This is a genomic window from Vannielia sp. ABF1_015 (assembly GCF_056160745.1).
On the sequence record NZ_JBSWXT010000001.1, the window covers coordinates 912,468 to 966,852 of the forward strand.

Annotated in this window: 58 protein-coding genes (2 of these 58 only partly in view); 22 read left to right on the forward strand and 36 right to left on the reverse strand. The window is 64.1% G+C overall.

The annotated features are described in order from the left end of the window. Positions 1–232, forward strand: the final stretch of a protein-coding gene (locus ACXAG6_RS04685) for a thiamine pyrophosphate-binding protein (protein ID WP_475335496.1). The gene continues 1,481 nt to the left of window position 1, outside the view; only the last 232 of its 1,713 coding nucleotides appear in the window; its start codon lies off the left edge, out of view; the stop codon is at positions 230–232. A gap of 119 nt (positions 233–351) precedes the next feature. Here ACXAG6_RS04685 and ACXAG6_RS04690 read toward each other — a convergent pair whose 3' ends face one another. From ACXAG6_RS04690 to ACXAG6_RS04730, 9 genes are read right to left on the reverse strand one after another with little or no spacing between them, the layout of a single operon-like run. Further along, positions 352–867, reverse strand: coding sequence for a flagellar basal body-associated FliL family protein (locus ACXAG6_RS04690; protein WP_475335499.1), 516 nt, complete (start codon positions 865–867; stop codon positions 352–354). A gap of 15 nt (positions 868–882) precedes the next feature. Beyond that, positions 883–1,614 carry a flagellar basal body L-ring protein FlgH gene (gene flgH / locus ACXAG6_RS04695; protein ID WP_475335500.1) on the reverse strand — a complete coding sequence of 244 codons (732 nt, stop codon included), beginning with the start codon at positions 1,612–1,614 and terminating at the stop codon, positions 883–885. Continuing rightward, positions 1,614–2,066, reverse strand: a complete 453-nt coding sequence (flgA, locus tag ACXAG6_RS04700; RefSeq protein WP_475335502.1) for a flagellar basal body P-ring formation chaperone FlgA — start codon at positions 2,064–2,066, stop codon at positions 1,614–1,616. Before flgA ends, flgH begins: the two co-directional genes overlap by 1 nt. Further along, positions 2,066–2,851, reverse strand: a complete 786-nt coding sequence (flgG, locus tag ACXAG6_RS04705) for a flagellar basal-body rod protein FlgG (RefSeq protein ID WP_475335505.1) — start codon at positions 2,849–2,851, stop codon at positions 2,066–2,068. Before flgG ends, flgA begins: the two co-directional genes overlap by 1 nt. Before the next feature lie 12 nt (positions 2,852–2,863). Continuing rightward, positions 2,864–3,577: a flagellar hook-basal body complex protein gene (locus ACXAG6_RS04710; protein ID WP_140012851.1), complete on the reverse strand. Its 714-nt coding sequence runs from the start codon at positions 3,575–3,577 to the stop codon at positions 2,864–2,866. A gap of 4 nt (positions 3,578–3,581) precedes the next feature. After that, complete coding sequence (locus ACXAG6_RS04715; RefSeq protein ID WP_475335507.1) at positions 3,582–3,848, reverse strand: flagellar biosynthetic protein FliQ; 267 nt, start codon at positions 3,846–3,848, stop codon at positions 3,582–3,584. A 3-nt stretch (positions 3,849–3,851) separates the two neighbouring features. Further along, positions 3,852–4,142, reverse strand: coding sequence for a flagellar hook-basal body complex protein FliE (gene fliE / locus ACXAG6_RS04720; protein ID WP_140012853.1), 291 nt, complete (start codon positions 4,140–4,142; stop codon positions 3,852–3,854). A gap of 20 nt (positions 4,143–4,162) precedes the next feature. Next, positions 4,163–4,555 (reverse strand): flagellar basal body rod protein FlgC, encoded by a 393-nt coding sequence (gene flgC / locus ACXAG6_RS04725; protein WP_140012854.1) that lies wholly within the window; start codon positions 4,553–4,555, stop codon positions 4,163–4,165. 9 nt (positions 4,556–4,564) lie between these two features. Continuing rightward, entirely contained in the window at positions 4,565–4,951 is a 387-nt protein-coding gene (locus ACXAG6_RS04730) for a FlgB family protein (protein WP_475335510.1), read from the reverse strand. Positions 4,952–5,048: 97 nt separating this feature from the next. On the opposite strand from ACXAG6_RS04730, the gene ACXAG6_RS04735 reads away from it, so the two are divergent. Then, positions 5,049–6,365, forward strand: a complete 1,317-nt coding sequence (locus ACXAG6_RS04735) for a FliI/YscN family ATPase (RefSeq protein ID WP_475335512.1) — start codon at positions 5,049–5,051, stop codon at positions 6,363–6,365. A gap of 75 nt (positions 6,366–6,440) precedes the next feature. After that, entirely contained in the window at positions 6,441–7,955 is a 1,515-nt protein-coding gene (locus tag ACXAG6_RS04740; protein ID WP_475335515.1) for a catalase, read from the forward strand. A 125-nt stretch (positions 7,956–8,080) separates the two neighbouring features. Here ACXAG6_RS04740 and ACXAG6_RS04745 read toward each other — a convergent pair whose 3' ends face one another. Continuing rightward, entirely contained in the window at positions 8,081–8,407 is a 327-nt protein-coding gene (locus ACXAG6_RS04745) for a hypothetical protein (RefSeq protein ID WP_475335516.1), read from the reverse strand. Positions 8,408–8,693: 286 nt separating this feature from the next. On the opposite strand from ACXAG6_RS04745, the gene ACXAG6_RS04750 reads away from it, so the two are divergent. Further along, complete coding sequence (locus ACXAG6_RS04750; protein ID WP_475335519.1) at positions 8,694–9,146, forward strand: GbsR/MarR family transcriptional regulator; 453 nt, start codon at positions 8,694–8,696, stop codon at positions 9,144–9,146. Between the two features lie 14 nt (positions 9,147–9,160). On the opposite strand, the gene smc is transcribed toward ACXAG6_RS04750, so the two are convergent. Continuing rightward, complete coding sequence (smc, locus tag ACXAG6_RS04755; RefSeq protein WP_475335521.1) at positions 9,161–12,619, reverse strand: chromosome segregation protein SMC; 3,459 nt, start codon at positions 12,617–12,619, stop codon at positions 9,161–9,163. A 183-nt stretch (positions 12,620–12,802) separates the two neighbouring features. Here smc and ACXAG6_RS04760 point away from each other — a divergent pair, with 183 nt between their 5' ends. Then, positions 12,803–13,261, forward strand: a complete 459-nt coding sequence (locus ACXAG6_RS04760) for a GNAT family N-acetyltransferase (protein ID WP_475335524.1) — start codon at positions 12,803–12,805, stop codon at positions 13,259–13,261. 3 nt (positions 13,262–13,264) lie between these two features. Here ACXAG6_RS04760 and ACXAG6_RS04765 read toward each other — a convergent pair whose 3' ends face one another. From ACXAG6_RS04765 to ACXAG6_RS04810, 10 genes are all read right to left on the reverse strand, one after another. After that, entirely contained in the window at positions 13,265–13,618 is a 354-nt protein-coding gene (locus ACXAG6_RS04765) for a hypothetical protein (protein ID WP_475335526.1), read from the reverse strand. A 24-nt stretch (positions 13,619–13,642) separates the two neighbouring features. Next, positions 13,643–14,746 (reverse strand): EscU/YscU/HrcU family type III secretion system export apparatus switch protein, encoded by a 1,104-nt coding sequence (locus tag ACXAG6_RS04770; protein WP_475335528.1) that lies wholly within the window; start codon positions 14,744–14,746, stop codon positions 13,643–13,645. Positions 14,747–14,749: 3 nt separating this feature from the next. After that, positions 14,750–15,523: a flagellar biosynthetic protein FliR gene (locus tag ACXAG6_RS04775; RefSeq protein ID WP_475335530.1), complete on the reverse strand. Its 774-nt coding sequence runs from the start codon at positions 15,521–15,523 to the stop codon at positions 14,750–14,752. Between the two features lie 10 nt (positions 15,524–15,533). Then, positions 15,534–17,618 (reverse strand): flagellar biosynthesis protein FlhA, encoded by a 2,085-nt coding sequence (flhA, locus tag ACXAG6_RS04780; RefSeq protein ID WP_475335532.1) that lies wholly within the window; start codon positions 17,616–17,618, stop codon positions 15,534–15,536. Positions 17,619–17,621: 3 nt separating this feature from the next. Then, positions 17,622–18,314, reverse strand: a complete 693-nt coding sequence (locus ACXAG6_RS04785; RefSeq protein ID WP_475335534.1) for a hypothetical protein — start codon at positions 18,312–18,314, stop codon at positions 17,622–17,624. A gap of 181 nt (positions 18,315–18,495) precedes the next feature. After that, positions 18,496–20,910, reverse strand: coding sequence for a hypothetical protein (locus ACXAG6_RS04790; protein ID WP_475335537.1), 2,415 nt, complete (start codon positions 20,908–20,910; stop codon positions 18,496–18,498). Beyond that, entirely contained in the window at positions 20,907–21,776 is an 870-nt protein-coding gene (motA, locus tag ACXAG6_RS04795; RefSeq protein WP_140012868.1) for a flagellar motor stator protein MotA, read from the reverse strand. The genes ACXAG6_RS04790 and motA overlap by 4 nt, the downstream gene beginning before the upstream one ends. A gap of 87 nt (positions 21,777–21,863) precedes the next feature. Continuing rightward, entirely contained in the window at positions 21,864–22,487 is a 624-nt protein-coding gene (locus tag ACXAG6_RS04800; protein ID WP_475335539.1) for a MotE family protein, read from the reverse strand. Next, positions 22,487–22,852, reverse strand: coding sequence for a hypothetical protein (locus ACXAG6_RS04805; RefSeq protein WP_475335541.1), 366 nt, complete (start codon positions 22,850–22,852; stop codon positions 22,487–22,489). The genes ACXAG6_RS04800 and ACXAG6_RS04805 overlap by 1 nt, the downstream gene beginning before the upstream one ends. A gap of 9 nt (positions 22,853–22,861) precedes the next feature. Then, positions 22,862–23,374, reverse strand: a complete 513-nt coding sequence (locus ACXAG6_RS04810; RefSeq protein ID WP_475335543.1) for a flagellar basal body-associated FliL family protein — start codon at positions 23,372–23,374, stop codon at positions 22,862–22,864. A gap of 120 nt (positions 23,375–23,494) precedes the next feature. Between ACXAG6_RS04810 and fliF the strand changes: the two genes are divergently transcribed. Genes fliF through fliP form a run of 4 tightly spaced genes read left to right on the forward strand, consistent with a single transcriptional unit; the run spans position 23,495 to position 26,756 of the window. Continuing rightward, complete coding sequence (gene fliF / locus ACXAG6_RS04815; protein WP_475335544.1) at positions 23,495–25,153, forward strand: flagellar basal-body MS-ring/collar protein FliF; 1,659 nt, start codon at positions 23,495–23,497, stop codon at positions 25,151–25,153. Then, positions 25,150–25,743 carry a FliH/SctL family protein gene (locus tag ACXAG6_RS04820; protein WP_475335547.1) on the forward strand — a complete coding sequence of 198 codons (594 nt, stop codon included), beginning with the start codon at positions 25,150–25,152 and terminating at the stop codon, positions 25,741–25,743. Before fliF ends, ACXAG6_RS04820 begins: the two co-directional genes overlap by 4 nt. Positions 25,744–25,746: 3 nt before the next feature. After that, positions 25,747–26,022 carry a FliM/FliN family flagellar motor switch protein gene (locus tag ACXAG6_RS04825; RefSeq protein WP_475335549.1) on the forward strand — a complete coding sequence of 92 codons (276 nt, stop codon included), beginning with the start codon at positions 25,747–25,749 and terminating at the stop codon, positions 26,020–26,022. 5 nt (positions 26,023–26,027) lie between these two features. Then, positions 26,028–26,756 (forward strand): flagellar type III secretion system pore protein FliP, encoded by a 729-nt coding sequence (fliP, locus tag ACXAG6_RS04830; protein WP_475337920.1) that lies wholly within the window; start codon positions 26,028–26,030, stop codon positions 26,754–26,756. Positions 26,757–26,938: 182 nt separating this feature from the next. Here the strand turns inward: fliP and ACXAG6_RS04835 are convergent, their stop codons facing one another. From ACXAG6_RS04835 to ACXAG6_RS04860, 6 genes are all read right to left on the reverse strand, one after another. Then, the gene (locus ACXAG6_RS04835) at positions 26,939–28,042 is read right to left on the reverse strand and encodes a flagellar basal body P-ring protein FlgI (protein ID WP_475335551.1); all 1,104 of its coding nucleotides are present in this window, start codon (positions 28,040–28,042) and stop codon (positions 26,939–26,941) included. Then, the gene (locus ACXAG6_RS04840) at positions 28,042–29,049 is read right to left on the reverse strand and encodes a flagellin (protein ID WP_475335554.1); all 1,008 of its coding nucleotides are present in this window, start codon (positions 29,047–29,049) and stop codon (positions 28,042–28,044) included. The genes ACXAG6_RS04835 and ACXAG6_RS04840 overlap by 1 nt, the downstream gene beginning before the upstream one ends. Before the next feature lie 13 nt (positions 29,050–29,062). After that, positions 29,063–30,508 (reverse strand): flagellar hook-associated protein FlgK, encoded by a 1,446-nt coding sequence (gene flgK / locus ACXAG6_RS04845; RefSeq protein WP_475335557.1) that lies wholly within the window; start codon positions 30,506–30,508, stop codon positions 29,063–29,065. A gap of 37 nt (positions 30,509–30,545) precedes the next feature. Next, a complete protein-coding gene (locus ACXAG6_RS04850) occupies positions 30,546–31,856 on the reverse strand; it encodes a flagellar hook protein FlgE (protein ID WP_475335560.1) in 1,311 nt (436 codons plus the stop codon). A 113-nt stretch (positions 31,857–31,969) separates the two neighbouring features. Beyond that, positions 31,970–32,821, reverse strand: a complete 852-nt coding sequence (locus ACXAG6_RS04855) for a flagellar motor protein MotB (RefSeq protein ID WP_475335562.1) — start codon at positions 32,819–32,821, stop codon at positions 31,970–31,972. A gap of 93 nt (positions 32,822–32,914) precedes the next feature. Further along, positions 32,915–34,294, reverse strand: coding sequence for a phosphohexomutase domain-containing protein (locus tag ACXAG6_RS04860; RefSeq protein ID WP_475335565.1), 1,380 nt, complete (start codon positions 34,292–34,294; stop codon positions 32,915–32,917). A 159-nt stretch (positions 34,295–34,453) separates the two neighbouring features. Here ACXAG6_RS04860 and ACXAG6_RS04865 point away from each other — a divergent pair, with 159 nt between their 5' ends. Both ACXAG6_RS04865 and ACXAG6_RS04870 read left to right on the forward strand, forming a co-directional pair. Continuing rightward, positions 34,454–35,476 (forward strand): aspartate-semialdehyde dehydrogenase, encoded by a 1,023-nt coding sequence (locus ACXAG6_RS04865; protein WP_140012880.1) that lies wholly within the window; start codon positions 34,454–34,456, stop codon positions 35,474–35,476. Positions 35,477–35,655: 179 nt separating this feature from the next. Next, entirely contained in the window at positions 35,656–37,308 is a 1,653-nt protein-coding gene (locus ACXAG6_RS04870) for a DUF4139 domain-containing protein (protein ID WP_475335567.1), read from the forward strand. A gap of 202 nt (positions 37,309–37,510) precedes the next feature. On the opposite strand, the gene ACXAG6_RS04875 is transcribed toward ACXAG6_RS04870, so the two are convergent. Further along, complete coding sequence (locus ACXAG6_RS04875) at positions 37,511–37,954, reverse strand: hypothetical protein (protein ID WP_475335570.1); 444 nt, start codon at positions 37,952–37,954, stop codon at positions 37,511–37,513. Between the two features lie 81 nt (positions 37,955–38,035). Then, complete coding sequence (locus ACXAG6_RS04880; protein ID WP_140012883.1) at positions 38,036–38,689, reverse strand: carbonic anhydrase; 654 nt, start codon at positions 38,687–38,689, stop codon at positions 38,036–38,038. A gap of 234 nt (positions 38,690–38,923) precedes the next feature. Between ACXAG6_RS04880 and ACXAG6_RS04885 the strand changes: the two genes are divergently transcribed. From ACXAG6_RS04885 to ACXAG6_RS04895, 3 genes are all read left to right on the forward strand, one after another. Further along, on the forward strand, positions 38,924–39,304 hold the full coding sequence (locus ACXAG6_RS04885; RefSeq protein ID WP_140012884.1) for a hypothetical protein: 381 nt from the start codon (positions 38,924–38,926) through the stop codon (positions 39,302–39,304). 63 nt (positions 39,305–39,367) lie between these two features. Next, positions 39,368–40,750, forward strand: coding sequence for a leucyl aminopeptidase family protein (locus ACXAG6_RS04890; protein ID WP_475335572.1), 1,383 nt, complete (start codon positions 39,368–39,370; stop codon positions 40,748–40,750). Beyond that, positions 40,747–41,568, forward strand: a complete 822-nt coding sequence (locus ACXAG6_RS04895; protein ID WP_475335575.1) for a C40 family peptidase — start codon at positions 40,747–40,749, stop codon at positions 41,566–41,568. Before ACXAG6_RS04890 ends, ACXAG6_RS04895 begins: the two co-directional genes overlap by 4 nt. Here ACXAG6_RS04895 and ACXAG6_RS04900 read toward each other — a convergent pair. The 3 genes from ACXAG6_RS04900 to ACXAG6_RS04910 form a co-directional block, all read right to left on the reverse strand. Continuing rightward, positions 41,565–42,380: a M90 family metallopeptidase gene (locus tag ACXAG6_RS04900; RefSeq protein ID WP_475335577.1), complete on the reverse strand. Its 816-nt coding sequence runs from the start codon at positions 42,378–42,380 to the stop codon at positions 41,565–41,567. The genes ACXAG6_RS04895 and ACXAG6_RS04900 overlap by 4 nt on opposite strands. 12 nt (positions 42,381–42,392) lie before the next feature. After that, positions 42,393–42,737, reverse strand: coding sequence for a DUF2794 domain-containing protein (locus ACXAG6_RS04905; protein WP_140012888.1), 345 nt, complete (start codon positions 42,735–42,737; stop codon positions 42,393–42,395). A 264-nt stretch (positions 42,738–43,001) separates the two neighbouring features. Beyond that, on the reverse strand, positions 43,002–44,675 hold the full coding sequence (locus ACXAG6_RS04910; RefSeq protein ID WP_475335579.1) for a Y-family DNA polymerase: 1,674 nt from the start codon (positions 44,673–44,675) through the stop codon (positions 43,002–43,004). A 129-nt stretch (positions 44,676–44,804) separates the two neighbouring features. Between ACXAG6_RS04910 and ACXAG6_RS04915 the strand changes: the two genes are divergently transcribed. After that, a complete protein-coding gene (locus ACXAG6_RS04915) occupies positions 44,805–45,242 on the forward strand; it encodes a c-type cytochrome (protein ID WP_475335581.1) in 438 nt (145 codons plus the stop codon). Positions 45,243–45,248: 6 nt separating this feature from the next. Here ACXAG6_RS04915 and ACXAG6_RS04920 read toward each other — a convergent pair whose 3' ends face one another. Beyond that, positions 45,249–45,569, reverse strand: a complete 321-nt coding sequence (locus ACXAG6_RS04920; protein ID WP_475335584.1) for an I78 family peptidase inhibitor — start codon at positions 45,567–45,569, stop codon at positions 45,249–45,251. 84 nt (positions 45,570–45,653) lie between these two features. On the opposite strand from ACXAG6_RS04920, the gene ACXAG6_RS04925 reads away from it, so the two are divergent. From ACXAG6_RS04925 to ACXAG6_RS04935, 3 genes are all read left to right on the forward strand, one after another. Further along, complete coding sequence (locus ACXAG6_RS04925; RefSeq protein ID WP_140012892.1) at positions 45,654–46,781, forward strand: S-(hydroxymethyl)glutathione dehydrogenase/class III alcohol dehydrogenase; 1,128 nt, start codon at positions 45,654–45,656, stop codon at positions 46,779–46,781. Further along, the gene (locus ACXAG6_RS04930) at positions 46,781–47,155 is read left to right on the forward strand and encodes a hypothetical protein (protein WP_475335586.1); all 375 of its coding nucleotides are present in this window, start codon (positions 46,781–46,783) and stop codon (positions 47,153–47,155) included. Before ACXAG6_RS04925 ends, ACXAG6_RS04930 begins: the two co-directional genes overlap by 1 nt. A 197-nt stretch (positions 47,156–47,352) precedes the next feature. Continuing rightward, entirely contained in the window at positions 47,353–47,682 is a 330-nt protein-coding gene (locus ACXAG6_RS04935) for a hypothetical protein (RefSeq protein WP_475335589.1), read from the forward strand. Here ACXAG6_RS04935 and ACXAG6_RS04940 read toward each other — a convergent pair. Continuing rightward, positions 47,679–48,290 (reverse strand): class I SAM-dependent methyltransferase, encoded by a 612-nt coding sequence (locus ACXAG6_RS04940; RefSeq protein WP_475335591.1) that lies wholly within the window; start codon positions 48,288–48,290, stop codon positions 47,679–47,681. The genes ACXAG6_RS04935 and ACXAG6_RS04940 overlap by 4 nt on opposite strands. Before the next feature lie 90 nt (positions 48,291–48,380). Here ACXAG6_RS04940 and ACXAG6_RS04945 point away from each other — a divergent pair, with 90 nt between their 5' ends. After that, positions 48,381–49,283, forward strand: coding sequence for a LysR family transcriptional regulator (locus tag ACXAG6_RS04945; RefSeq protein ID WP_475335593.1), 903 nt, complete (start codon positions 48,381–48,383; stop codon positions 49,281–49,283). A gap of 9 nt (positions 49,284–49,292) precedes the next feature. Further along, a complete protein-coding gene (locus ACXAG6_RS04950; RefSeq protein ID WP_475335596.1) occupies positions 49,293–50,000 on the forward strand; it encodes an NYN domain-containing protein in 708 nt (235 codons plus the stop codon). Positions 50,001–50,508: 508 nt separating this feature from the next. Here ACXAG6_RS04950 and ACXAG6_RS04955 read toward each other — a convergent pair. Next, on the reverse strand, positions 50,509–52,140 hold the full coding sequence (locus ACXAG6_RS04955; RefSeq protein ID WP_475335598.1) for an AMP-binding protein: 1,632 nt from the start codon (positions 52,138–52,140) through the stop codon (positions 50,509–50,511). Between the two features lie 99 nt (positions 52,141–52,239). Here ACXAG6_RS04955 and ACXAG6_RS04960 point away from each other — a divergent pair, with 99 nt between their 5' ends. Then, positions 52,240–52,896, forward strand: coding sequence for a sulfotransferase family 2 domain-containing protein (locus tag ACXAG6_RS04960; protein ID WP_475335600.1), 657 nt, complete (start codon positions 52,240–52,242; stop codon positions 52,894–52,896). 191 nt (positions 52,897–53,087) lie between these two features. After that, positions 53,088–53,783, forward strand: coding sequence for a Hint domain-containing protein (locus tag ACXAG6_RS04965; protein WP_475335602.1), 696 nt, complete (start codon positions 53,088–53,090; stop codon positions 53,781–53,783). A gap of 201 nt (positions 53,784–53,984) precedes the next feature. Here ACXAG6_RS04965 and ACXAG6_RS04970 read toward each other — a convergent pair whose 3' ends face one another. Further along, positions 53,985–54,385 carry the 3' portion of a hypothetical protein gene (locus tag ACXAG6_RS04970; protein WP_475335605.1) on the reverse strand. It continues 763 nt past the right edge of the window, so the window shows 401 of its 1,164 coding nt (coding positions 764–1,164); its start codon lies off the right edge, out of view — the gene reads right to left on this strand; it ends in the stop codon at positions 53,985–53,987.

A 54,385-nucleotide genomic window follows, 5' to 3' on the forward strand; every position in this document is an offset into this window, starting at 1 on the left:
CTTCCCCGGCCGGGTCTCGGGCACCGACCTCGCCAATCCGGACTTTGTTGCTCTGGCGCAAGCCTATGGCGGCTACGGAGAACGCGTGGAGCGCACCGAGGATTTTGCCGGTGCCTTCGTGCGCGCTCAGGCCAGCGGACGCCTCGCCGTTCTGGAATTGGTGGTAGACCCCGAGGCGCTCTCAGCAGGCATGACACTTAGCGAAACCCGCGAGGTCGGCGAGCGGCGCTGACGCGCCAAGGCCATGCTGGCCCCCCCTTCGGCGCGTGTGTTTGTTGGCACTCCTGCGGCTTACAGCTTTCGGTGTCGCCAGAGGCGCGCTGGAGGCGGTGGCCTTGCGCCAGCCCACAGTCAGCTATCCTGCCGAACAATGTCTATGATAAGCACATCGGTCAGAGTTGCGCCCAGCACCTTGCGGCCAACTTCCTTAAGCGCTTCAGAGAGCCGCCTCATCTTGGTGCCGGTGGTGAAATTGCCGGAGAACCCGCCAGAGTTGGCATGGTCAAAGAGCACCTGCAAGAAACTGTCGCGCAGCTTCGGCTCACGGCTATAAACGGTTTCGCGCTGGCCGATTTCGACCTCCAGGCTGAGACTGAGGACTACCATGGAGGCCACCCGCCCATCCTCGACAATCGGCACGATGAACTGGTTGTTCAGCTTGACGTATTCTCGCGTCGGGTCGGCCTCCTCGCCGGTGGTATCCTCGGCCTCGGGGGGCACTTCCGGATGGCTTTCAGCCACTTCGCCCTCGCCGCCGCAGGGTGCCATCACCAATTCCTCGGGGGGAGGCCGCAGCATCATGCCCGCGCCCGCGCCTGCACCAATGCCAACCGCAGCGAGAATGAGGATGATGAGGATCGACTTCATGGGCTTGGTCTCCGCTCAGAAGGGCAGCACGATGTCGGCCACCTGCTGGCCGTAGCGTGGTTGCTGGACATCGGTGATCTGGCCGCGGCCGCCGTAGCTGATGCGGGCCCCGGCGATCTTGTCATAGGTGATCTCATTCTGGCGGGTGATATCCTCAGGGCGGACGTAGCCGGTGACCAAAAGCTCGCGCAGCTCGAAGTTCACCCGCACCTCCTGGCTGCCCTGAATGCGCAGAATGCCGTTAGACATTTCTTCCACGATGGTGGCAGCAATTCGCAGCTCAAGCTGCTCGTTTCGGCTAACAGATCCGTTTCCGTTGAAGGTAGAGGAAGAGTTGGTGGAAACAGCATCGGCAGAGCTGGCTCCCTCGGGCAAGCGCTCGTCAATCCGCTGAGGGATGCCGAAAAGCGAAGGCACGCCCATGCTTTCGGAGCCATTGCGGCTGCGGCCGGTGGCGTTTGAAATTGAGGCACTGTCGTCGATCTCGATTACCACGGTCAGGATATCGCCGCGCCGCACGGCCCGCCTGTCGCCCAGCAACGATTTGCGGTTGCGGCTCCAGAGCGAGGCCTGCTCGGCCCCTCGCTTCCTGTCGAGCACATCCGGCAGCGGCACCGAAGCCATGGCACGATATTCATAGCTTTTCTCGGCAGGCTCGAAAGAGGGCGCCTTGCCAACGTCCTGCAGGCGCGCACAGCCGGTGAGGGCGAGGAGGGCGGCCAGAGCAATAAGGGCGGTGCGGGTCATCAGAAGTCCTCCAGGTCTTGCAGCATTCGGGCGCTTGGCCCCACGATGACGCGCCCCGCCGCGTCGACCTGTCCGGTGACGGTGCTGCGGGATGCGAGGTTCATGACTTTCAGCATGTCGCCCACGCCGCCGCGCCCCAACGCCCGCGCCTCTGTGGCAATAAGCAGGCCGTTCTGGCGGTAAACGAGGGTGACGATCTGGTTGCGATCGATCAGAGCGGGCGGGCCGAGATCGGCGGCGCGGATCGGGCGACCGGGGTAGAGCACCACGCGGGCCTCAAGGCCCATCGCGTCCTCCACTTCCTCCACGGCCCCGGTGGCGCGGCCTTCCCGCAGCAGCACGTCGCGGGGTTCGAGCACGCTGCCCGCCGGGATCATCCTGGCGGCCACCAGCATCTCGGCCCGCAGCGGGCCTGCAAGGAGGCAGAGGAGGGCGAGGAGACGGAGCATCATCAGCGGATCTGGGTGGTTGCGCCGAGCATCTGGTCGGCAGCGGTGATGACCTTGGCATTCAGCTCGTAGCCGCGCTGGGCGGTAATCAAATCGGTGATCTCCTTCACGGCATCTACCGAACTGTCTTCCAGATAGCCCTGCCGCACGGTTCCGAGGCCTTGCTCTCCCGGAGTGGCGGTGAGCGGCGGGCCGGAGGCCTCGGTTTCCAGAAAGAGGTTGGAGCCCATCGCTTCCAACCCCTTGGCGTTGGAGAAGTCCGCTAGGGTGAACTGGCCCAGAAGCTGGGGCGCAACCTGATCGTTGAAGTAAGCGTACACCTCGCCATCGGCGTTGATCGAAAGCGCGCGGGCATCTTCGGGGATGGTGATATCAGGCACCACTCCGTAGCCGTCGGAAGTGACGATAAGCCCGTCCGCGCTACGCTTTAGCGCGCCATCTCGGGTGTAGGCGGAGATGCCGGAGGGCAGCGTAACCTCGAAGTATCCATTGCCCTCAATGGCGATATCCAGATCGCCGCCAGTGGCCCCGAGCGAGCCCTGCTGAACGTTCATCGACACCGCCGAGGGCCGTACGCCGAGGCCGATCTGCACCCCGGTAGGTAGGATTGTGCCATCGTTGGCGTTGATCGTGCCGGGCCGCGCAAGCTGGCGATAGTGCAGGTCGGAAAAATCGGCGCGGCGCGCGTTGTAGCCGGTGGTGCTCATATTCGCGAGGTTGTTGGAGATGACATCGACGCGCATCTGTTGCGCGCTCATGCCGGTGGCGGCGATCTTCAGGGCCTGCATTTTGCTGCCTCCTTAACGGGTCAGGGTCTGGATGACGGAGTCCTTGCGCTCGGATTCCTTCTCCAGAAATTTCTGGCCCAACTCATAGGTGCGCTGGACCTCGATCATCCGGGCGATCTCTAAGATCGGGTCGACGTTGCTCTCTTCGATGAAACCTTGCAGCACGCGGGCGTTCTCGGCGGGCAACACGGCACCGCCGGGGTTGAAGAGCGTTCCGCCTTCACGGGTCATCGCGGTGTAATCTTCCGGTTCCACCATTCCGATCTGTGTCAGCGGCACGCCGTCCGCCGAAAGCGTGCCATCGGCGGAGAGGCTGATGTTGCGTGCGCCGGGTGGGGCAAAAACAGGTGCGCCACCGGCATCGAGCAAAAAGTGTCCATCGCCGTTCATCAACTCGCCCGCAGGGCCCGGCGTGTAGCTGCCCGCCCGTGTAAGACGCAGGCCCTCCGGCGTTTCGATCTGGAAGAACCCGTCCCCCTCAATAGCGAAATCGAATGTGCCATTTGTCTGGCTCAGGGTGCCCTGTGTCAGGTCCGTGTTGCGCACCCGGGCGGTGCCCATCGAGACCGAGCCCGAGGGCCCGTCGGCTGCGCGAACCCATTCGGAGAAGATCACCCCTTCGCGACGAAAGCCGGTGGTGGAAAGGTTGGCGAGGTTGTTGGCCACTGCGCGCATCTCGTTCATCAGGCCGGACTGGCGCGACAGGGTGACGTATCCGGTGCTCATATGCTCAACCTCCGGCGATGAGGGAAATGAGGGTGGATTGAAAGAAACTGACGAGGCTTTCCGTCATGAAACCCATGGTTAGCCAGAAGACGGCGAGGATGGCGGCGAGCTTGGGCACGAAGGTGAGGGTCATCTCCTGCACCGAGGTCAGGGCCTGGACGAGGCCGATGGCCACGCCCGCGACAAGCGCCACCGTGAGGATGGGCAGGGCGATGATGACGCCCACCCAGAGCCCCTCTCGGAGCGTGTCGTAAAAGCCCGCCGCCTCCATGGGTCACACAGGCATCCGCAGGATTTCCTGATAGGCCTCCACGACCTTGTCGCGCACCGTGACGGCGGTTTCGACCGCCAACTCGGTTTCCGCCAATGCCTGCACAAGGGCGTGAGGATCGGCTTTGCCGACCATCGCGTCCATCGCCACCTGCTCCGCATTCGAGAGCATGGAAGCGAAGTCCTCGGCCACACGGGCGAAGCCTTCGCCGCCCGACTGTGTGCCCTCGTTCGGGGCGGTGGCCGGCCTGGCTCCTTCGTAGAGCCGGGCCACTTGGGACAGTTTGATATCCATTCTGGATCTCCTTCAGACTGCTATTTTCGCAGAATTTCCAACAGGCTCCGGGTCATCTGCCTGGCCTGGTCGAACATCTTGAGGTTGGCTTCGTAGCTGCGCTGGGCTTCGCGGGCGTCGGCGATCTCGATCACGAGGTCGACGTTGGAGCCGAGGTAAAAGCCATCTTCCCCGGCCATCGGGTGCGAGGGGTCGAAGACTTCCGGCAGCTCGGTATCATCAAGCCGCACAGGGGCCGCCTCCACCGCGCCGGTCGTCCGGCCGCCCTGCATCACCTCGCGAAACGGGGTAAGCTTGCGGTGGTAGCCCGGAGTATCGGCATTCGCGATATTCTCCGACACATGGCGCAGGCGCGAGCTTTGCGCAGCCATGCCCGATGCGGAGACAGAAAAGCTCTGGAACAAATCACCCATGACGCGCCCTCACCCTCGCCCAAGTGTGGCGCGCATTAGGCCGAGCGTGGTGCGGTAGACCGAAAGCGCCATCTCATGCCGGGTCTGGACTTCGGCAGATTTCACCATCTGGCTTTCGATCGAAACGGTATTGCCGTTCGGATCGCCATCAATGCCGCGTTCAATGAAGGGGCGGAGGGCCTCGGGCGGCACCTCACCGACCACATGGCCACTGCGGGTTTGCCGCAACTCAAGCCCGGGGCCATTTTGATACACCGCGCCGAAGCTGGCGATATCGCGCGCCTTGTAACCGGCTGTATCGGCCTGGGCGAGGTTTTGCGCCACCACTTGCTGGCGGGTGGCGGAATGCGTGGCAAGGCCGCGCGCCATATTAAGGATCTCGAGCTGATCGAACATCGGGGTTTCTCCCACGGGCTTCAACCTAGGCTTAACCGTGATTCCTTTAGAAAGGGTTTCAGGCGCCCGGCTTGCGGCGCGGAATGTGGAGAATCCCATGACTGACGCCACCCTCGCCCAGCTCACCGCCGAAATCGCCGCGCTCAAACCCTCTGCCTCTGTGGGCCGCATCAGCGCAGTGGGGCGCGGCGCGGTGGAGCTTACTGGCCTGTCAGAAATTGCAGCGCTGGGCGATCAGGTTTGGCTCGGCACCCGTGAGGGGCGGTTGCGCGGCGAGATCGTTCATATCGACCGCACACGCGCCATGGCCCTGCCCGATGGCCCGGCTGACGGTATCCGGCTTGGCGATCAGGTTACACTTCAGGGCGGGGACGGGCTCTTTCCAGACGTTGCATGGCAAGGTCGCGTCATAGACCCTTATGGCAATCCGCTTGATGGGCGCCCCTTGCCGCGCGGCCCCGAGTTGCGCCCGCTTCGCCCACCGGCACCACCTGCCACCCAGCGCAAGCGGCTTGGCACGCGGCTTGGCACCGGGCTTTCCGTGTTCGATACACTCTTGCCCATCGTGCGCGGCCAGCGGCTGGGGTTGTTTGCGGGCTCGGGCGTGGGCAAATCCTCGCTCCTCGGCGCTTTGGGCCGGGGCCTTCAGGCCGATAGGGCGGTGATCGCGCTGGTCGGTGAGCGGGGCCGCGAGCTACGCCACTTCATAGAGGATGTGCTTGGGCCGGAGGGCATGGCGCGCTCCGTGATCGTGGCCGCCACCTCCGACCAATCCGCCATTGCCCGCCGCCGCTGCTTGTGGACAGCGATGACAGTGGCCGAGCACCTGCGTGACGAGGGGCACCACGTGCTGTTTCTGGCCGACTCGGTGACACGGTTTGCCGAGGCGCACCGCGAGGTGGCGCTGGCCGCCGGAGAGCCTGCAAGCCTGCGCGGCTACCCGCCCTCCACCGCGCATATGATCATGTCATTGGCCGAACGGGCCGGGCCGGGGCTGGAGGGCGTTGGTGACATAACCGCAATTTTCTCAGTGCTCGTCGCGGGCTCCGATATGGAAGAGCCAGTGGCCGACATCCTGCGCGGCGTGCTGGATGGGCATGTTGTGCTGTCACGCGAAATTGCCGAACGCGGGCGCTTCCCCGCCGTCGATCTGCTGCGCTCCACATCGCGCTCACTGCCTGAGGCCGCCAGCCCGGAGGAAAACGCGCTGATCGCCAAGGCCCGGCGGCGGCTCGGGGCCTATGACCGCGCAGAGCTGATGATTCAATCAGGCCTCTACACCGCCGGGTCCGACCCGGAGATAGATGCCGCGATCAAGGTCCACGGGGCGCTCGACAAGTTCCTCGCGGAAGAGAGCAAAGGCCCATCAGAGGCATTCCAACGGCTCAAGGGTGTGCTCGCCCGCAGCGGTTAATCGCGGCCCGCAGGGAACATTCCCAGCCCCGCTCCGGTTTTGCTGAGACATCTCAACAGACGGAGGCCGCCCGACATGTCCGATAAAAAGCCAACCCCGCCCACCACCACAGATGCCGGTATTCGCGTTCAGAGCGATGAGCATTCGCTGACCGTGGGCCGCGATGGCCCGATCGTGCTGAACGATCATTACCTGCTGGAGCAGATGGCCAATTTTAACCGCGAGCGCATCCCAGAGCGCCAGCCCCACGCAAAGGGCGGCGGTGCCTTCGGGCATTTTGAAGTCACGGCCGATGTTTCAAAGTACACCAAGGCCAAGGTTTTCCAGCCCGGCGCAAAAACTGACATCCTCGCCCGCTTCTCCACGGTCGCCGGCGAGCGCGGCAGCCCCGACACATGGCGTGACCCGCGCGGCTTCGCGGTGAAAATGTACACCCACGAGGGCAATTTCGACATGGTGGGCAACAACACCCCCATCTTCTTTATCCGCGACCCAATGAAGTTCCAGCACTTCATTCGCGGCCAGAAGCGCCGCGCAGACAACGATATGCGCGACCATGACATGCAGTGGGATTTCTGGACGTTGTCGCCGGAGAGCGCGCATCAGGTGACCTACCTGATGGGTGACCGGGGCATTCCGCGCACCTGGCGTGAGATGAACGGCTATTCAAGCCACACCTACTCCCTGGTGAACGCCGAGGGTGAGAAGTTCTGGGTGAAATTTCACTTTCACACCGATCAAGGCGACGGCAATGCGCACCTCACGCAGGAAGAGGCCGACAGGCTGGCAGGCACCGATGGCGACTACCACCGCGCTGACCTGTTCAACCAGATACGCGAGGGCAACCACCCGAGTTGGACGTTGAAGTGGCAAATCATGCCCTATGAGGACGCCAAGACCTATCGGATCAACCCCTTCGATCTCACCAAGGTCTGGCCGCATGCGGATTATCCGCTGATCGAAGTGGGCAAGATGGTGCTAAATCGCAATCCGACCGATTTTCACACCCAGATCGAGCAAGCCGCCTTCGAGCCCAACAACATGGTGCCCGGCATCGGCCTCTCGCCCGACAAGATGCTGCTGGCGCGTGGCTTTTCCTATGCCGATGCGCACCGTGCGCGGCTCGGGGTGAACTACAAGGAAATCCCGGTGAACAAGCCGCAATCGCCGGTGCATAGCTACACCAAGAACGGCGCAGGCCGAACGGTGCCGGTAAGCGATCCGGTGTACGCCCCCAATTCCTACGGCGGGCCCTCGGCGCAGCCGTATGTGCAGGAGGCCGGGCTGTGGCACAGCGACGGTGACATGGTGCGCGAGGCCTATACCCTGCGCGAGGACGATGATGATTGGAGCCAAGCCGGTGCGCTGGTGCGCGAGGTGATGGACGCTGACATGCGCGAGCGGTTGGTGAACAACGTCGTAGGCCACCTGAGCGCGGGCGTCAGTGAAAAGGTGCTGGTGCGGGCCTTCGAATATTGGCGCAACATCGACGGGGATGTCGGGGAACGCATCGAAAAGGGCGTGCGCGACAAGATCGGCGGCACCTCGAAGGCCGAAGGTATGGCTTCGGCAGAGAGCATTGCGGGCTGACCAGCGCGACCGCGACGCGACTACAAATCCCCAAGAAATGAATAAGCCCTCCACCGCACGTCTGCGCGGGGAGGGCTCTGAGCAAGACGGAAGGGCCGGGAGAAAGCCCTTCCGTCTGAATGCGGTCACTCGGCGTCAATCACGCTGAACACGTTTTCCGCAACCGGGCTGGACACCGAGCGGGACGCTTGGGTACCGGCGTAGCCAAAGGTGCCGTTGCGCTGCTCGGCTTCTTGCTCGGCGAAGATTGCCTGCGCGGTGGCATTTGCCGGAGCGGAAGCGCCGAGGTAGACGCGGCCGTCGGTGTCGCCTTCGAGGCCTTTCAGCTGCACGAGCTGCTCGACGGAGTAGCCGTTGGACTCGACGCCAACGGAAGCGGCGAGGTTTTCATTCGCGGCCAGAGCGGGGGTGGCAACGGTCAGGGCGAGGGCGGCAAGGATGTAGTTTTTCATAGTACTGTCTCTTTTGTTCTGCCCCGTGGGGCGTTGGGTGCAACTTGCTGCGTTGCGATGATTGGGATATGTGGTACGTTCAGTACAAAGTAAACATTCCAAACAAAATAATTTATCTAGCCTCGCCTAACCATCTGATATGCAGTGATTAAATTTTTCTCGCGAGCTGTGGTCGAGCGCGCAGAGGTCCGGAAAACTGGACATTAAGTTCGTTTTAGCTTATCTGAACCCGTAAGAGACGCCGCTTTCCTGGCCTTAGCGAGGCCCTCCGGGAGACATCAGACCCATGGAACAAACAGTTGAGACGGCCCGTAGCGAGTTCATCGAAAAACTGGGGCTAATCATTCAGACCGAAGGCCTGCCGCGCACCGCGGGGCGGATTATGGGGCTGTTGGTTTGGGAAGGTGAGCCAGTGGCATTCTGCGATCTCGCAACAGAGCTTCAGATCAGCCGTGGCAGCGTCAGCACCGCCACGCGGTTGCTGGAAGACAAGTTCATGATCAAGCGGGTGACCAAGGCGGGCGAGCGGCAGGACTATTTCCAGCTCGCGCCGAAAACCTATGAAACCATGGTGAAAGACCTCAGCCGCCAGTTCCGCCGCAAAAGCGAAGACCTGCGCTCCACCCTCGATGGCGTGCCGGAATGCGCTGCTGATATCCGCTCCCGTGTGAACAGATATTCCGACATGCTTTCATCGCTGTCAGAAAAAATCGGAGAACTGGCGAGCGAGATGGACTGAAGCGCAGGCCGAGATCAGGCCACCAGCGCCTCGGCCTTCTTGAGGTCAACCGAGACCAGCTGGCTGACGCCCTGCTCCTGCATGGTGACGCCAAAGAGCCTGTCCATCCGGCTCATCGTCACCGCGTGGTGGGTGATGATAAGGAAGCGTGTGTCAGTGCGCCGCGTCATTTCGTCGAGCAGGTCGCAGAAGCGGGTGACGTTGGCATCGTCCAGTGGCGCATCCACCTCGTCCAGCACACAGATCGGCGCAGGGTTGGCGAGGAAGACCGCGAAGATAAGTGCCAGCGCGGTCAGCGTTTGTTCGCCGCCGGAAAGCAGCGAGAGCGTGGAGAGCTTCTTGCCCGGCGGCATACACATGATCTCGAGGCCCGCTTCCAGAGGGTCGTCCGACTCCACAAGCTCCAGCGAGGCCTCACCGCCGCCGAAGAGGTGCTTGAACAGGAGCGAGAAGTTGGAGTTGACCTGCTCGAAGGCGGTCAGCAGGCGCTCGCGGCCCTCCTTGTTCAGCCCGGCAATGCCATTGCGCAGGGCGCGAATGGCCTCTTCCAGATCTGCCTTCTCCTTGACCAACTCGTCATGCTCGGTCTGCACTTCCTTCGCATCTTCCTCGGCGCGCAGGTTCACCGCGCCAAGTGCATCGCGCTGGCGACGCAGGCGAGAAAGGTCGTTTTCCAGCGCGTCGACGCCGGGCATCTTCTCGGGGTCAGCCTTGAGGTTCTCAAGCAGCTCAGCGGGCGCACATTCCAGCTCTTCGTGGATGCGCTCTTCCGCCAGCTTGCGGGCTTCCTGCGCGGCCTCCATCCGGGCCTGAGCGGCGGCGCGGCCTTCGCGTAGCTCACCGGCGATCTTTGTCGCCTCACGTTCCCCGGCCTGCGCCTCGCGCCATGCAGCCTCGCCCTCAGCTAGCGCGTCAGCGGCGGCACGGCGGCGCTCCTCCGCCTTTTCCAGAGCGTCTTGCAGCTTGGTTTCGCGCGCCTCGATGTCTTCCGGGGCAGCTTCGGCGGCCTCCAGCTCGGTTTCCGTCGCCTGCTTGCGTTCACCCAACTCGCTCGAGCGGGTCTCGGCATTGGCAAGTCGCTCGCGCCAATTGCCAACCTCGCGGGCGATCTCCTGCAGGCGACGCACCCGGGCCTCGCCCATACGCCGAACCTCGTCCTGCACGGCGCGGCGCGAGAGCATATCCTGACGGGCGTTCTCGACGAGGCTCTTGGCCGCCTCGACATTGCCCCTGGCCTCCTCCAAATCTCCCAGCTGCGCCAGTGCAGCTTCGGCTTCCGCCAGCCGAGCGCGGGCCGCCGTGGCCTCGTCCTCGTGCCGCTTCACGGCCATCTCGGAGGCCTCGGCGCGGGTGCCAGCCATCGCGGCATCACTCTCAGCGCGAGAAAGCGCACGGGAGGCATCGGCAACGGCGGAATCCGCCTCGCGGCGGGCCTGACGGGCAGCGTGGTCGGCTTCGGTAATGCGAGCCAGCTCTTCAGAAAGCGCCTTGTGGGCTTTGCGGGCCCCATCGGCACGGGCTTCGGCCTCGTTGAGATCAAGCTTGAGCTCTTCGAGCCGGTTGATCTGCTCAAGCCGCAGCGCAGCAGCGGAGGGGGCATCTTCGGCAGCAGCACGGAACCCGTCCCAGCGCCACAAATCTCCCTCCCGCGACACCAGCCGCTGGCCCGGTTTCAGCTCGGCCTGCCGCGCAGAGCCTTCCTCGGGGGTGGCGACCAGCCCGACCTCGCCCATGCGGCGGCGCAACACATCGGGCACATGCATGTAATCGGCCAGCGGATGCAGCCCGCCGGGCAGGCCCTGCGGCGCGGGGTAGTCGGGCAGGGCGGCCCAGCCAGAGGGGGCATCGGCGGCAACGGCAGGCGCGCGCAGATCGTCGGCAAGTGCCGCGCCAAGGGCCTTCTCGTAGCCTTTGTCGACCGAGAGCATATCGAGCACCTGCCCGCCTTCGCTCCCTTCGCGATCAACCAGACGGGCGAGCGCGTGCATTTCGGCGCTGAGCGTCTTGGTCTCACCCTCGGCGGCAGAGGCGGCGGCGCGGGCCTCTGCCTCGCGCCCGGCAATCTCGGCGCGGGCGGTGTCAGCGGCCTCCAGCGCCTTCTCGGCCTCCTCCGCACGCGCGGTGGCCGCGGCGCTGGCCGCTTGCGCGGCGCGCATGGCCTCTTCGGCGCTGGCCTTCCGGCTGCGCGCCTCATCGGCCTGACTGCGTGCCTTCGCGGCCTCCGCCTCGTTCCGGTCGGTCGCACTGCGGGCATCGGCCTGCATCCGTTGCGCGGATTGATGGCGGGCCGCGAGCCGGGCGACATCTTCAGTCTGCTCGGCTAGCCGCTCCTCGATCTCCGACAGAACGGCCGCCGCCTTGCGGGCCGCCTCGGTGGCGTCCTCAAGCTTCTCCTCGTGGCCTTCGCCCGCCTTCTGCAGCTCGGCTTCCTCCCAGCCCAGCCGCTCCACGGTCTCGCCCGCATCGCGGTTCAGCCCTTCTTCGCGCTCCATGTCGCGGGTGAGTTGGGCGAGGCGGTTCTTCAGCGTGTCGATGGTCGCCTCGGCCCGCGCGGCCTCCTCACGCAAGCCACCCCGCTCAACCTGCAACCGTTGCACAACCGCCGCCGCAATCGCCTCTTCTTCGCGCAGTGCGGGCAAGGCGGCATCCGTTTCGCTCCGGCGCTTCTCGGCGTTTAGCACGGCGCGCTCGGCGGCCCCTGCGGCAGCGACAGTCTCTCGGTGAGCATGACCCGCCGCAGCAACGGCCTCGTCGGCCTCTTTCCAGCGGCGATACAGCAACAGCCCCTCAACCTGCCGCAGCTCGGTGCCGATCTCCCGATATCGCGCGGCCTGCCGGGCCTGGCGGGCGAGTTGCGCGAGCTGGGCGGCGAGCTGTTCAATCACGTCATCGACGCGGGCCAAGTTTTGCTCAGCGCCGTTCAGCTTCAGCTCAGCCTCATGGCGGCGTTGGTACAGACCCGAAATCCCGGCCGCCTCTTCAAGGATCCGCCGCCGCGCTTTCGGCTTGGCGTTAATCAGCTCCGAGATCTGCCCCTGACGCACCAGCGCCGGGCTGTGCGAGCCTGTCGAGGCATCGGCAAAGAGCATCTGAATATCACGGGCCCGCACGTCCTTGGTGTTGGCCTTATAGGCAGAGCCGGCATCTCGGGTGATGCGGCGAACGACTTCAAGCACATCCTGATCGTTAAACCCGGCGGGTGCGAGCCGCTCGCTGTTGTCGATATGGATCGAGACCTCGGCAAAGTTGCGCGCCGGCCGAGAGGCGGCCCCGGCAAAGATCACATCTTCCATGCCGCCGCCGCGCATGGCGGTGGGCCGGTTCTCGCCCATGACCCAGCGCAGCGCCTCCAGCAGGTTGGACTTGCCGCAGCCGTTCGGCCCGACAACGCCGGTCAGCCCGTCGGCGATGACCAGATCGGTCGGGTCGACGAAGCTCTTGAAGCCGTTCAGTCTGAGCCGTGTGAAACGCACGCTGCTCGCTGCCCCTTACCTGCGCCCCTCTCTGTCCCCGTGCCCCGGCGGGGCGATTCCCCGGGGCTGGCCCATGTTTGGGGTGTGAGACACGTCTGTCAATCAGCATGTGGGAGCGATCTGTGGGTTATCCACAAGATATGGAGCGCTTGACTGCAGGGAAGCGTCGGGGAGGATGGCGGGATGAGCAAGATCGACGTGACCATTGGCAGCCCCCACCACCCCGAGGCAACCGCGCTCTTGAACCAGAGCCATGCCCTGATGAAGAGCCTGTTCCCGCCCGAAGACAATTTCTTTCTGGATATCGACGCGCTGGCTGGTCCGGACATCGTGTTTTTCACTGCGCTGCTGGAGGGCCAAGTGGTGGGCACCGGGGCGCTGGCGGTGAAGGGCGGGTATGGTGAGGTGAAATCCATGTTCACCGATGAAGCCGCCAGGGGCCGGGGTGTGGCGGGCCGGGTGCTTGCAGCCGTCGAGGCCGAGGCGCGGGCACGGGGGCTCGGCTGGCTCCGGCTGGAAACCGGCAACCGCCTGCATGCCGCCCACCGCGTATACCGCGCCTCCGGCTTCACCGACTGCGGCCCCTTTGGCGACTACCCCGATGCCGCCTCTTCGATCTTCATGGAAAAGAGGCTGGACTGAAGCTCAGAGCTTTCTGGCAAGGTCTCGGCTGGCTTGCATCTGCCCGAAGGACCGCGCCAGAGCCTTGCGGGCCGAGGCCGAGGCGGCACGTGCCCGGGCGAGGTCTCGGTTGAGTACGGCCTTGCGGGCCTCCGTCCAGCGCAGCCAAACATTGGTGGCCCGTGCATGCGACGGGCTGAAGTGGATCGGGTCCGTGGCATCTGCCATCGCTTGGCGGCGCGCTTCTTCTATCTCTGCGATGGAAGCGGCGATGCGGGCTTCCTCGGCAAGCCGCTGCTTGAGCGTTCCCTGACCGGCCATGAAGCGCGCTTCCATCAAGCCAGAGAGCGCCTTCATCTGCTGTCGTTTCAGCCCCATCGCAGCATACTCATCGGCTTTGCCTCACTGGCCCGCCCGCCGGGTATAGCTGACCTTTGCCTTCTGGCGCATGGCCTCGGCAAACCGGATGGCGGCGGCCACGGGGGCGTAGTGATCAGATTGGATTTCGTCACCAATCTGCACCGTAGCATGAAGCGCTCGCGCGGTGGGCGGGTCGCGGTGAATCGGCACACCGGCCTGCTGCGCCGTCTCGCGGATACGGGCCGCCACCTCATCCACACCCTTCGCAACGCACACCGGCGCACCGGGCGCCAGCCGGTTCCACTTGAGCGCCACGGCATAGTGCTGCGGGTTGACGATGACGACATCGGCCTTGGGCACTTCACCCATCATCTGCGCCGATGCGATCTCAATCGCCTTCTGTCGCCGTTGCTGGCGGATGTGCGGGTCGCCCTCGCTGTCCTTGTGCTCATCCTTCAGCTCCTGATGGCTCATCCGGTTTTTCCGCAGGTGCTCGGCGCGCTGCCACATGAAATCCACCGTGGCGATGGCCGCCATGATCGCGGTGACGATGAGCAGGAAATCGAGGCAAAGCCGCCCCAAAAGCGCGCCAACCTGTCTCGGTTCCAGCGCGGCGGCGGCGAGTATGTCGGGCACGCGGCGGTTGAGGTAGGCGAAGAGCACAACCGAAATGATCGTCAGCTTGACGAAACTCTTGAAAAACTCGAACAGCCCGCCACGACCAAACTTGTTCTTGGCGTTCGATAGGGGCGAAATTCGGTTCAGCTTGAACTGCAATTTTTCCGGCGCAAAGGTGATGGCCCGCTGCGCGATGAGCGAGAGTATGCAAGCCACCGCAGGGATCACGAACCACGGCGAAATGGCGGTGGCGACCTTGGCGATCAACCCACCTGAGAGGGTGGCGAAGCCTGGGCCGGTCATCAGCGGCGCAAGCCTGTCGGCCTGTGCCAAAAGCTGAATGCCGGTGCTGCCGAGTGAGTCCACGCTGGTCGCCCCGGCGGTGATTGCTGCCAGCAGAAGCCCGCTATAGGCGGTGGCCGTGGTAACATCGGTCGAGCGCGGCACCTCGCCCTTCTTGCGGGCATCGTCCAGCCGCTTCTGGGTTGGCTCGTGCTGCTTTTCGCCCTCATCGCTCTGGCCCGCCATCGCCTAGCCCCCAAGCGGCGTGGCGAGGTAGCGCTGCAAGGCCTCCAACCAGAGTGACAGCAGGTAAGGCGCCGAGAAGAACAGCAGGATGAGGCCGCCCGCGGTGATCGCGGGCGCGCCGACAAAAGCCACCATAAGCTGGGGCATGGCGCGGTTAATTACGCCCAATGCGATGTTGTAAATCAACGCGGCAATGATGAAGGGGGCGGCCAGCGAAAAGGCCATGCCGAAAGAGGCGGAGATGCGTGCAACGCCCCATTCCATCGCCTCGCCCGCGCCCAGAACGGCTCCCACCGGCAGCACATCGTAGCTTTGCACGAAGCCAAGCGCGACCTGAACGTGCAGCCCCGACATGGCCGCAAGCGCGAGGCCCGACACTACCAAAAGGTGACCGATGGCAGGCTGCGGGTCGACATCTTTGGAGGCCCCGAAAATCTGAGCCAGCGACGTGGATTGCGCCGCCATCGAGCCCGCGACCTGCAATGCATAGATGAAGAGCCGCAATCCAAAGCCGAAGACCAACCCGATGACGGTTTCGCTGACGAGGGTGAGCGAGAGTGCGATGTCGGTGAGCGAAGACGCGGGCGGCACATCGACCATTGGCGCAACGATAGCGGTGAAGGCCAGCGCGGCGGCGAGGCGGATGCGCGCGGGCACGCCCGCTTCCCCGAAAGCCGGGATCATCATCATCGCCGCCCCGACGCGCAAGAACACCGTGAAGCCGGTAACCATCGCGGCCTGCGAGAAGCCGAGAAGTTGAGCGAGGGTCTCGATCATGCCGCCGGGCTCATGCCGCGATCACGCCGAGCAGGGCAGGGCGGGCATCCATCCCGATTTCCTCAAAGGAGAGGACCGGCGCGCCAATGCCCTTCGCCGTCAGAACGGTCTTCAAAAAGCGACGGCGCCGGGAGGTGGTAACGAGCGCAGGTGATATGCCGCTTTCGGCCGCCGTCGACAGTTTTTCGGCCACGCCACCCGCGAGCTTCGAAAAAGCCTCTGGAGGCAGGGCAATATCCTCGGTGCCATTGCCGCCATCAACTTGATGCGCCAGAAATTTCTCCTCCCACTCGGGCGCAAGCTGCAACAGCGGTAGGGTGCCGTCTTCACGGCGTAGTTCTGACACAAGCTGAAAGCCGAGCCGCTGACGCACATGTTCGCAAATCGCTTCGGGGGCGGAATAGGTGCCACGGGCCTCGGAAATGGCTTCAAGGATCAGCGGCAGATTGCGAACAGAAACCTGCTCATCGAGCAACAGCCGCATTACGGCCAACAGCAGGTCGATCGGCACCTTATCTGGCACCAACTCGTCGATCAGCCGCCGATTGGCCTCGGCGCGTTCCGGGTCCGACAGGTTGGAAAGCTCTTCCAGTAGGCGGCGCAGCGCCTTCATGGTGAGCAGGCGGGCGAAGTTGCGCTTCAGCACCTCTAGCAAATGCGTGGCCAACACCTCGGCGGCGGTGACAACGGTAGAGCCCTGCAGCGCCGCATCCTCCCGGTCGTTCTCCGAAATCCAGCGGGCCGGCGCGCCATAAACCGGCTCGTTGCAGTCTTCTCCCGGGGGCCGCAGTTCAGGTGTATCGCCCGTCAGCGCCAGCACCCTGTCGGGGTGAAGCACATTGGTGGCCTGCGTCACCCCGTGGATGCGGATCGCATAGGTGTCTGGCCGCAGGGCGGCGTTATCTGTCAGGCGGATCTCGGGAAGGATCAGCCCGTAAGACGAGGCGACGTGGGCGCGCATGTTTTCGATCCGCGCATCCAGCCCGGTGGCCGGGTCAAGGACCATGGCGACGAGATCGGGCGAAAACTCGACGTGGATGTCATCCAGATCAAGCATATCCCCAATGCTTTTTCGGGCGGGCGCAGTGGCCTCCGGTTCCGGTTTGGCGGCGGCGAGCGCTTCGGCCTTCAGCACCTTCTGGCGGCGCCAGGCAAAAAGGCCGAGGGTGGCGGCTCCGGCAAAAAACGGCAGGATCGGCAGGCCGGGGACGAGCCCGAAGAGCGCCATCAAAATGGCCACGGTGGCAATGGCAGTTGGGTGTTTCCCCAACTGGCCAACCAATGCCAGATCCGTGGCCCCTTTTTCGCCACCGCGGGCGAGCAGCAGGGCCGAGGCGATAGAGATGATGACCGCTGGGATTTGGGTAACGAGGCCGTCGCCAACGGTGAGGATGGCATAGGTTTCAAAGGCTTCGCCTATGGCGAGGCCATGAATCACGGTGCCCATGACGAGGCCCATCACCAGGTTCAGCAGGGTAATCAGCAACCCGGCGACCGCATCGCCCTTCACAAACTTTGAGGCCCCGTCGAGCGAGCCGAAGAAGGTGGTTTCGGCCTGTTCCAGCTCGCGCCGGGCCTTGGCTTCGGCGTGGTCGATGGCCCCGGCCGACATGTCGGAATCGATGGCCAGCTGCTTGCCCGGCATCCCGTCGAGCGCAAAACGCGCGCCCACTTCGGCCATCCGCGCCGCACCCTTGGTGATGACCATGAAGTTCACGATCATCAAAACCCCGAAGACGACCAGACCGAGGAAGACCGAGCCCCCCATGACGAACATGGCGAACCCTTCAATCACGGTGCCTGCGGCCCTTGTGCCGGTATGGCCCTCACCGATGATCAGCTTGGTCGAACTGACGTTGAGCGAGAGGCGCAGCATGAGCGAGGCCAGCAGGATTGTCGGAAAGGACGAAAAGTCGAGCGGTCGCTCGATGAAGAGCGTGACAGTAAAGATCAAGATGGCGAGGGCGAAGCTCCCGGCGAGGCCAACATCCAGCACCCAGGATGGCATCGGCAGAATCATCATCGTGATGACGCCCATCAATGCGAGCGCCAACACGATCGTCGGTTTGAAGAGTTCGCCCTTGCCGAGCGCCATGGGTCAGAGGCCCTCGGCAGGCGGAAACAGGCTGGCCCCGGGTCCGGAAGGGCCAACCGGAACGAGCGAACCCATCACCTGTTCCGCACCGGTATCGACCAGAAGCGGGTAAGTGTTGAGCCGTGGCCCTTCCGGTTCGCCCTGTCCGGCAAGGTCGGCCATGGTCTGGCCATCCTCATGGCGCAGCCTGTCGCGGTGGCGATAAAACGTGGCCAGCCAGGTTTCTGCCTCAGCAGGCTCAAGAGCTCGAAACGCCGCCGCTGCAGCCCCCCAGCCGCCGGTTTGCGCTTGGAGTGACACCAGCAGGGAGGCGGCGAATTCGGCATTGATTCGGGGCGTGAGCATATCTTCTAGCGAAGCAAACTCTGCGCCATATTTGGCGTAGTCGACCTGAAAGCACCCCAGTCCGAGTGCCGCCTTTCCGGCTTTCAGCTGCTGATAGGCGAAGGCGCGGGCGTCGTCGGCGGTTTCAAACCAAACACGCTGTCCCTTTGCGCCCACCGTCCAAGGCCAGGGAACCAGCCCTTCTTCGCCCTTTCGCCCGCTGACCGTGAGCATAATGGCGCGAAGAACCGAGAGTGGCACGCCGGTCTTGATCGACGCCTCACGCGCGGCAGCTTCGCACAACTCCGGGCGAGACGGGTTTGCAAGGGCCGGCAGCGTGAGCAAGGCCAGTGCGAGTGCCGCAAGCAGCACGAAAATTCGGCGGGCACGACGCTCAAAGAGCGGCCGTTTGGGTGCAGGTGTTGCGAGCCCGCGCGGAGGAACGCTCGGGCCGCCTTCTGGCGGGATATAGGAGGTCATTGCAGATCGCAGTTCTGGCTAATCCAAGGTATCCGCAGGTTAGGGCAGCGCGGTTACTATTTGGTTTCCAGCGTCACGTTCCGGAGGCCTGATCCGCTGAAACTTCATCCACAGCCGTTTCACCCGTGGCAGAGGACTTTTCATGTAGCAGAGTTTCAATGGAGGCGCGGCGTTGTCGGATCTCATCCAAGAGTTCCTTAGCGCCCGCAAGGGTTGGTTGGCCTGGAGCTTGCGGCGCATTTTCGGGACGTGTTGCTTCGGTGAAACCGGCCTCGGTCTCAGTGCCTGATTCGCGGATGGCATCCACATTGCCACTGGCCCATGCGGCACGCCGCGCGGCCTCCTCGTCCCCGGCAATTCTGCTCATCGTATGGGCGCGGTCGTGTTCGCCCAATCGGGCAAGGAGTTCGCCGCGCAGGGCATCGCTTTCGGTTCCCTGAAGCCCAGCGAGAGACGCGAGCGCGCGCTCATCCCGTCCAAGGGCCATGAGCGCGCGCACCCGCATCAGGCGGTAATCTGGTTCCGGGGGCAAGCTTTCGGACTGTGCTAGGGCCTGCTCGGGAAATCCCAATGCGAGGAGCCGGTTGGCTAAGGCGAATCCGGTTGGCTCGGTAACGTCAACGCCAAGGCTGGCACGCGCCGGGTCGAACAAAATGCGCAAGAACACCTCGTCAGAGGCCGTCTCTGCCAAAAGGGCAGCGGTGGTATCGAGAGCTTCGGGCAATGGGTCTGGATCCGCGTCGGAAGGCATGCTGGCGGCTTGGTCCAGTGTCGATAGGGCCTTAGCGAACTCGCCGTCGCGGGCAAATTGCGGGGCGAGCGAAATCAGCAGGGTCCGGGCCAGCGGTGTGTCGCGATGCTCGAAGATCAGGGCCTCCGCCAGATCTATGCGGTCTGGCGGGAGGACACGGCCCTGTTCATTCGCCAGACGGATGAGCTCGACAAGAGCCTCCGGGGCTTCGGATTGATTGCTTTCGGCGACCTCGGTCAGCAGGGCTTCAGCCGTTCGGCGGCTGCCTTCCGATAGCGGCCCGTCTCCGCCAGCGCCAATATCGCCCCGCTCGGCCAATGCGGCTTGCAGCATCTGGTATCCCGTGCCGTGCTCCCCCTCGACGCGTAACAGCGAGTCTCGCAAGGCGGCGGCAAGCTCTTCATGACCGCGGGCCAATAGGCGCTGGGCGAGGCGGGGTACGACCCATCGGCGCAGATGAACAGGAAGGTCCGAGGCAGTGGCCACAACCGCACGGCGGGTTTCTTCGCTCAGGGCCGCTGGGACCGGGCCAACCAGCATGGCCCAAAAGCTCGCCGCACCGGGGCACCCGGCCTGTCCGATAAGGCCCTGCCCGGCTGTCTCGGGGGTATTGTCGAGCGCGGCGGCGAGGGCGAGGTAAAGCGGGGCCTGCGGCGTTTCGGCCAGAAACGCGTCAACAACCTGCCGGGCCTCGGCGCCGAATCCGAGATAGAGATAAGAGCGCACCAGTGCCCCGGCGGCAACCGCGTTGGGTGAGTCAAACTCCTTCAGCAGCGCTTGTCGTGCATTGGAGATCATCTCGTGCGGTTCTGCCTCGGGTTCCGCGACAAGGAAATCGAAGGCGACAGGCGGCAGGCAGGCCTGACGAGAATCATCCTGCGGGGCGGGCGCATCGGGCGCGGCGCGATCGACGCCGGTGATTGCGTCGACATTCTCGCCGGGGTGGTTGCTCGGCGGCGAGCCCGCGTCGGGTTGAGATACGCCGCCATCGGCTCCCCCATACTCAGGGTTTGGCTTGACCATCCCTTGAGACCCGGCGCGGGCGAGTTGCTTGAGCAGCTCTGCCTCAATCTTCGTAATGCGTCGCCGTTGCTCCGCCTCTGCGAAAGCGTCACGCGCCTTGGGCGTTTCGCGCTCTGCGGCCTCGCGTTTTGGCGGGGCAGGGGGCGGCTCTACCGCGGGGAGGGTGACCTGGCGGTCATAACGGCGGCGCAATTCGTCCGACAGTAAAGGTGGGAGGGCCTCAGCGGCCACTTCGGTGGGGTGTTGCCGGGGATTGGCCACTGGTTCAGGCTCAGAGGCAACAGGCGGCGCAGGCTCCGGCAAAACGAGTGGCGCGTCGAACGGGTGACCATCTGGCGCGGGGCCATCGGCAATGTCGATCACCACAACCCGGTTGCCGATTTGAAAAGCTTGAGCGTGGCAGTCGCACTGAGATTGGATGCTGAGCCGGCGCGTCTCAGCGTCAAACGACAGGTCGAGGATGCGATCGCGTTGGATCAGATCGAAGGCACCTGACAGGTCGAGGCGAATGTCTGTTCGGGCAAGCTCCAGCCCGAAGCCATCTTCGATGCGGCCAGCTTTCCAGTCCGATCCGCGTGCCAAGGCCAGTGCAATGCGCGTGAAGCCATCATGCTCTCCGGTCAGCACGCGAACGGTCTCCGCATGGAGTGTGCCCCCCGCGCCAAATGCGAGCGCCAATGCGCAGGCGACTATGTGCAAGAGGCTGGCCTTCATGCCGCCTCCGACTTCAGGTTCTTTAGCGCCTCCTCCAGGTCGGAAAAGCTCGGGCGGCAGTGGCCGGGCGTGTTTTGGCGGCCGACTTCTATGCAAATATTGGTGGCGTGTTGATGCAGGTTGGCCACCAGAACTTCGCGGATAAGCTGGTAAAAATGCCCGTCTTCCTCGATCACCGCCTTCATCTTGGTCGCGAAAGGGCCGACGATGCCATAGGCGAGGAACACGCCCAAAAATGTGCCTACCAAAGCCCCGCCGATGAGCTTGCCAAGGATTTCCGGCGGCTGGTCGATAGAACCCATGGTCTTGATCACACCCAACACCGCGGCGACGATTCCCAGCGCGGGCAGGCCATCAGCCATCGTCTGCATGGCGTGGCTGGAGTGCATCTGGTGGTGCAGATGCGCGTTCATCCGCTTTTCCAGCACCTCCTCAACCTGGTTCGGGTCGTCGTAGTTCATCGAAGCAGAGCGCAGCGTGTCGCAGATCAGCTCGATGGCCTCCTTGTCGGCGAGGATCTTGGGATAGCGAGATATAATCGAGCTTTCCGCCGGATTCTCGATATGCTCTTCGAGTCCAACAGGGTTTTGCCGCGCGAGCCGGATCAGCTCAAACAGCAGGCAGAGCAGGTCTTGGTAGTCGTGGTGGCCCCAATGCGGGCCCTTGAACACCTTCTTGATGTCTTTCAGCGTGTGCTTGATCGAAGCCATGTCATTGCCCAGCACGAAGGCCCCAACAGCTGCGCCGCCGATCATTGTCATCTCGAACGGCAGCGACTTGAGGATGATTCCCATCTTGCCGCCGGCTGCGAGATAGCCGCCAAAGACCATCACGAAGATGATGATGATACCGACAATACCGATCATGTTCTGCTCGCCCTTGCTCTTCGTCTCGGGACACGGCCCTTGGCTCTTTTCGCATCCCGCAGTTAATTTTCTCTGAGGGTCAGACGGTTATTCGGTGGGCACGGCCCCATTCCGCCCCGCAAGGATCAGCGAAAGCGTATAGGCTGCCTTTGGGTCCATTCCGGCCAGCACGGCGGCGGCGCGCTCGGGTTGCATCCGCCCCAAAAAGCCGGCCGCAAAGATCGGGTCCATTTCCGCAAAAAGCGCGGCGGCCTCCTTTGGCTTCATCACCTCATACATGCGTGTAAGTTTCGCCAGATCGGATTCGGCGGCGCCATCGGCCATTGCCAGCGTCTCTTCCAACTGCGCCTCGGCCTCGCGCAGCGCGGTCATTTCGCGCGCAATCTCTTCGCGGGCGCGCTCAAGCGCCAGCATTTCGTCCCTAACGGCAACTTCGCGTTTCTCAACAGCTGCCTCGCGCGCGCTCAATGCCGCCAGAAGACTGGCAATTTCCGGCGCAGGTTCACACCCGGCAACCACCGGATCGGCCTCTTGCGTCTCGCCGCCCATCCGGCCTGCCACTTCCCGGGCAATCGCCGCCCCGCTGCCTCCGCCCAGGCGCAACACGGCCGAGCCGATCAGCAGGACTGCGAGGGTTGTCAAAACGCCGCGCCCTAGCTTGCGGCTCAAACGCCGTCGCGCCCTGCCGCGCGATTTTGCCGGTTTCGCCATCAGGCGGCCTCCTGTTCCTCACCGCGCAGCGTGCGTCTGCGCCGTTTGACTGTGGGCCGGGGGGCGGAGGTGTCCGGTTCCGGCAGGTCATGCAGAGAGGCAAGCAACACCTCCAGCTTCCCGGCAGACTCCTCGGCTCGCTTCGTCAGTTCCGTCAGCTGACCAACGCTCCCGCTCGAGGCCTTTCGGGCCTCCGCCAGAGCTTTCGTCAGATCGTCGACCTGCACTGACAGCACCGCCACAGCACCGCCCATCCCGGTTTCAAGATCTGTGAAACGCGACAGGCGCCGGGAGAGGACAAGGCAATAAGCACCGGCGCCGAGCGCCCCGGCAGCCATAAGAATATCTGCGATCAGGTTGATCATCGGGCCCTCCTAATTAACCACGAATTCAGTCACGAGAAGGTCGCGCACCCGGCCCTCCCCCGTGACGATCTGGATGCGCCGCAGCATCTGTGCCCGCAGAGTCATCAGCGCGCTCGGGCGTTCGATTTCCGAAACTTCGACAGCCCGCAGATAGGTGTTCAACACATCAAGGATGCGCGGCATCAGCAGCGTCACCTCCTCCTGCTTGTCAGGGGCTACCTCCAGCTCAGCGCGAAACCGCAGATGGGCGGCGCGCCCCTCTGTGCGCATGGCGATAATGATCGGGTCGAGAGGAACGAAGGCCACGGGCTCCAGCGGCTCTGCCTCGGCCAGGTCTTCGCCGCCGCTCTCCTCATGGGCCTCCTCGCCACCGCCGCCGAGCATCCCCGAAAACGTGGCAAAAAATGCGCCTCCGCCGCCCGCGAGCATGAGAATCATCCCCAGAAGGTGGGGCAGTTTGGACTTCTTCTTGGGGGCTTCGCCCTCTTCTCCGGCCTCTGCGGCACCGTCTTCCTCGGCCATGGCGGGGGTTCTCCTGAACAAATCGAACAATCCGTTCATAGACCGAATGTGGCTAACCGATTGTTAAGGCCAATGCGCGATTTAGGGGATGCAGGGCAGAAGCCCGAACGACGGCGGAGAATGCGCGTGCAAAACCTCTTGGATACCTGGAATGGCCTCGATGCCCGGCGGCGGCTCACCGTGCTGGTGGCGACGGTGGCAATGTTTGCAGCCGTGCTGGCGCTAAGCCGGATGGCCACCTCACCGGGGATGACGCTGCTCTACGCCGGGCTGGAGCCTTCGGCTGCTGGTGAGGTGGTAACATCGCTGGATCAACGCGGCGTCGCCTACGACGTGCGCGGCGGGGCAATCTATGTTGATAGTGCCCGGCGCGATGAGCTGCGGATGACCCTGGCGGGCGAAGGGCTGCCCGCGAACGGTGGGCAAGGCTATGAAATTCTTGACGGATTGTCGGGCTTCGGCACCACCAGCCAGATGTTCGATGCGGCCTACTGGCGCGCCAAGGAGGGCGAACTGGCCCGCACCATCCTTGCCTCGCCGCGGGTGCGTGCGGCACGCGTGCACATTTCCAACCCGGCGTCCCACGGCTTCGGGCGTGACACAGCCGCCTCGGCTTCGGTGGCCGTCACCGCCACCAGCGGGCGGGTCACCCCTGCGGAAGCGAAGGCGTTCAAGTTTCTCATCGCCAGTGCCGTGGCCGAGATGTCTCCCGATGGGGTTTCGGTCATCGACGGCGCGAGCGGCGCGGTTGTGGCTGCCGATGATGCTGCTGGCGACCCTGCGGGCGAAGAGCGCGCCGAGAGCCTGCGCCGCAACGTTCAGCGTTTGCTGGAAGCGCACGTTGGGCCGGGCAATGCGGTGGTAGAAATCTCTGTAGAAACCCAGACGGACCGCGAGCAAATCATCGAGCGAACTTTCGATCCGGATGGACGCGTTGCGGTAAGCTCGGAAACCGAAGAGCGTTCCAATTCCGCGAGCGGCACAAATCCCGCGGCGGTCACGGTGGCGTCTAACCTGCCCGATGGCGAGGCCGGGGCAAATGGCGGTGAGAGCCAGAGCCAAGAGACAACAACACGCGAGCGGACGAACTTTGAAGTCTCTGAAACGCAGAGAGAATTACTGCGCAGCCCGGGTGCGGTAAAGCGATTGACGGTGGCCGTTCTGGTCGACGGTCTGCGTGGGGAAGACGCTAGCGGAGACCCAACGTGGACGGCGCGCAGCGAAGAGCAGCTGGAGGCCCTGCGCGAGCTTGTCGCAAGCGCGGTGGGGTTCGATGAAGCGCGTGGCGATCAGATCACAATCAAGTCGCTCCAGTTTGAACCCGTTGCGCAGGTGGGCACGGCTGCGGGTGGCTCGCTTCTTGACGGGCTGAACATCATGACCCTCATCCAGCTTGCAATCCTCGCGCTGGTCACTCTGGGGCTTGGGTTGTTCGTTCTGAAGCCAGCCCTTACGGCGCAGGCTCTTCCCGCGCCAGAGGCCCCGGTGGCGTCGCTGCCGCCCGGAGCCCCGGCAGACTCCGGCCCCAATCTGGATGACGTGCCCATGCCAGACGCGCTGACCGGCGAGATTGACGACAGCGACATCGAATTACCCGATCTGGCGGTCGTGAACGACTTTGATGTCTCCGGCGTGCCCGGCATGGGTGACATGGGCAGCTTCGGTGCGGGCAGCGATGATCCGGTGGCCCGGCTTCGCAACATGATTGAAGAGCGGCAAGACGAGACGATCGAAATCCTCAAGAGCTGGATGGAAGAGGATGAGGAGGCGCAGGCATGAGCAGCGACGGCCTCAAGCTTGAAGAATTCAGCTCCGCGCCGAGAGCCGCACGCGCCAAGGCCGTGGGCGAGAGCACTCTGGCCGAGGCTCAGCTCGCCTCCTTCGACAAGGGCTACCGCGAAGGCTGGGAAGATGCCTCGCGCGCACATGCCGATGAGCAAAAAGCCATCGGCGCGGATCTCGCCCGCGCTCTGGACGACATGAGCTTCACCTATCACGAAGCCCGCCGCGCCATGCTGGGCGAAATGGAAGGGCTGTTGGCCGGAATCGTGGGCAAGGTTTTGCCCGCAACTGTGCGAGGCAGCCTCGGGCCGGTGATTCTGGAGCGCATCGATGCGGCGGTGAAAGCCCGAAGCGAAGTCTCTGTCGAAATCACCGTCGCGCCGGAAAACCGCGCCCGCCTGGAGCCGCTGCTCCAGGGCGAGGCGCCCATTCCGGTCCGGCTGGCCGAAGAGCCGAGCCTCGCGGAGGGGCAGGCGGTTCTTCGCTTCGCCAGCGCCGAAGAAATCATCGATCTCGATGCAGTGCTCGCGGGCATTGCCGAGGTGGTGGAAGGGTATTTTGAGGGTCAGGCGACCCGGGAAGGATGACGCATGTCAGAGGAAATGAAGGGCAAGGAGAACCCGTTCACGCAGGTGCCGGTCGAGATCACCGTGGCCGTCGGCAAGGCCCGGCCGCGGGTGTCCGATCTGTTGAGGTTGGGGCCGGATGCCGTGCTGCCGCTCGACCGCCGGGTGGAAGACCCGGTGGAACTTTATGTCGGAGACAAGCTGATTGCCCGAGGCGAGTTGACCGAGGCCGAAGAGGGCCAGCCCGGCCAACTGGCCGTGCGGTTGACCGAAGTGGCAGATCTCAAAGGCGGCATTTGACGGCGATGTATGGCGCGGCGCGTCTGGCACTGGCGCTATTGCTCATGGCGGGGCCGCTGGCCGCGCAGGATATTTCCGTCGATCTGGGCGAGGGATCGGGGGCGCTAACAAACCAGACGATCAGTCTCTTTGCGCTGATCACGATCCTGAGCCTCGTGCCGGGCATCGCGGTGATGATCACCTGCTTCCCGTTCATCGTCACGGTGCTCTCAATCCTCCGGCAGGCGATCGGCCTTCAGCAATCGCCTCCCAATATGCTGATAGTCTCTCTGGCGCTCTTCCTGACCTACTTCATCATGGATCCGGTGTTGCAAGAGGCTTGGACCACCGGTGTTCAGCCGCTGCTCGATGAGCAGATCGCTGTGGAACAGGCCTTCACCAACACCATGGCACCCTTCCGCGTTTTCATGGCGGCACGGGTGGATCCCGAGACCTTCGGCACCTTGAACGAATTGCGTGCTGGCGTGGCAGCCACAACCACGCCGTTAGAGGCACCACTTTCGCTGCTGGTGCCTTCTTTCCTGTTGAGCGAAGTCGAACGGGCCTTTCAGATCGGGTTCCTCATCTTCCTGCCGTTCCTCATTATCGACCTCGTCGTGGCTGCGGTTCTAATGTCGATGGGGATGATGATGGTGCCCCCCGCAATCGTTTCTTTGCCCTTCAAGTTGGCCTTCTTCGTAGTAGCTGATGGCTGGGCGCTGATTGCCGGGGCGCTCGTCAGGAGCTATTTCTAACAGGCTGGCACGGGGGCTTCGCCAACCGCTTGGTCCGCTCTGTTCGACCGGCCGGAACTCGCTTTAATTCTTGAGATCTTGGGTCGACGCCAACGCCTCAACTGGCTTTTTCCAAGCACCCAAACCACGGCTTCGTTAGGAGCCATCCCACCTCATTGCTACGGTGGCAACGTTGCACTGCGTCACCTAACAATGAAGTCTGCATGCAGGGCGCCAGCGGCCTTGATGCTCTTCAGGATGTCGATCATGTCGCGCGGTGAGACGCCGAGAGCATTCAGGCCCGCGACCACTTCAGAGAGCGAGGTGCCGGCCGCCACCTCAGCCAGGCCGATGCCCGGTTCTTCATCAATCTCTGCGGTCGTATTGGGCAGCACAACGGTTTCACCCGGGGCAAAGGGGTTGGGCTGCACGGCAATCGGCTTCTCCTCGATCCGGATCGTGAGGTTGCCTTGGCTCACGGCGACGCGGCTTATACGCACGTCTTCGCCCATGACGATGGTGCCGGAGCGCTGATCGACGACCACCATGGCACGGCGCTGCGGTTCGACGGCGATGTTCTCAATCCGACTGACCACATGAGCAGGGGAGCGCATGCCTGTACCGCCAAGCTCCACCTGCACGGTGCCCGCATCAAGCATCCGCGCGATCGGGCGCCCAAAGCTGCCGTTGATCGCGGCCTCGATGCGGCTGGCGGTGGTGAAGTCTTGCGTGCGCAGAGCCAGCCGCATGGTTCGGAGCTGGGTGAAGTCGAAGGGCACTTCCCGCTCAACTCTCGCGCCAGAGGGCACGGTGCCGGCAGTTGGTACGCCTTGTGTGACGGTCGCACCATCTCCCTCCGCCGAGGCCCCGCCGGCAATAATGGTTCCTTGTGCAACGGCGTAAATCTGGCCGTCGGCGGCGGTGAGCGGCGTCATCACCAGAGTGCCACCGAGCAGGCTCTTGGCATCGCCAATCGCTGAGACCGTTACATCAATCTGGCTGCCGGCCCGCGCAAAGGGCGGCAGGGTGGCGGTTACGAATACAGCGGCCACATTCTTGGGCCGAAACTGCTCTCCGGTGACATTCACGCCAAGCCGCTCCAGCATGTTCTGCATGATTTCCTCGGTAAAGGGCGCGTTGCGCAACCCGTCACCTGAGCCGTTGAGGCCAACCACGAGGCCGTAGCCCACAAGGTCGTTGCCGCGAACCCCGTCAAATTCGACGAGATCCTTGATGCGCACGGGGGTGGCTTGAGCCACGCCAATCAGGCTGAGCGCAAGGAGGCAGGCGAGGATTTTGCGAAACATCAGAGGTAATTCACCAGGCTTAGGGACTGCATTCTGGCAGTCATCGCGTAGATCGTTTCAAGCTGCGTCTGGACTTGCTGCAGGCGCGAGGCGGTTTCATAGGGGTCGACCTCGAGCAGGCTGGCGCGGGTCATTGTCAGGGCGGAACTCTCGGCGGTGCGGGCGGCATCGGCCTCCTCAATCAGCTCTTCAACTGTTCCGAGACGCGCCTGAAGCTGTGTCAGGCCGGACTCACCCTCGATCAGGGTTTCACCCGCACGTTGCATCAACTCGGCGCGAGCCGCCGTATCGCCCGCGAGGGCCCCATCAGCGATGAGGCCGGCAAGGGCGATGCCTTTCAGCGTGTCGCGCAACTCGCTGTCAAACGCGGTGAGGCCAAGGTCTGCAGAAACGTCTTGGCCAATATCCACCGGGTCCAGTGGCGTAGTGGAGCCAAGATAAACCGTCGTTTCAAAGTCTCCGCCAGGGTCGAACCACGCGTCGACGGCGGCCATGAGGCTGGCCACATCCGTGGCGCCCGCTGTCGCAGCGGAGAGTCCGGCCATGAGGGTCGGGGCGTCGGCCACGGCTGGGCCGCTCACGTCTTCCCCCGCAAAAACGCTACGCCCGCCAAACTCGGTGTTCAGCGCGGCCAGCACGGGCTGTAGCCGGGCAGCAGTGTCGGCCGCGGCGGCGCCAATCAGTTCCGGCTGGGCCGCCTGACTGGCGTTCAGCAGATTGGAGGCAGATTCCGCCCCGAAAGAAGAGATCGTCTGAAAGGCGTGCTGCATCACCGACGCGAAGTTGGCAGCCTCGGTGCTTGCGGTCTGAAACGCGGCGTTGCGCGAGAGGGTCATCTCGATGCTCGTGATCGGGGCAAAATCGCCACCCACCGCCTCGGCAATGCTGGATTTGCGCCCGGATGAAAGCTCTTGCGACAGGCGGTTCATCTCCGACTTCACGTCATGATTGGAGCGGTTCATCTGGAACAGGCGGGCGAGATCGCCGTGGCCGAGTTGTGTTAGCATTAGGTCAGCCCTTTCAGATGGCCATGATCCGTTGGATCAAATCGTCAATCGTCTGGATGACCTTGGCGTTGGCAGCGTAGGCCTGTTCGACGATCAGAAGGTGTTGCAACTCGCGGTCGGTATCTACGCCGCCTGCGAGTTCGGTGGCGCGGAGCGTGTCGTAGCGGGCCATCTGGAAGCCCATTTCCACCTCGCCCGCCTCGCGTTCGGCGGCGAGCCCGGAGAGAAAGTCAGCGGCATGACCAGAGGCAGACCGCGACAGGCCCGTGGCCGCTGCCGAGGTGGAGGCGCGACTGTCGCCAAGACGATCAGTGAGGGATTGAAGGAGCGAGGCGTTCCCAACAGGGCCATCGCTCACCGCGCCGAGGCCATCACGCAGGCGCCAGCTGTCACCGCCCTGATCCGGGTCAGCCAGTATGTTGAACTCAAGCCGGGCGGAAAGGCCCTCTTCATCAGCGGTGATGAAGGCCGCGCCACCATCGGTAAACAGGCCCGCGTCTCCCGCGCCAAGGGTCGCGTCGAGCGCGGGGTCTTGAAAGCGTTCCACAAGGTCGCGCGCCATCATGTCGAGGCTGGCCTGTGCGTCCACGGAAATCTCGTCGCGTTGGGCGAAAAGGGCGTGAAGGCTGCCTCCGGCGAAGGGCGCGTTGTTGCCATCGGTGCGCACCGGATTGCCGTTGAGGGTAAGGCCGGAGAGTGCGCCAGAGCCAAGCGTCATGTCCGGCGTGATGAGGTTGACGGTGGAAAAGCCAATTTCTGCCGCGGTGCCCTCCAGCAGAATACCGCCGGTGGGCGTGAAGAGGGCAACCTTGCCGCCCTCCCTCTGTACTTGCCTAAGCGGTACGATCTCGGCGATGCCGTCGATCAGCACTTGGCGCTGGTCGTGCAGGGCCGCGGCATTCTGGCCGTTGGAGGAAGATTTGAAGATCAGCGCATTCAGCTCAGCCACCTGTTCAAGCGAGGTATTCAGCTTGTCGACCATGCGGGCGATGCCTTGATCGGCTTCCAACCGCATGTCTTGAATGCCGTCCGATATGCCTTCAAACTTACTGGCAAGCGCCGCACCAGCGCGCGCGGCGGTATCGAGCCGCGCCGAAACATCGGGGCGGCTCGAGGCCTCGATGAGGGCGCCCTCGAAGCGGGCATAGGCCGCTGTGAGCGAGCTGGCTTGGTCAGGGGCGCCGAGCAATCCCTCAATTCGGCTGAGCGCATCTGCGCGGGTCTGGGCGTCGCCCGCCGCCGCCTGCGCCAAGCGCCTGTCACCGATCAGCTGCTCGTCGACGTTGCGTTGAACGGCACCCACCTCGACCCCGCCCAGGGGCCGGACGGAGAGGCTCATGGACCGCCGCCCATACCCCTCGGTCAGCGCGTTGGCGATGTTGGAGCTGATGAGGTCGGTCGCGCGGCGGGTGGCGTTCAACCCAGATAGGGCGGCCGACATGGATGCGGAGAGGGACATGGGTAGCCTCTTTCAGTTCTAGCAGATCAAGCGCCGGTCAGCGCTTGATGTTGGTGGTTTCCTGCAGCATCTCATCGACGGTCTGGATAACCTTGGCGTTCGACGAATAGGCCCTCTGGGTCTGGATCAGGGCGGTCAGCTCACCGGCCACATCCGTGGCGCTCTCCTCCAGCGCGTAGCTCAAAATATCGCCGGTTGGCCCGTCGGCCGCATCCCAGAGGAAGAAGGATCCGGAGGCGTTGGAGGTTTGGTAGGTCTGGTTGTCGAGCGCCAGCAGCCCGTTGGGATTGGGCAGGTCGACCAGCGGGATCTGGTAGATGGTGCGGGTGATGCCAATGTCGAAGGCCGCCGAGAGGAAGCCGTTGGCATCAACCTCGACCGAGACCATGTTGCCCACCGGCGAGCCATCCTTGCTGATAGAGGTAGGTGCGAAACTGTCAGAAAGCTGGGTCATCAGGTTGCCTGATCCGAGCGCGCCGATGTTCACATCGATCGGGCCGCCGTCGACGGTGATGGTGAACACGCCTGTTAACCCGTCATAAGTGCCGCCAGCCGCGCCAAGTGCTTGGTTTACCGCCAGAAGGGTGCCACCGGAGCCGCGTGTATCATCGAAGACCAGTTCGTATTCGCCCACCACGCCCCCGCCTGAGGCAGAGTCGGTGATGACCATGTCCCAGGTGTTGGAAGAGCCCGTGGCCGGGATCTGCGGCGTGAAGGTGATCGAGAGCGACTCAGATGTGCCGAGGTTGTCGTAATACTCGATCGACAGGTCCAGCGGGTTGCCGGAGGCGTCAAAATCGGTCTCCGTGGCAGGGAGGTTCATGCCCAGTTGCATGTTCTCGGTGGGCTCGCCGGCAAACTGGTTTACGTTGATCTGGATCGGCTCCAGCCCGTCGGCAGTGTCGCGCGCAAAGTTGGGGATAGAGCCATCAGAATCGGCGGGCCAGCCCATGAGCACGAGGCCCGACTCGGTCACCAGATAGCCATCGGCGTTGGTGCGGAAAGAGCCGGTTGTCGCCAGATACATCGGCCTGTCGCCGGTCAGGTTGTTCAGCGAGCTCTCGGTTGTCACAGGCAAAAAACCGCGCCCGCGCACCGCAAGATCCGTGGGGTTTTCCGTGGAAAGCAGCGCGCCGGGCTGGTCGATAAAGCGGGTGGTCGTCACCCGCACACCGCCAGCGGAATAGGTGCCGCGGCCAGAGGTGATGACCATGGCGTGAAAGTCCGTCACCGCGCGCTTGTAGCCGTTGGTCGCGCTGTTGGCGATGTTGTCAGAAATCGTGGCGAGACGGCTGGCATTGGCCGCCAGCCCTGCCACACCCGCGTTGAGCGAGGAGGAAATCGTCATAAGGAGCGCCTTTCTGCTGCTAAGAGCCTTGCTTGCGAGGCACTATGGCGGGGCGTCCTTAAGGGAGGGCTAACAGATAAAATGCCATCTGCTTTGCCCCGGTTTCGCCACAATCAGACGTCTGTGCGCAGCAGGATAAACTCTAGCCGGTTGTTGCGGATCGACATGGGATTGCCCTCGATCGGCTTGCGGTCGGCAAAGCCCGAAACGCGCTGCAACCGGTCGCCGTTCAACCCGGAGCCAACGAGCAGGCGATGACCCGCCGCCGCGCGGTCTGCTGAAAGCTGCCAAACCGGGTTGTTGGCCCGCACAACTGGCTCCGCGGCTGTGTGCCCGTTCACCGCAACCGGGTTGGCCGCAAGGTCGAAGACGCGCGCCAGCATGGCTGCGATCTCCTCCATGATCTGCGTTGGCTCGTCGGTGCCGGGCTTGAACAGCGGCAAGCCCTCGATATCGAAGACCTCCACGATCAGCCCTTCATCGGTCACCTTGGTAACGATGTGGCGCAGCGCCTCGCTGGCTGCCATGCTCTCGCCCGACATCGCCATCAGCGCCTGCTCGATATCTTCCAGATCCACCGATTGGGTCAGGCTTTCCTCCTTGGCGGCCCCTGCGGCATCCCCCTGCTCACCCGCGGCCTGATTGGCCGATGTCGGGTTTTCGGCACTGGCCCCGGTGCCATTCTGCGGCAGGGTCTCTTCAGTAAACACGCTGTCGCCGCCAAAAGTCCCATCGCCGCCGCCCGACACGCGCGAGAGCGGCACATTGGGGTTGAAGTAATCGGCAATACCCTTGCGCTGCTTCTCGGTGGTTGCATTCAGCAGCCACATCAGCATGAAAAACGCCATCATCGCCGTCACGAAGTCGGCATAGGCCACCTTCCACGCGCCGCCGTGATGACCATCGCCCGCGATGATCTTCTTCTTCTTGATAATGATCGGTCGCACATCGTTAGCGGCAGACATACCACGCCCCTCGTTTTACACCTTTCTTCACCCGTGGGCAGATGTAGCAGGGGGGCGTGAAGCCGGACTTAACAGCTAAAATCCGAAGCAAAATCAGGCAGGCTCGCCGGTGTCGCGGATCAGCGCCGAGATTTCGGCCACCTTCGCATCCAGCAGTGCCCGGTCTCCCCGCGTTTCCACGTTGAGCCGCAGCACCGGCTCGGTGTTGGAGCTGCGCAGGTTCACCCGCCAGTCGGCAAACTCAAGGCTGAGGCCATCAAGCCGATTGGCGTCCTCCGCTTCACCGGCATATTTCGCCTCGAAGGCCTGCTTGGCCGCCTCCGGATTGCCAAGCCGAAAGTTGATCTCGCCCGACGAGGGGAAGGCCGCCCGCATATCCGCCACCATCTCCGAAAGCCTCGCGCCCTCAACGCTCATCAACTGCGCGATGGTGAGCCAAGGGATCATCCCGCTATCGCAATAATAGAAGTCGCGGAAGTAGTGATGCGCCGAGATCTCGCCGCCATAAACCGCATCTTCCTTGCGCATCAGCGCCTTGATCAACGAGTGCCCCGTTGGCGAAGAAATTGCGGTGCCCCCGGCTTCGGTGATGCACTTGCGGCTGTTCCACGCCACGCGGGTGTCATGCACGATGTTGGCACCGGGGTAGAGCTGAAGGAAGCCCTTGGCCAGCAGCGCCACAACAAACTCCCCCTCAACAAAATCGCCTTCCTCGTCACACAAGAAACAACGATCAAAGTCGCCGTCCCAAGCCACACCCATATCTGCGCCAGAAGCCTTCACCCGCTCGCCGGTAGCCGGCTGGTTCTCGGGCAGCAACGGGTTGGGGATGCCGTTTGGAAAGCTCGCATCCGGCTCGTGGTGCATCCGCTCAAAGGTCAGCGGCGCGCCCTTTTCGGCGAGCTTTTCGGCAATTGCGTCAAACGAGGGGCCAGCCACGCCATTTCCGGCGTTCACCAGAATTTTCAACGGCTTGAGGCTTGCGACGTCAACAAAGCTAACGATCTTCTCGGCGTAGGCATCGCGGGTGTCAGCCTCGCTGCGTTGGCCCGGCGTTGCGGCGTCGGGCAGATCGGGGCCGCCGCAAAGCTGCTTCAGCCGCTCCATCTCGCCATCGGCGGAGAGCGGGCGCGATCCTGCGGCCACCATCTTGATACCGTTGTAATCAATCGGGTTGTGCGAGGCCGTCACCATCAGCCCGCCATCGGCCCCCAAATGCGACGTCGCAAAATACACCTCTTCGGTGCCCACCAACCCGATGTCGATCACATCCACGCCCCCAGCGATGAGGCCTTGTGTGAGCGCCTCGGTGATCTCGGGAGAGGAGGGGCGAATATCGCGCCCGATCACCGCCGACTTGCAGCCTAGCACTTCGGCAAAGGCGCGGCCGATCTTGCGGGCGAGCGCGCTGTCGAGGTTCACGCCGATCTGGCCGCGAATATCGTAGGCCTTGAAGGCGGAAAGGTCTGTCATGGGGGCTCCGGGGGTTGGTAAAATCATTCTGCAACTGCGAAGGGATCGTAGGCAGCCCGCCGGAATTGGCAACCCCGGCCTCACCCGGTCGGCTTTGCCCCTTTAAACACGCAGCCAAACCCTATATTGCCCCGCAACACATAAACAAAGGAGACCCTGATGGGCTATCGCGTCGTCGTCGTCGGCGCCACGGGCAATGTGGGCCGCGAAATGCTGAACATTCTGGCCGAGCGCCAGTTCCCTGTCGATGAGATTGCTGCGCTTGCATCGCGCAAATCTCTCGGCACTGAAGTCTCGTTTGGCGACAAGACCCTGAAAACCCTGGATCTCGACACTTTCGACTTCAAGGGCTGGGATATCGCGCTCTTTGCCATCGGCTCGGACGCCACTAAGAAATACGCGCCCAACGCCGCCAAAGCTGGCTGCCTCGTAATCGACAACTCCTCGCTCTACCGCTACGACCCGGATATTCCGCTGATCGTGCCCGAGGTGAATGCCGATGCGATCGAGGGCTATGCCAAGCGGATGATCATCGCCAACCCCAACTGCTCCACGGCGCAGATGGTGGTGGCCCTCAAGCCGCTGCATGACCGGGCCAAAATCAAGCGCGTGGTGGTCAGCACCTACCAGTCGGTGTCCGGCGCGGGCAAAGGCGGTATGGACGAGCTTTGGGACCAGACCAAGGGCATGTATGTGCCCGGTCAGGAAAAGGCCCCCGAGCAGTTCCAGAAGCAGATCGCCTTCAACGTGATCCCCCAGATCGACGTTTTCCTTGAAGACGGTTCCACCAAGGAAGAGTGGAAGATGGTCGCCGAGACCAAGAAGATCATCGACAAGTCGATCAAGGTCACCGCCACCTGCGTGCGCGTGCCGGTCTTTGTCGGCCACTCCGAAGCGGTGAATATCGAGACTGAGGAGTTCCTCGACGAGGATGAAGCACGCGACATCCTGCGCGAGGCACCGGGCATCATGGTGGTCGATAAGCGTGAGCCGGGCGGCTACACCACGCCGGTCGAGTGCGTGGGCGATTTCGCCACCTTCATCAGCCGCATCCGGCAAGACAGCACCATCGACAACGGGCTGAACTTCTGGTGCGTCAGCGACAACCTGCGCAAGGGCGCGGCGCTGAACGCGGTGCAGATCGCCGAGCTCTACGGCCAGCGCATCCTGAAGAAGGGCTGAGGCTCCGGCCTCTCCACTCGCAGATTTCAAATTTCTCAAGGGCCGGTCCAAGGATCGGCCCTTGGCTTGCGTCCTACCTTGTGATCGGTGCCTGCGCGCGCCGGGAAACGCAGCTTGCTTTCACCCATCGGGGGGCAGAAACTCCGGGCAGAAGGCATTTTGATACGAGGTATTGAACAATGAAAACGCTCTTGTGGGCCACCGCCCTCACAACCCTGCCAGCCCTTGCATTGGCGGCCGATTTTCAGGTCGCCGCCCCGGTGACGGGCGCGACCATCTATCCGCAGGGCGCAACCGTCACGCGACGGGTGGTGGCCGAGGTGCCCGCCGGTGCCCATCGCATCCTCTTCCCGGTGCGGCGCGGCATGCTCGATTATGGCCCGCCCCGCATCCTGCCCTCCGGCGGCGTTTCGCTTGGGGCGACCCAGTTGCTGACCAGCTATGTGACCGACCCCAAAGCGGTGTATTCCCCCGCCCAGCAGGCCACGCTCGACCGGGTCGAAACGCTGGAAGACCGGGTGACAGCCAAGTCAGACGAAATCTCCCGGGCACAGGTGGCGCTCGACGGTGCCAATGCCCGGCTGGAGTTTCTGGGCTCGGTCAAGGGCGGCGCGCTCGATGCGATCGACCCCGAAGCGCTGCGCAATGCCGCCACGCTGATCGGTTCTGAAACCGCCGTTGCGCAACTTGAAAAGCAGGAAACCGAAGAAGCCTTGCGCGGTCTTTCCAAGGAGATGGACGCGCTGCGGCGCGAGTTGGCGCAGGCCCAGGCCGACCTCACTCGCCTCACCCCACCCGAGGGGCCGGTGGACATGATGGCCGTGTCGCTGGAGCTGGACGCGCCGCAAGAGGTGATGCTGGAAGTGGTCTACCTCGATGGCAATGCGAACTGGCGCCCGGATTACGACCTGCGCCTCACACGGGGTGACGAGGCATCCGTTCAGATCGACCGCAAGGCCGTTGTCCAGCAATTCACCGGCGAACTTTGGGATGGGATCGAGCTTGAGCTTTCCACCGCCGACCCCTTCGCCGGGATCGTGCCCAGCGATCCGCAGCCCAATCAGGCGCAGATCGGCAATGCGGCCTACAAGCGGGCCTCCGGTAGTGCCTCCTACGATACGTCACGCGTCGCGGCAAAGCCTGCGATGGATGAGGAGGCCGTGGTGGTCGAAGCCGCCCCCATCGTCGCCGGGCTGAAGGTGGAAGGCCTCGCGGTGAGTTACGACTACCCCCGCAAGGTCACGCTCGCGCCTTACGGCGGCGAGGGGCTGCAACTGGCGCTCGACACGGTGACGCTGGAGGCCGACGAAAAGATCATCGCCGCTCCGCGAACCGATGACACCGCCTTCCTGCTGGCCGAACTGCGCAACACGCTGTCCGAGCCAATCCTGCCGGGGCAGGCCTCGGTTTACCGCGATGGCGTGTTCATAGGGCGCAACACCGTGCCGCTCATCCCTGCCGGCGCAACCGAAGACCTGTCCTTCGGGCCATTGGAGAGCCTGCGCCTCGAATGGACACTGCTGAACAATGACACCGGCGACAAGGGCATCGTCAGCCGCTCCAACACCCGCGAGCAGGCAATGGAGTTTTCCGTTGAGAACCTCAGCGACGAGGCGGTGGAGCTCACGGCAATCTACGCGTTGCCCTATTCCGAGCAGGAAGATCTGGAGCTCGACGTGCGCGCCCGGCCCGCGCCCACGCGGGAAGACTACGAAAAACGCCGGGGTGTGGGTGAATGGGACATGGAGCTGGCACCGGGTGAAACCAAAGTGGTGCGGATCGACGTGACGCTCGATTGGCCAAGCGGGCCAGAGCTGATCTGGCGGCCGTAACCACCGCGCAACACAGACTTACGCTGCAAACAGGGCCGGGGCATATCAGCCTCGGCCCTTCCTCGTGGCTCTGTGCGCCCCCAGCGGCAACTCAAACCCCGCTCTCATCCGGGCGTGTTCCGCTTGCAGGCGCCGCCGGCGATAAACGCCCAGCGCAGCGAGGCCATCGAAAGCCGCGCAACCGCCTGCGCCAAACATGCACTCATGCAGCCCTCTGTTCGTCCCCGCCCTCTCGGCGTTCCAGCGGCTTGCCGGGGAAATGGCTGGCAAACTTGATCGTCAAATCCTCGCGGCTCACGCCCAGCCGTGTCAGCGGCACCAGCGGCTTTCCCTCCGGCCAGGTGCAAAGCACCAATGGCGGCTGTCCTGTGCGCCCGTTGTCGCCTGGTGCGCGCAGCACATAGCCCAGCTTGCGCAGCCGCGCCTGAAGCCCGGGCCAGGTCACCGAGTCCTCAATCGCCTGAGCCAGCGCGCGGCGCTTGTCGACCACGGCAGGCGGCACCTTGGGGGCCTCGTCAATCTGCGAGAGAATGGCCTGCCGCAAAAATTCGGCAAGCGTCTGGTCCACCGCACGTGCTGCGCGATTGGCCTTGTTGAGGAGCTTTAGAGGCATCCGGAGGGTGAGGTTCATGGCAGGCTGTTTCATAGCCCGCACCATGGCCCGATATCGGTTAACGCCCGGTTGAGGCCGCACGAAAAATCCGGCCTTTCCGTGGCAAAGCCCCGCTCAGACCGGCTCAAACACCTTCGCAGTCGGGCTATAGCCCTCCAGCACACCCTCGCGGATATCAAACCACAGCCCATGCAGGCTCAGTTCTTCGGCCTCGATGGCGCTCTGAACGAAAGGAAAGCCGATCAGGTTAGAGAGCGATTCGACAACCGCCTCCCGCTCCAGCGCGCGCTTCTGCGCCTCCGGGTCTTCGATGTCTTTCACCCGCTCAAAGCCGGGGCGCAGAATGTCGAGCCAGCGGCCTATGAAGCTGCTCTTCTCTTCCAGCTCCGGCATTTTGCCCGAGCACATATCAAGGCACCCTGCCACGCCGCCGCAGTTGGAATGGCCCACCACGATGAGATGCGCCACCTTCAGCACGGTCACGGCATATTCGATTGCTGCCGAGGTGCCGTGCGGGTCTCCATCGGGCTCGAAGGGGGGCACGAGGTTGGCGATGTTGCGATGCAAAAAGATGTCGCCGGTCTGGGCGCCAAACAGCTCGTTCACGTTCACCCGGCTGTCACAGCAGGCAATCACCATCATCGGCGGGCGCTGGCCTTCGTCCGCAAGGCGGCGATACCAGCTCTTGTTCTGTTCATAGCGGGTGGCCCGCCAGCCTTCATAGCGGCTGACGAGGTATTCCGGCAGCGGTTTGACCAGCCTATCCATCGGTGTCCCTCTCCTGTCGCATCTGACCTTCTAAAACACATCCGCCCCGGCGGGGGAAGAGCGCGCCCGCGCCGCGCCCGGCCGTGATGACGCGGGCAGGGAGCAACTGTGGTAAAACAAGGGCAATCTGCTGCAATTGAAGCCATTTCGCGCTTACAGGATAACAGATTGTTCAGCCCTCGGCGTCATGGTCCGTCCTGCGAGAACATTGGGGTGAAAAGAGAGGTGCGCCAGATGGCACATGTATCCGTTCTGAACGTCGAAGATGATATCCGGCTCGATCCCGAACGGCTGGGAACGCTTTACTATCAACTGGGTCATCAAGGGGCAGAAGATGTCGTCTGCCGCGCGATGGAAGAGCTCGCCGTGCGGCTGGCCGACGTCGACGCGCGGTTCCGCGAGCATGACTGGCCCGAGTTGGCCCGCATGGCGCGCGGGCTCATCGCCATCGCCGATCAGATCGGCATGGTCGGCCTTGCGCGGGTTGCCGGCGACGTGGCGCAAGCTGCGCGGGCGCTGGATATCCCGGCCATCGGCGCCACGCTGGCCCGGCTCGGCCGCATCGCCGACCGCTCGCTGACCGAGGTGTGGGACGCGCAGGATCTGTCGCTCTAGGCCGGGCTTCCGGCGAGGATCGGCTTGCTCTAGTCTGGCGGCAAATCGCCAGACGGAGCCCCCATGTATTCCACGCCCCTGCCCAAATTCGCCACAACTCAAGAGGCGGCCTGCCCGCTCTGGGCCGTCGGCCCCGAGGGGCTCGATGGTTTGCCCGAGGAGGCTGGCACATGGGCGAAAACCGCAGGCTTCAAGGCCGGTGCGGGCGAGGTTTGCCTCGTGCCGGGCGCAAACGGCGGCCTCGGCGCGGTGCTGCTGGGCCTCGGCTCTGCGGCCACCCGCAACCGCCGCCGCCTTGTAACCGGCGATTTGCCCCAGCGCCTGCCCGCTGGCACCTATGCGCTGGCTGGAGAGTGGGCGCGGCGCGATGCCGAGGAGGCGGCGCTGGGCTGGCTCTTCGGCAGCTACCGCTTCACCCGCTACAGCGATGGCCCCGCCGTAGAGGCGAAGCTGGTCTGCCCCGAGGGCGTGGAGGCTGCGCGGCTTGAGGCCATTGCAGCGGGCGAGTTCCTCACCCGCGACCTCATCAATACGCCCACCTCCGATATGGGCCCCGAGGCACTGGACGCCGCCTTCATGGCGCTGGCCGAGGAGCAGGGGGCCGAGGCCTCTGCGGTGCGCGGCGATGATCTGCTCAACCAGAATTTCCCAATGATCCACGCTGTTGGCCGCGCCAGCGCCGAAGCCCCGCGCCTGCTGGATATGCGGTGGGGCAGCGAAGGCCCCACGCTCACCCTCGTCGGCAAGGGCGTGTGCTTTGATACCGGCGGCCTCAACCTCAAGCCCGGCGCCTCCATGGGCCTGATGAAAAAGGACATGGGCGGCGCGGCCACCGTGCTCGGGCTGACACGAATGATCATGGCGCTGGGCCTCAAACTGCGGCTCCGTGTGCTGGTTCCTGCGGTAGAAAACTCGGTCTCCTCCAACAGCTTCCGCCCGCAGGATATCCTGACCTCCCGCAAAGGCCTGACGGTCGAGATCAACAACACCGACGCCGAAGGCCGCCTTGTGCTGGCCGATGCGCTGACCTTCGCGGGCGAAGAAAACCCCGATATGATCGTCAGCTTCGCCACCCTCACCGGCGCGGCGCGGGTGGCCGTGGGGGATGACATCGCCCCCTTCTTCACCGGCAACGCCGCGCTGGCCACGGCGCTGACGGAGGCGGCAGCAGAGGTGGCAGATCCGGTCTGGCAACTGCCCTTCCACGCGCCCTACGAGCCCCGCATCCAGCCGGGCATCGCCGATCTCGACAACGCGCCCAAGGGCGGCATGGCCGGGGCGATCACTGCGGCGCTCTTCCTGCGCCGCTTCGTGCCCGAGGGCGCAGATTACACCCATTTCGATATCTACGGCTGGCAGCCCTCCGCCGCGCCGGGCCGCCCCAAGGGCGGCGTCGGCATGGGCGCACGGGCGCTGCTGGCCGCACTCCCCAAGGTGCTCACATGAAACTCGATCGCCGCCTCACCCCGGCCAACGCCCGCGTGGCCGCCGTCGCGCTGAAGGGGCTGGTGGAGGCGGAGGCCTATGTGGAGGGCGAGGCCGCCAGCGTCTCCGCGCCGCTCACCGACATCTGCCGCGATCCGGCGGGCGACCGTGAGCGGCAGTTGCTCGCCGGGGCCCGCGTTGTCGTCTACGAGCGGGTCGCGGGCTGGGCCTATATCCAAGCCGCAGCCGATGGCTACGTCGGTTATGTCGCCGAGAAGGCGTTGGGGCCGGTGGTCACTCCAACCCACCGCATTTCCGCCCGCCAAAGCCACCTCTACCCCGAACCTTCGATCAAGACGCGCGAAAAGGCGGCGCTTTCTTTCGGCGTGCAGGTGGCGGTCATCGGGCAGCAAGGCGACCTTTGCGAAACCCCCTCCGGGTTCATCCCAAAGCAGCACCTGACCGAAATCGGCACCCGTGCCGACCGGCTCGAAACCGCACGCCTCTTTCTCGGCACACCATACCTCTGGGGCGGCAATTCCAGCGCGGGGATCGACTGCTCGGGGCTGGTGCAGGCGGCGCTACAGGCTGAGGGGTATGATTGCCCGGGCGACAGCGACATGCAGGAAGAGGCGCTCGGCGAGGCGCTGGCCCTCGATGCCGCGGTTGAGCCGGGAGATCTCTACTTCTGGCCGGGCCATGTGGCCATGGCACTGGATGCCGACCGGCTGATCCACGCCACCGGGCATTTCATGTCCACGGTCATCGAGCCGCTCGGTGAGGCGCTGGCCCGGATCGAGGCCTCAGGGTATCCGCTGCGCAGCCGGCGCAGGCTTTAGCGCCACTCTACCGGATCAAGCTTGAACAGCGTGGAGAGCTGGGCATAAACCTCCGGCTCCTCCTCCATCAGCGCCCGTGGCTGCTCAAAAAAGACCTCCACCGCAACGGCAAAGAACTCCTCGTGCCCCTCGCAGCCGTAAGGGTCTATCACCCCTCGTTCACCGCGCTCGGTGCGGGCGCAAAGCCGCTCATAGGCGCTGGTAAACACCCGCGCCCATTCGGCAAAGCTCTGGTCGCGGCCCAGCACCGGCGCACCATCGGCCCGGCCCGAGAGATCGTCGACCTGATGGGCGAACTCGTGAATCACCACGTTTTGCCCATCCGCGTCATCCGCCGCGCCCGCATCCGAATGCGCCCAGGATAAAATCACCGGCCCCCGCGCCCAGCTTTCGCCGGTGCGCACCGTCTCATGCTCGGTCACCACAAAGCCGTTGTGGCTTTGGCGGCGCGATTTGAAGGCTCCGGGGTAGATCAGCACGGTCCGCAGGTTGATGAACCAGGTATCGGTGTTCACAACCAGAAGGCAGGCCTGCGCCGCGATGGAAAGGCGCATCTCCTCCGTCACCTCCAGCCCGCCCCGGCCGAGAAACTCCACCTGATCAAGAAAGAGGTTGATCCGCCCTTCCAATGCACGCGCCAAAGGCTCGGGCAGGCGGCGGGTGATCGGCACCTTGGCGGCGATCACCTCGCGCTGCGCTTCGGTCAGCGGGCTTGCCAGAAGCGCAGAGCGGGCACGGCGCTTGGCCAGTTTCCAGAGGCCATAGGCCACGGCGGCAAGGGCCAAGAGCGCCAGAACGATAAGAGTTGGCATCTGCGGGGCGTGTCAGTCGACGGCGCGGATCAGCTTGCGCTCCAGCACGCGCAGCACCGTCTTCAGATCATGCCCGCGCTTCAGCACCTGCCCGTCCATTCCGATCACCGCATACATCCCCTGCTTGCTGCGCAGGCGGGGGCGCTTTTCGATGCGATAGAGCGGATGCTCGGCGGTGCGGCGGAAAATCGAAAAAACCGCCACGTCCCGCAGGCTCGATATCCCGTAGTCGCGCCACTCGCCTGCGGCGACGAAACGACCATAGAGACCAAGGATGAGCGAAAGTTCGGGGCGCTGGAAGGCAACCGGGTCATTTGCGCGATTGCCGGGGAAGGGCGTGGGCGACTGCACGTTCATGTTAACAAGAGTGGGGCCAAGCGCGGCCAAAATCAAGCGTCGCGAAAATGCCGCAAAATCGCCGCGGCCCGGTCGCCCGCCTTTCCTCAGCCCGCCGCGATCGCCTGTCACCAAGAGTGCCATGCAACGAGCCCCAGGCTCGGCCCCGGTGGAGCAAACTCATAGCCCCCACCCAGTTGCTCCATCGGGGCGCACGACTTTAGCGCCCGTCGGCTTCGCCGGCGGGCCTTTTCCTTTTGAGGGGCCGCCATCTGTCGTGCCTGTTCAGGCAAACGCCCCGTGGCAAAACCAACCGCCCGAAACCGCAGCCCCATGCGCATAATAAAGCCAGAGCCTCGCACCGCAGGCCGTTTCAACCTGCCAGTAATCGCGCTGTCCGCTGCGCCATGCGGGCTCATCCAGCCACCACTCGGGGGCAATCCGTTCCGGCCCGGTGGCATGGGCGGTGGCAAAGCTGCGGCGTCGCCAGCGAAATGACAGCGGCAAAGCCGCGGGGGTGGCGCCGGGGGTGCCCTCCGGCGTGACCAGTTCTGGCGAGAAAAGCACCAGCGGGCGCGGGCGCTCGGGCCTTTCGGGCCAATCCACGGCGGGGGCAGACCATGCGGCAGCCCGCACTTGCGTGCCCTTCTCGGGCAGGTGGCTGTCGCCGGGATGCAGCCGGTGAATCTGCTCAAGGCCCACCCGCGCTCCGAGCCGCCCGATCAGGTCGTCAAGCGCGGTGTCACTGTTCAGCCGCGCGCTGGCATCTGCGCTGGCCCCCGCGTGGCCGCGATGCTGCACCGCCAGAACAGGCTCGGTCACCGTGGCCACGAGACGGATGGTGTCTATCCCCTCGCCAGCATCCACCTCGCCCAGTTTCATCCGGATCAGCGGGCGCAAGCGGTCTGGGGCGGCGGAGGGGCGGGCGAGGCCCAACTCGATGACCTGCGAGGAATGATCGCAGCGCATCAGTTGCAGCCTGAGCTTGCGCGCGCCCATTCCCTTTGCCCGCAACCGGGTTTCCAGCGCAGGCAACAGGCGGTCGACCCCCTCTGCAAGGTCCACCTCCAGCCCGATCGGCTCTGGCAGGGTGAGGCGAACGGCATAAACCGGCTCGGGCCGGGCCGGGGAGACAGGCTCGGGCGCGGAGCCAAAGGCCTGATCGAGCCGCAGCACAAGATCAGCCCCAAAGCGGCGGGCCAGCGCGGCACGGGGCTGGACGGCAAGCTCCTCCACCCGTTTCAGCCCAAACCGGGCAAGCTGCTGCGTGGTCTTTTCCGGCAGGCGCAGGGCGGCCAGCGGCAGCGGAGCCAGTGCCTCTCGTGCGCAGCCGGGTGGGGCAATCCGGCCCTCCGGCGCGAGCGTATCCACGCCCATCGGCGGTGCGCCGCCGCGCTCCCAATGCCGCCGCTTCACCGCCCGGGCGCGGGTGGCATAGGCCTCCTGGTCAATCGCATCTCCCGAGCGCAGCGCCCCCGGCCCTTGCCCCGCAAAGCGCGCAAGGGCCCAGGCCGCGCCCACCGTATCGGCAACCCCGGCGCAAACTGTCAGCCCCAGCCGGGCACAGTCGGCCTCGACCTCGCCCATCAACCCGGCCTCGCCGCCAAAAAGATGCGCGCAGCCCGAAATATCCACCGTAAGCCCGTCCGGCGCCGCCTCGCTGATCCAGGGCGAGAACTTGCCCGCCCAGCGGCGCAGCACGGTCAGAAAATCAGCCTCAAGCGCTGGGCGCTCCAGCCGGGTAACGAGATCGGGGCACACCGCCTGCGCATCGCGCAACGGCTGCCTGGGCCGCAGGCCTGCGGCGGAGGCCGCGCGGCTGAGCGAAGCGAGGCTGGCCACGTTGCCACGCTCGCGCACCACCGCCAGAGGCGCCTCGGCCAGCATGGAGTCGGCACGGATCAGCCGCTCGGCAGCAAGCCGGGGAAACCACAGCGACAGGATTCGGCGGTTGGGCATGAGGCAGAAATGTTCGTTGTTTGTTCCAGCTTAGCCATGCCCGGGGGCGGAGTCGAGTCTGCCCGCCGATCACAAATATCCCATCGCCCGTGTCTTGCACTCAAACAACGGGGCTGGCCAAATGCCGGGATGATCCTGCGCAAAGTACTCCCCGCACTCGCCTTTTCCGCCCTCGCAGCCCTACCTGCCACCGGCCATGACGGGGTGAAGAACCCCGCTGTCATGGCGCGCATGGCGGTGATGGAAGAGATCCAGGCCGGAACCAGGGTGCTTGGCGACATGCTGAAAGGTGCGCGCCCCTTCGAGCCTGCCGAGGCGCAGGCGGCGGCCAAGGCCATCCGCGCCGCCGCACCAAAGGTCGTGCCCACCTTCCGGCCAATGGAAGATGATCCAAAGTCAGAAGCAAGCCCGGCGATCTGGCAAGAGTTTTCCGCCTTCGAGGCAGAGGCTACGGCGCTCGAACAGGCGGCAGCGGGCCTCGATACCTCCAGCGAAGCTGCGCTCAGGGCAAGTTTCGCCACCCTCGGCACGGCCTGCCGCTCATGCCACGCCAGCTATCAGGAGTGAGCAGCCTCAGCCGCAGGTGACGCGGCTGATGAGCCCGGTACTGTCGAGGTAGAAGTTCATCCGGTAGGGATTGTATTCCTGCGTCACAATCCCGCCATGAGGGATAACACGGGTCTTGCGCGTCACCCCGAGGGTCGGGATCACGCTGGCAGGCTGGCCAATGGCCGACGTGCGATAGGCCGAAGCCCCGCAGATATCGGGTTCGCGCTCCACCAGGCCGCTGTCCACATTGTCCTGAATGGGCGCGTCATCCTCGGGGAGGGTCTCAACCGGTGGCTGACAGGCGGCGAGCGCGGTCAGAAGAATCAGGGCCTTGAGAGCTTTCATCACGGGTGTCTTCCCATATCCGGTTGAATCGGCGTGGAGATTCCCCCACGGTTCCGCCGGATAGATTAACGGGAGTTTCGACAAATGAAAACGCGTGCCGCCGTGGCCCTTGAGGCCGGCAAACCGCTTGAGATCATGGAGGTCAACCTCGAGGGCCCGAAGGCGGGCGAGGTTTTGGTGGAGATCAAGGCCACCGGGATTTGCCACACCGACGAGTTTACCCGCTCGGGGGCCGACCCTGAGGGGCTTTTCCCGTCGATTCTGGGCCATGAGGGCGCGGGCGTGGTGATGGAGGTGGGCGAGGGCGTGACAACGCTGAAGCCGGGCGATCATGTCATCCCGCTTTACACGCCGGAATGCCGGCAATGCGCCTCCTGCCTCAGCGGCAAAACCAACCTCTGCACCGCGATCCGCAACACGCAGGGGCAGGGCCTGATGCCAGATGGCACGACCCGCTTTTCCATGCTCGATGGCACGCCGATCTATCACTACATGGGCTGTTCCACCTTTGCGAACCACACGGTGATGCCCGAAATCGCGCTCGCCAAGGTGCGCGAAGACGCCCCTTTCGACAAGATTTGCTACATTGGCTGCGGCGTGACCACCGGCATCGGCGCGGTGATTAACACGGCAGGTGTTGAGATTGGGTCAACGGCGGCGGTTTTTGGCCTCGGCGGGATTGGCCTGAACGTGATCCAGGGCCTGCGGATGGCCGGTGCCGACAAGATCATCGGCGTGGATCTCAATGATTCCAAACGGGAAATGGCCGAGAAATTCGGCATGACACATTTTGTTAACCCCTCGAAGGTAGAGAATACCGTGGCGGAGATCGTGAAGATCACCCAGACGGAGTTCGACCAGATCGGCGGGGTCGACTATTCGTTTGACGCGACGGGCAACGTGAAGGTGATGCGCGACGCGCTGGAATGCTCGCACCGCGGCTGGGGCTGCTCGGTGATCATCGGCGTGGCACCTGCCGGGGCCGAAATCAGCACGCGCCCGTTCCAGCTGGTGACGGGCCGGGTGTGGAAAGGCACGGCCTTCGGCGGCGCCAAGGGCCGCACCGATGTGCCCAAATTCGTCGACTGGTACATGGACGGGAAGATCGAGATCGACCCGATGATCACCCACACCCTCAAGCTCGACGACATCAACGAAGGCTTCGACCTGATGCACGAGGGCAAATCCATCCGCGCGGTGGTGGAGTATTGATGCGCGTAGCGGCCCTACTTCTGGCGCTCACCGCCTGCACTCCAGCCATTTCTGCTGAGCCGGTGCTGGAGCTGAGAGTGGGGCCGCGCGCCATCCATGCCACCACCGAAGACATCCGCGAAGTCCTCGTGCTGGAGAGCCACCCGCCCAAGATCCAGCTTCGCACCGGCCCGGCCTTTTCCCGCGCAGTGGCCGATTTCAGTGCGGCCAGCATTGGCGAAGAGGCCGTGCTTTCGATCTGTGGCGAAGAGGTGATGCGACCCTGGATCATGGAGCGCATCTCGTCCCCGGGCATGATCCTCGCCCCCATCCCGCCCGAAAAGCTGGATGGTTTCGTGAAGGTGCTCACCGGCGAGGCCTCCTGCCCCGGCTGACCGGCACCCCAACCTGCCTAGCACACGCGTCCTGTTGCACCAGCCCTCCGGTAGCATCGGCGGGCAGGTGAGCCACATCCAGAGCTTAAACAAGACTTTCTCCAAAGCCACCGGCACCATCATCCGTAGCGCCGATCAGCCGATCTCAGGGAACCAGAGCGGGCGCAGCACGGTTTTCCTATGAAGGAGACCCGCCGATGAACACCAAGCCCGCCTTCCCAAACACCCTGCTGCCCGCCGAAAAAGCCCAAAGCCGCCTCGTGCCCGTTGCCGTGGCCTGCGGTCTCGTCGCCGCAGGGGCGCTCCTGTGGCGGGCCAAGCCACAGGCGCTGCAAATCCCCGATCCGGTGCCGCTTGGCGCCAACCCCAGCCACAGCCTCTTGCGCCGCATCGCGCGGCATTCCCGCGACAGCGTGCACAAGATCGCGCCCAGCAACATCTCGGTCTCACTGGGCCGCAGCCTCGTGATCGCCGGCGGGGCTCTGCTGCTCACCCGCCTGCTCGATGAAATCGCGGGCGAGGATTAATCCTTTCGCGCCACGATGAAATGCGCCGGGGGCTTGGCCGGGTAATTGCCCGTTTCCACTATGGTCAGCCCCGCCGCCTCGTGCAGCGCGTCCAGCTCGCCCACCGAGAAAAACCGCACCTTCGGGGCCTTCCCCACAAGCCGCATCGCCCCGATGATCGGGCGGAAGTACCACGCACCTGCCAAAGCCGTCGTCTTGGTGATCACATGGCCGCCGGGCTTCACCCGGTCCGCCATCGCAGTAAGCGCAGCCGCCGGGTCTGGCACCAGATGCAACAGGTTGAAGGCAATCGCGGCATCAAACGGCCCCTCGGGCAAGCTCTCCACGCCACGCGTCTCCAGCGTGACATTCCTGATCCCGTCCGCCTCGATCCTCTCGCGCGCCACATCAAGCAGCGCATCGGCAATGTCCGTCGCCACGATCCGGCCCACGTGAGGCGAGAGACGGCGGGCAGTGGTGCCGGTGCCCGCGCCCGCCTCCAGCAGGGTGGCATCGGCGGCAAGGTAGCTCGCCGTGCGCTCCAGCGTCGTGGCATAGGCGGGCTCATCCGTGATCGGGCGAGCAGCATAGCGGGCGGCAACTTTGTTCCAGAAGTCTGCGTCGGTCATCGGGCTGTCCTTTGCTGTTGCCATGAGACCTACTCAAACGCGGATCACATAAGAATTGCCAAGTTTCGCATTTTATCTATGCATATATGCATGAAGCCACCCGCCGCCGCCTTTGACTGGAACCAAGCCCGCGCCTTCCTCGCCGTGGCCGAAACCGGCTCGCTCTCTGCCGCCGCCCGGCAGATGGGTCAGACCCAGCCCACGCTGGGCCGTCAGGTCTCTGGGCTGGAAGAGGCGCTTGGCGTCACCCTGATCGAGCGGGCAGGCCGCCGCGCGCAGATCACCTCTGCCGGGCGCGAGCTGATCCCCCACCTCAAGGCCATGGAGGAGAGCGCCGGGCAGGTCGCACTGGTGGCCGCAGGGCAGGCACAGGATCTCACCGGCACGGTCTCAATCTCGGCGTCCGACATGATGGCCACCCGCACCCTTCCTCCAATCATCGCTCGCCTCTCGCGCATGGCCCCCGAGTTGGAGATCGAGCTGATTTCCTCCAACACGCTCTCCGACCTCACCCGCCGCGAGGCCGATATCGCCCTGCGCCACGTTCGCCCCACCGAGCCAGAGCTGATCGCGCGCCTCGTCCACGAGCAGCCCGCCCGCTTCTACGCCGCCAGCGCCTACCTCGAGCGGATGGGGCGCCCCGAAAGCCTCGAAGATCTCGCCGCGCACGATTGGGTCGGCCATGCCCCGGTCGAAACCATGCTGGCCTATCTGGCCGAGCAAAAAGTCATCCTCTCCCGCGCCCGCATCCGCGTGGTCGCCGACAACGGGCTCACCTATTGGGAGCTCATGCGACAGGGGCTGGGCATCGGGATCATGTCTAAGGAAGAGGTGCCGCCCAGCGTTGGAATCGAGCCGGTGCTGCCCGATTTCACCTTCATGCAGGTGCCCACATGGCTGGTAACCCACGGCGAGCTGCATTCCGCCCGCCGCATCCGCCTCGTCTTCGACTTTCTCGCCGAGGCGCTTTCAAACCGGGCCGCCGCGCCCTAGGTATGGGCCATGGATAACAAGAATAACACACCCCTCCTCGCCGTCCTGATCGACGCCGACAACACCTCTCCCAAATGGGCCAAGGCGATCTTCGATGAGATCGCGGGCATGGGCGAGGCCTCGGTGCGCAGGGTCTATGGCGACTTTTCGTCGAGCCAGATGAACGGCTGGGCCAAGGTGCAGGCCGAGTTGGGCCTCGTGCCCCACCACCAGCCCGCGAACACCGTGGGCAAGAACGCCTCCGACATCGCGCTGGTGATCGACTGCATGGACCTTTTGCACACCGGCCGCTTCAACGGCTTCATTCTGGTCAGCTCCGACAGCGACTTCACCCGGCTCGCCAGCCGCATCCGCGAACAGGGTTACGATGTCTTCGGCATCGGCGCCCAGAAGACGCCGGAAGCCTTCCGCAAGGCCTGCAAACGCTTCATCTTCCTCGAAAACCTCGAAGGCGCCCCGCAGCAAAAGCAGGCCGCCAAGAGCAGCGACAAGCTGAACGAGGCGCGAGACCTGATCTTCCGAGCGATGGACGCGCTGGAAACCGAAGACGACTGGTATGCCCTCGGCCCGCTCGGCCAGCAGGTGACAACGGCGAACCCCGACTTCGACGTGCGCAGCTACGGCTTCCGCAAGTTCTCCGACCTCGTTGGCAAAATCGCCGTCTTCGAAACCCGGCGCGGCTCGGGCAACCAGATTCAGGTGCGGCGGGTGGATTGAGCCAGTGGGTGCGCCATGAATGCGCACCCGACGGTGGTGCTTTGCGCCAGGTGCGGAGTCAAGGCCGAAGGCCGCCGCACCATCGCCGGGCCGCCCCCCGGCACGGCGATTGGCTGACGCTGGCGCATAGCTCAAGCGGAGAGCTACCACGGCTGCCATAAAGTGCCACAGCGCTACCGTTGGATCGCCGAACCGCGGCCCGTCGATGGTGCGGCTCAATCAAAGGAGATGATCGGGTTTCAACTTGGGTGCCTAGGGCGAGATGTCAGTAGAGAATTACTGCTGTTAGTTCCTATCGAAGGTAGATGCTGACCACCAAGGATGTGGCGACACATGGACCAATGAGCGGCGCCGCTGGGTGCCCAGTTAGAAAAGTGGAAAGGACAGAGGCTACAACGACTGAAAGTGCGACGGCGAGAATAACTCCAATCGCTCCAGACTTAATCATGCTCACAAAGTAGGAAAGCACGGCGCCAGCAAAAGCGAATGCTATTACCAGAAACACTTTTTAGCCCCACTCCTTCGCATGCTTCCTCAACTCAAACTTCTGGATCTTCCCCGTCGGCGTTTTCGGCAGCTCGTGGAACACCACATGCTTGGGCGTCTTGAAGCCCGCCAATGACTCCCGGCAGTGGGCAATCAGCTCTTCCTCCGTCACTTCCGCCCCCGGCTTCAGCTCGACATAGGCGCAGGGCACCTCGCCCCACTTCTCGTCCGGTTTGGCGACCACGGCGCAGAGCAGAACGGCAGGGTGGTGCATCAGCACGCCCTCGACCTCGACCGATGAAACATTCTCGCCGCCGGAGATGATAATATCCTTCGCGCGGTCGGTGATCTGGATGTAGCCGTCGGGGTGCTGGATGGCGATATCCTCGGAATGGAAGTAGCCACCTCGGAAGGCCTCCTCGCTCGCCTCGGGGTTTTTGTAGTACCCCTTCATCACCATATTGCCCCGCATCACGATCTCGCCCGGGGTCTCGCCATCCATGGGCGTCTGGCTGATGAACTCGTCCATCACCGTCACCTCCTCGGCGGTGGGCATGGCCACGCCAGTGCGGGCCTTGATCGCCGCGCGCTCACCCTGCGCCAACCCGTCCCACTTCGCCCCGTTCCAGAGGCATTCCGTTATCGGCCCGTAAGTCTCCGTCAGCCCGTAAACCTGCGTCACGTTGAAGCCCAGCGGCTCCACGGCAGCCAGCACGGCGGCTGGCGGGGGTGCCCCGGCGGTAAACACCTCGACGGTGTGCGAGAACTCCCGGCGCTCGGCCTCCGGCGCATTCACCAGCAGCCCCAGCACGATCGGCGCGCCGCCAAAATGCGTCACGCCCTCATCGGCAATCGCGTTGTATATAGCCTTCGCCGTCACATCGCGGCAGCAGACCACCGTGCCGCCCAACGCCGGAAGCATCCAAGTGTGGCACCAGTTGTTGCAATGAAACAGCGGCACGATCACGAGGTAGCGCGGCTCCATCACCATCCGCCACGAAATCACCTGCCCCAGCGTGCTGAGGTAGGCCCCGCGATGATGGTAAACCACGCCCTTGGGCCGCCCGGTGGTGCCGGAGGTATAGTTGAGCGTCAGGCTCTCCCACTCGTCCTCCGGCATGATCCACGGGAAGTCCTCGCGCCCCTCCGCCAGCAGCTCCTCATAGGTGGTGTGCCGCCCGGTGGCCTCCAGCCCGGACTCGGCGTCGGGCACCTCGATCAGCACCGGCTTTTCGCCCTCCATCACCCCCAGCGCCTCTTCGGCCAGCGGGATGAAGGCCGTGTCGCAGAGCACCAGCCGCGCCTCGGAATGCTCAAAGATATAGGCCACCGTGCCCACATCGAGCCGCACGTTGATGGCATTCAGCACCGCGCCGCAGGCGGGCACGCCAAAATGTGCCTCGACATGGGGCAGGGTGTTGAGCAGCAGTGAAGACACCACATCACCAGGCCGAATGCCCCGCCCTTCCAGTGCCGCAGCTAGCCGGGAAACGCGGGCGTGGTATTGCGCGTAGCTCAGCCGCGTGCCGCCATACACCACCGCCTCCCGCTCGGGAAACAGCCGCACCGCGCGGGCAAGGTGGCTTAGCGGCGTCAGCGGCGCATGGTTGGCGCGGCGCTGTTGCAGCCCGCTCTCATCTCGCATCCAGCCCATCGCCTGCCTCCCCAAAGCGTTCCGGTCTGGCCAGAATAGACAGAGCGCCGCGCGGATCAAGAAATTGCCGTCGAGCGGGCAGGGCGGTAGCCTAGCGCCATGATCCTCTCACGCGGGCGCGGCTATCTCTTCATCCACATCCCCAAGACCGGCGGCACCTCGATGGCGCTGGCGCTGGAAGGCCGCGCCAAGGCCGATGACCTGATGCTGGGCGATACCCCCAAGGCACTCAAGCGCCGGCGACGGCTGAAAGATGTGCAAACGGCGGGGCGCCTCTGGAAGCACTCCCGCCTCGCCGATCTGCCGGGGCTTGTGGAGGAAGAGGAGATGCGCCGCCTCTTCACCTTCACCCTCGTGCGCAACCCGTGGAGCCGGATGGTGAGCTATTACCATTGGCTTCGCGCGCAAAGCTTCAAGCACCCCGCAGTGGCCCTTGCCCGCGAGCTCGACTTTGCGGCTTTTGTGGCGCACCCGCACACGCAGGCCAGCCTGAGCGCGGCAGATTATGGCAGCTATATTCGCCTGCCTTCGGGCGAGGAGCATTGCCGCCTCTTCATCCGGCTCGAACGTCTGGAAGAAGATATCGCGCCGCTGGAGGCGCATCTCGGCTTCTCCCTCACGCCACTGCCGCACATTAACCAAAGCGCCCGCGCAGCAGACTGGCGGGCCATTTATGATGAACGCAGCAAGGCCGCCGTCGCCCGCCTCGCTGCGCAGGACATCGCCCGTTTCGGCTATGAATTTGATCCGCTTTGAGCCGCCTTGGTTAGTTTTGATGGCTTCTGACTAAACCCAAAGGCGACCGCAGAACTGTCCCTGATGTCGAAACACTGCCTCAATTCGGCCCGGTTCCAGTCTGATTGAGGGCAAGGGAATCATTCCAACTGACTTTGCTGTCACCGGAACCGCAGCTGCCAGAAGGGTTCCGCAAAGAGGGATGGTTCAAAATGTTCATGGGATGGAAAACCGACGATTTCGCAAGTTCCGGCGCGCGGCCGGTGGTGGAGCGCCGCCGCGATGCGCGCGGTGCAGGGCATGGGATCGTGGCGGGCACGCTGGTGTCTACGGCAATGGGTTGGCGTCCAGTCGAGGCGCTTATGGTCGGCGATGAAGTGATGACCTTCGATGGCGGCCTGCAGCGGATCACCGGCCTGAGCCGGGCCAGCCTCTGGACAGGGCAGGCCGAATGCCCCCGCGCCATGTGGCCCATCCGGGTGCCTGCGGGCCTCATGGGCAACCGCCGCGAGCTGGTGCTGATGCCCGAAGAGACGGTGGTGATCGAAAGCGACACCGCCGAAGACATGTACGACGATCCTTTCGCCCTCATGCCGGCACTGGCGCTCATCGAAATGCCCGGCGTCGAGCGGGTGTGCCCCAATACAGAGATCGAGGTGGTGTCGATCAGCTTCGCCGAGGATCAGGTGATCTACGTCGAAGGCTCGGCGCTCATCTTCTGCCCCACCGGTGCGGCGGGCGAGCCGATCGGCATGGCAGCGATCCTGAGCGAAGAGTTTAACGGCACCGCCAGCAGCGCCTATCAGGTGCTCTCGCTCGATGACGCCCGGTTGCTGGCAAGCTGTATTGTCGCCGAGCAAGCCGCTCGCGGCGTGCCCGCCGCGGCCCCGGCCCGCATCGCCGCCTGAGGCACACAAAGAGCGCGGGCCCCAACAGGCTCGCCACCGACCACGCTACGTTGGGAGCGAGCTTTGCTCCCCGCAGAAGGCGATGCGCAAGGCCCACCCCAACAAAGCCATCTCTATCCCCCTCCGGGAATGGGCCTCTGAAACGAAAAACCCCGGCGCGCCAGAAGGCCGCCGGGGTTCTTTATGACCATGTGCAAGCGCCTAGGGACGCCGCAGCCACGTGAGCTTGAAGGTTGATCCGGTGCTGTTCTCGCATGGGATCAGCGCCGCCCCCTCGTCGCGGGTGGATCGGCAGTAATAGAGCCCAAGATCACCCAGCACGCTGGCCACCCGCAGCCGCACTACGCCGTTTTGGTCAGGCTCCACAACGAAGGGGAGTTTCGTGCCATCTGAGGTTACGGGGCGCCATAGTCCGGTACCGTCGGCGGCAAATATCCTCTCGCCGCTCGGTGTCCTTGCCTCGATGAAGGAGAACAGCTGGCTCGGCTTGCCCTCTTGGACCTCAAGGTTGAGCACCTCTTTTTTCGGCGATGCGGCCAGCCCCATCAGTTCGAAGCGCGGCCCATCGACATAAGGATCGGGAAAGGCGCGCGGCGTGCCCT

Excerpts from the sequence above, each read along its gene's own strand:
- ACXAG6_RS04770 (WP_475335528.1), bottom strand. The coding sequence starts at position 14,746 with ATGGCGGGCCAGAGCGATGAGGGCGAAAAGCAGCACGAGCCAACCCAG.
- fliP (WP_475337920.1), top strand. The coding sequence starts at position 26,028 with ATGTATGGCGCGGCGCGTCTGGCACTGGCGCTATTGCTCATGGCGGGG.
- flhA (WP_475335532.1), bottom strand. The coding sequence starts at position 17,618 with ATGGCGCTCGGCAAGGGCGAACTCTTCAAACCGACGATCGTGTTGGCG.
- fliE (WP_140012853.1), bottom strand. The coding sequence starts at position 4,142 with ATGGATATCAAACTGTCCCAAGTGGCCCGGCTCTACGAAGGAGCCAGG.
- ACXAG6_RS04875 (WP_475335570.1), bottom strand. The coding sequence starts at position 37,954 with ATGAAACAGCCTGCCATGAACCTCACCCTCCGGATGCCTCTAAAGCTC.
- ACXAG6_RS04800 (WP_475335539.1), bottom strand. The coding sequence starts at position 22,487 with ATGGCGAAACCGGCAAAATCGCGCGGCAGGGCGCGACGGCGTTTGAGC.
- ACXAG6_RS04915 (WP_475335581.1), top strand. The coding sequence starts at position 44,805 with ATGATCCTGCGCAAAGTACTCCCCGCACTCGCCTTTTCCGCCCTCGCA.
- ACXAG6_RS04840 (WP_475335554.1), bottom strand. The coding sequence starts at position 29,049 with ATGCTAACACAACTCGGCCACGGCGATCTCGCCCGCCTGTTCCAGATG.
- ACXAG6_RS04880 (WP_140012883.1), bottom strand. The coding sequence starts at position 38,689 with ATGGATAGGCTGGTCAAACCGCTGCCGGAATACCTCGTCAGCCGCTAT.
- ACXAG6_RS04855 (WP_475335562.1), bottom strand. The coding sequence starts at position 32,821 with ATGTCTGCCGCTAACGATGTGCGACCGATCATTATCAAGAAGAAGAAG.
- ACXAG6_RS04760 (WP_475335524.1), top strand. The coding sequence starts at position 12,803 with ATGAGCAAGATCGACGTGACCATTGGCAGCCCCCACCACCCCGAGGCA.
- ACXAG6_RS04965 (WP_475335602.1), top strand. The coding sequence starts at position 53,088 with ATGTTCATGGGATGGAAAACCGACGATTTCGCAAGTTCCGGCGCGCGG.
- ACXAG6_RS04730 (WP_475335510.1), bottom strand. The coding sequence starts at position 4,951 with ATGTTCGATCAGCTCGAGATCCTTAATATGGCGCGCGGCCTTGCCACG.
- ACXAG6_RS04710 (WP_140012851.1), bottom strand. The coding sequence starts at position 3,577 with ATGAGCACCGGATACGTCACCCTGTCGCGCCAGTCCGGCCTGATGAAC.
- ACXAG6_RS04790 (WP_475335537.1), bottom strand. The coding sequence starts at position 20,910 with ATGAAGGCCAGCCTCTTGCACATAGTCGCCTGCGCATTGGCGCTCGCA.
- ACXAG6_RS04765 (WP_475335526.1), bottom strand. The coding sequence starts at position 13,618 with ATGGGGCTGAAACGACAGCAGATGAAGGCGCTCTCTGGCTTGATGGAA.
- ACXAG6_RS04735 (WP_475335512.1), top strand. The coding sequence starts at position 5,049 with ATGACTGACGCCACCCTCGCCCAGCTCACCGCCGAAATCGCCGCGCTC.
- flgA (WP_475335502.1), bottom strand. The coding sequence starts at position 2,066 with ATGATGCTCCGTCTCCTCGCCCTCCTCTGCCTCCTTGCAGGCCCGCTG.
- motA (WP_140012868.1), bottom strand. The coding sequence starts at position 21,776 with ATGATCGGTATTGTCGGTATCATCATCATCTTCGTGATGGTCTTTGGC.
- ACXAG6_RS04715 (WP_475335507.1), bottom strand. The coding sequence starts at position 3,848 with ATGGAGGCGGCGGGCTTTTACGACACGCTCCGAGAGGGGCTCTGGGTG.
- ACXAG6_RS04740 (WP_475335515.1), top strand. The coding sequence starts at position 6,441 with ATGTCCGATAAAAAGCCAACCCCGCCCACCACCACAGATGCCGGTATT.
- ACXAG6_RS04890 (WP_475335572.1), top strand. The coding sequence starts at position 39,368 with ATGTATTCCACGCCCCTGCCCAAATTCGCCACAACTCAAGAGGCGGCC.
- ACXAG6_RS04870 (WP_475335567.1), top strand. The coding sequence starts at position 35,656 with ATGAAAACGCTCTTGTGGGCCACCGCCCTCACAACCCTGCCAGCCCTT.
- ACXAG6_RS04810 (WP_475335543.1), bottom strand. The coding sequence starts at position 23,374 with ATGGCCGAGGAAGACGGTGCCGCAGAGGCCGGAGAAGAGGGCGAAGCC.
- ACXAG6_RS04835 (WP_475335551.1), bottom strand. The coding sequence starts at position 28,042 with ATGTTTCGCAAAATCCTCGCCTGCCTCCTTGCGCTCAGCCTGATTGGC.
- flgG (WP_475335505.1), bottom strand. The coding sequence starts at position 2,851 with ATGCAGGCCCTGAAGATCGCCGCCACCGGCATGAGCGCGCAACAGATG.
- ACXAG6_RS04910 (WP_475335579.1), bottom strand. The coding sequence starts at position 44,675 with ATGCCCAACCGCCGAATCCTGTCGCTGTGGTTTCCCCGGCTTGCTGCC.
- ACXAG6_RS04905 (WP_140012888.1), bottom strand. The coding sequence starts at position 42,737 with ATGAACGTGCAGTCGCCCACGCCCTTCCCCGGCAATCGCGCAAATGAC.
- ACXAG6_RS04940 (WP_475335591.1), bottom strand. The coding sequence starts at position 48,290 with ATGACCGACGCAGACTTCTGGAACAAAGTTGCCGCCCGCTATGCTGCT.
- ACXAG6_RS04895 (WP_475335575.1), top strand. The coding sequence starts at position 40,747 with ATGAAACTCGATCGCCGCCTCACCCCGGCCAACGCCCGCGTGGCCGCC.
- ACXAG6_RS04885 (WP_140012884.1), top strand. The coding sequence starts at position 38,924 with ATGGCACATGTATCCGTTCTGAACGTCGAAGATGATATCCGGCTCGAT.
- ACXAG6_RS04745 (WP_475335516.1), bottom strand. The coding sequence starts at position 8,407 with ATGAAAAACTACATCCTTGCCGCCCTCGCCCTGACCGTTGCCACCCCC.
- ACXAG6_RS04690 (WP_475335499.1), bottom strand. The coding sequence starts at position 867 with ATGAAGTCGATCCTCATCATCCTCATTCTCGCTGCGGTTGGCATTGGT.
- ACXAG6_RS04850 (WP_475335560.1), bottom strand. The coding sequence starts at position 31,856 with ATGACGATTTCCTCCTCGCTCAACGCGGGTGTGGCAGGGCTGGCGGCC.
- flgC (WP_140012854.1), bottom strand. The coding sequence starts at position 4,555 with ATGGGTGATTTGTTCCAGAGCTTTTCTGTCTCCGCATCGGGCATGGCT.
- ACXAG6_RS04950 (WP_475335596.1), top strand. The coding sequence starts at position 49,293 with ATGGATAACAAGAATAACACACCCCTCCTCGCCGTCCTGATCGACGCC.
- fliF (WP_475335544.1), top strand. The coding sequence starts at position 23,495 with ATGCGCGTGCAAAACCTCTTGGATACCTGGAATGGCCTCGATGCCCGG.
- ACXAG6_RS04865 (WP_140012880.1), top strand. The coding sequence starts at position 34,454 with ATGGGCTATCGCGTCGTCGTCGTCGGCGCCACGGGCAATGTGGGCCGC.
- ACXAG6_RS04935 (WP_475335589.1), top strand. The coding sequence starts at position 47,353 with ATGAACACCAAGCCCGCCTTCCCAAACACCCTGCTGCCCGCCGAAAAA.
- ACXAG6_RS04920 (WP_475335584.1), bottom strand. The coding sequence starts at position 45,569 with ATGAAAGCTCTCAAGGCCCTGATTCTTCTGACCGCGCTCGCCGCCTGT.
- ACXAG6_RS04805 (WP_475335541.1), bottom strand. The coding sequence starts at position 22,852 with ATGATCAACCTGATCGCAGATATTCTTATGGCTGCCGGGGCGCTCGGC.
- ACXAG6_RS04820 (WP_475335547.1), top strand. The coding sequence starts at position 25,150 with ATGAGCAGCGACGGCCTCAAGCTTGAAGAATTCAGCTCCGCGCCGAGA.
- ACXAG6_RS04750 (WP_475335519.1), top strand. The coding sequence starts at position 8,694 with ATGGAACAAACAGTTGAGACGGCCCGTAGCGAGTTCATCGAAAAACTG.
- ACXAG6_RS04925 (WP_140012892.1), top strand. The coding sequence starts at position 45,654 with ATGAAAACGCGTGCCGCCGTGGCCCTTGAGGCCGGCAAACCGCTTGAG.
- ACXAG6_RS04825 (WP_475335549.1), top strand. The coding sequence starts at position 25,747 with ATGTCAGAGGAAATGAAGGGCAAGGAGAACCCGTTCACGCAGGTGCCG.
- flgK (WP_475335557.1), bottom strand. The coding sequence starts at position 30,508 with ATGTCCCTCTCCGCATCCATGTCGGCCGCCCTATCTGGGTTGAACGCC.
- ACXAG6_RS04775 (WP_475335530.1), bottom strand. The coding sequence starts at position 15,523 with ATGATCGAGACCCTCGCTCAACTTCTCGGCTTCTCGCAGGCCGCGATG.
- ACXAG6_RS04955 (WP_475335598.1), bottom strand. The coding sequence starts at position 52,140 with ATGGGCTGGATGCGAGATGAGAGCGGGCTGCAACAGCGCCGCGCCAAC.
- ACXAG6_RS04960 (WP_475335600.1), top strand. The coding sequence starts at position 52,240 with ATGATCCTCTCACGCGGGCGCGGCTATCTCTTCATCCACATCCCCAAG.
- ACXAG6_RS04900 (WP_475335577.1), bottom strand. The coding sequence starts at position 42,380 with ATGCCAACTCTTATCGTTCTGGCGCTCTTGGCCCTTGCCGCCGTGGCC.
- ACXAG6_RS04930 (WP_475335586.1), top strand. The coding sequence starts at position 46,781 with ATGCGCGTAGCGGCCCTACTTCTGGCGCTCACCGCCTGCACTCCAGCC.
- ACXAG6_RS04945 (WP_475335593.1), top strand. The coding sequence starts at position 48,381 with ATGAAGCCACCCGCCGCCGCCTTTGACTGGAACCAAGCCCGCGCCTTC.
- flgH (WP_475335500.1), bottom strand. The coding sequence starts at position 1,614 with ATGACCCGCACCGCCCTTATTGCTCTGGCCGCCCTCCTCGCCCTCACC.
- ACXAG6_RS04860 (WP_475335565.1), bottom strand. The coding sequence starts at position 34,294 with ATGACAGACCTTTCCGCCTTCAAGGCCTACGATATTCGCGGCCAGATC.